The organism is Achromobacter spanius (genome assembly GCF_039673305.1).
Lineage (GTDB): Bacteria > Pseudomonadota > Gammaproteobacteria > Burkholderiales > Burkholderiaceae_B > Achromobacter > Achromobacter spanius_F.
In genome coordinates this window covers 1-57671 of sequence record NZ_JBDJLJ010000002.1, presented here as the reverse complement: position 1 = coordinate 57671, position 57671 = coordinate 1, and the positions used below count along the sequence as shown (strand labels likewise).

The following is a 57671-nucleotide window of genomic DNA, read 5'->3' as shown; positions in this document are numbered from 1 at the left end:
ATCACCGCCTGCGGCAACTGCGACGTCTGCCTGGATCCCCCTCAGGCCTGGGACGGCACCGTCGCCGCGCAAAAGGTGCTGTCGGCCGTCTACCGCCTGTGGAAGGAACGCGGCCAGCGCTACGGCGCGGGCCACATCATCGACATCCTGCGCGGCAAGGTCACCGACCGCACCAAACAGCACGGCCACGAAACGCTCAGCGTCTTCGGCGTGGGCGAAGACCTGAGCGACACCGCCTGGCGCGGGGTGCTGCGCCAGTTGCTGGCGCAGGGCCTGCTGACGGTGGACAACGAAGGCTACGGCACGCTCGCCCTGACCGAAGGCAGCCGCGCCGTGCTCAAGGGCGAACGGCAGCTGATGCTGCGGCGGGAATCCGAGAAAAAGGCGCGGTCCGGCAAGACCGGCAGCGGCCGCCCGAAGGCCGCCACCATCGACCTGCCGCCCGAATTGCAGCCCGTCTTCGAGGCGCTGCGCGCGTGGCGCGGCGAAGTCGCCAAGAGCCATGGCGTGCCGGCCTATGTGATCTTCCACGACGCCACGTTGCGGGAAATCGCCCTGGCCCAGCCGGACTCCATGGATGCCCTGAGCCACATCAGCGGCGTGGGCGCCCGCAAGCTGGAAGCCTACGGCGAAGAAATCCTGCAGCGGGTGTCCCGGCCGGTCCTGTAGCGGAACCGGGCCGGAAAAGCCGATGGCCGCGCCATCGGCGGCCGCCGCGTCGCGTCAGTAGGACGGCGGCGGCAGCAGCGGCACGGGCGGGCGTTCCTTGCCGAACACCGACCGGTAGGCCAGGATGTTGAACACCAGAACCACCGGAATCCCCACGACCGCACCCGCCATGACCAGGCGCATGGAGCCCAGCGCGCCGGCGCCGTCCCACAGGGTCATGTCGTCCAGGATCAGGTAGGGGAACAGGCTGTAGGCCAGGCCGCTGAGCATCAGCAGGAACAGCGCCACCGTCAGCACGAAGGGCAGCCAGCTGAAGCGGTCGGCCCGCCCCGGCAGGCGCGCCAGCAGCATCTCGGCCGCGACGAAGCCCGCCAGCATCAGCACCCAGACGGACGCGGCCAGGCTCAAGTGCGCGATGTTGCTCCATTTGTAGAAGATGCCCGCGTTGGCCAGGCCCAGCGTGACCGCGATCGACACCATGCCCACCGCTGTCCAGCGGATGGCGTGGCGGGCCCAGTTGGCGGCCCGGCGCTGAAGATCGCCATCCACGCGCATGACCAGCCATGACGCGCCCAGCAGCACATAGGCCGCCACCGCGCACAGGCCCACGAACATCGCGAACCAGCCATAGCCGGCATCGGACTGGTAGCCGGTGGCGATCCGGCCGAGCAGCATGCCCTGGCCGAACGCGGTAATGATCGACCCCGCCCAGAAGGCGAAGATCCAGCGCGGCTTGTGTTCGTTGCGCGCGCGGATGCGGAATTCGAATGACACGCTGCGCAGCACGACGCCCAGCACCATGAAGGTCAGGGGCCCGTACAGCTTGCCCAGCACGGCTCCCCAGGCAAACGGGAACGCCGCCGCGAACAGGCCCATGCCCAGCAGCAGCCAGAATTCATTGGCGTCGCGCCACGGGCTGAGCAGGCTCATCATGCGGCCGCGCTCGTGTTCCGGGGCCAGTTGCAGCAGGATGCCCACGCCCAGGTCGAAGCCGTCCAGGACCATGCCCGCGGCGATGACGACGAACAGCAGGCCCATGAACGCCAGCGGCATCCAGAAGGAAGGATCGTCGGGACTCAGGCCTTGCGAGGCCGCCAGCATGGCGATCATGGCGCGCCTCCGCTCAGTTTGCGCACGGGCACCACGCCGTAGCGCGCCGCGTGGAACAGCATGCCCGCGAACGCGGCCAGCAGCAGCGCGTACAGCAGCAGATAACCGGCCAGGCCATAAAGGACGGTGCTGGACGCCACGGTGCCCAGGACCTCGGATTGCGTGATGGTGCCGTTCACGGCAAAAGGCTGCAGGCCGATGACGGACACCCACCAGCCGGCCACGACGGCGATGCCGCCGGCGAACATCATGCCGCACAGGACCCGCTGCCACCAGGACGGCAGGGCCGACGGGTCCAGTCCGCGCCGGAAAGTCCAGAGGAACGTCACGCACGCCACGGCCAGCATCAGCAGGCCCAGGCCCGCCGCCACGCGCAGCGACCAGAAGGTCAGCGCCACCGGCGGGAGCATGCCGGAATACTTGTCCAGGCCCTGGTAGGTACCGTCCGGGTTGCGGTGCAGCCACATGCCCCCGGCATTGTTCAGGGTCAGGTCGGCCACGTTCTGGTGGGAGCGCGCATCGGGCCAGCCGAACAGCACCAGTTGCGGCACGGACCCGCTTTCCCAAAAGCCGGCCGCGGCAGCCGCCTTGGCGGGCTGCAGCTTGGCCACCATCTGCCCGGCGCCCGTCGCAACCGGCAATTGCAGGAAGGCGCCCACCACGGCCACGACCAGGGCGGTCTTGAACGCGCTGCGTTCGCCATCGCCCAGCGGCCGGCGCAAGGCCTGCAGCGCCGTCACGCCCATCATCAGGAAGGAGGCGGCCAGGGCGGCTCCCACCATGACCACGGCCATGCGCCAGCCCACGGAGGGGTTCAATACGACCTTCACCCAGTCATAGACCTGGTAGCGGCCGTCGACGAGCAGCGCGCCGTCCGGCGTCTGCATCCAGGACTGCAAGGCCAGGACCCAGAAGACCGCCACCAGCTGCCCCACCGCCACCATCAGCACGGCCAGGGTATGGGCGGCATCGGACACGCGGCGCTGGCCGAACAGCATGACGCCCAGGAAACACGATTTCAGGATGAAGGCCGACAGGATGCCGTAGCCCAAGAGCGGGCCCGCCACGTTGCCGATCTTGTCCATCAGCCCCGCCCACAGGCTGCCGATCTGGATCAGGACGGGGACGCTGGCCGCCAGGGTCAGCACGAAAGACAGGGCGAAAATGCGCACCCAGAACCGGTAGGCTGCCGTCCAGCCGCCATGGCTGGACCAGCGCGCCCGGATCTTGAAGAACAGCAGCACCCAGGCCAGTGCCAGGGAAACGGCGAGAAACAGCGCCAGGAAGCTCAGGCTGGCCACGAACTGCGCCCGGGCCAGGGATAGGGTCGAGATATCCATAATGGCCCGTAGTGTAGAGCCAGTTACATGACTATGGGGGCAGATTGAAACCGGTTGCAGGCGTGGCGAAAATGGCTACTCGGCGGAACGTGGCAAAATTGACGCTTTGTCGCTGCTTTTTCCTATTCTTTCAAGAATGACCTCCGCCACGACGCCGACCCCCGCCGCATCAAATTTCCTGCTCAACATCGTCCAAGACGACCTCGAAGCCAACCGCTTCCAGGGCAAGCGCTGGGCGGGCAAGCCTGGCCCGGCCGCCGTGCAGCAGCAGGGAGAAGCGGACCCGGCCCGCATCCGCACGCGCTTTCCGCCGGAGCCCAACGGCTACCTGCATATCGGCCACGCCAAGAGCATCTGCGTGAACTTCGGGCTGGCGCGCGACTTCGGCGGCGTCTGCCACCTGCGTTTCGACGACACCAACCCCGAGAAAGAAGACCAGGAATACGTCGACGCCATCATCGAGGCGGTCCACTGGCTGGGCTTTGACTGGAAGGCCGACGGCCGCGAGAACCTGTACTTCGCCAGCGATTACTTCGGCTACATGTATGAATTCGCCGAAGCCCTGGTCGAAGCGGGCCACGCGTACGTCGACGAACAGAGCGCCGACGAGATCCGCGCCAACCGAGGCACCCTGACCGAACCGGGCACCGATTCGCCCTGGCGCAACCGCCCCGCGGCCGAGTCGATCGCCTTGCTGCGCGAAATGCGCGACGGCAAGCATCCCGACGGCAGCCTGGTGCTGCGCGCGAAGATCAACATGGCTTCGCCCAACATCAACCTGCGCGACCCGGTCATGTACCGCGTGCGCCACGCCACCCACCACCGCACCGGCGACCAATGGTGCATCTATCCGATGTACAGCTGGGCGCATCCGGTGGAAGACGCGCTGGAAGGCATCACCCACAGCGTCTGCACCCTGGAATTCGAAGACCAGCGCCCGTTCTACGACTGGATCCTGGCGCGCCTGGCCGAACTGGGCAAGCTGGCCCAGCCGCTGCCGCACCAGTACGAATTCGCCCGCCTGAACCTGAGCTACGTCGTCACCAGCAAGCGCAAGCTGCTGCAACTGGTGCGCGAAGGCCACGTGGACGGCTGGGACGATCCCCGCATGCCGACCATCTTCGGCCTGCGCCGCCGCGGCTACACGCCGGCGTCGATCCGCCTGTTCTGCGACCGCACCGCGGTGTCCAAGTCCGATTCGCGCATCGACTACAGCCTGCTGGAACAGGCCGTGCGCGACGACCTGGACCCCATCGCCCCGCGCTCGGTGGCGGTGCTGGACCCGATCAAGCTGGTCATCACCAACTATCCGGAAGGCCAGACCGAACTCTGCACCGCGCCGCGCAATCCGCATGAACCGGAAGCCGGCGTGCGCGAATTCCCGCTGTCGCGCGAACTGTGGATCGAGCGCGACGACTTCCGCGAAGAAGCGCCCAAGAAGTACTTCCGCCTGTTCCCCGGCAACACCGTGCGCCTGAAATACGGCTACGTCGTGCGCTGCACCGGCTTCACCAAGAACGAGGCCGGCGAGGTCGTCGAGGTCCAGGCCGAATACCTGCCCGACACCAAGAGCGGCACGCCGGGCGCCGACAGCGTCAAGGTCAAGGGCAACATCACCTGGGTCAGCGCCGCGCACGCCGTGCCGGCACAGATCCACCTGTACGACCGCCTCTTTGCCGACGCGCGTCCGGATGGCGGCGACAAGGACTTCCTGGCCTGCCTGAATCCCAATTCCAAGCAGACCGTCACGGCCTGGCTGGAACCGGGCACCCTGGCCACCCCTGGCGCCACCTGGCAGTTCGAGCGCCTGGGCTACTTCACGGCCGACCTGAAGGATTCCACGCAAGAGGCCCCGGTGCTCAACCGCATCGTGACCCTGCGCGATTCCTGGGCCCAAGGCTGACGCGCCGCGCGCGCAATACGGGAAATAGGCGCCTTGCGGCGCCTTTTTCTTTCGTTGCGCCCGCGGCTCAGGCCGCCCCGGGCGGGTTATCATCCCCGACATCCCGCAGCCGGTTGAGCGCGCCGTTTCCAGGCGCGCGCACCGCCAGCCACAATCAAGATGAACACTGAATCCCTAGCCCTGGACTTCAAGAGCGCCACCCTGTATGCCATCCGGGTGGTCCTGCATAGCGCCGATCCCGAACGCCTGAACGCCGCGCTGGCCAAGCGCATGGCGGATGCGGGCAGCTTCTTTGAAAACGAACCTGTCGTGATCGATGCGAGCCGGGTCGAGGAAAAGATCGACTGGACCGCCCTGGTGGCGGCACTGCGCGGCCATAACCTGCCCCCCATCGGCGTCGTGGCCGAGGGCGACAACCTGCAGGCCGCCCGCGAGGCCGGCCTGACGCCGGTGGAGCTGTCCACGCCCGCCGCGCGGCCCGCTCCCGTGGTCGACACCGCGCCGCCGAACGACGTCGCGACCCCGGTGCCGTCGGTGCCCGCCGCAGCCGTCGAGATCGCCCAGGCTCCCACGGATACGTCGGCATCCGAGACCGCGCCCGCCCCGGCCTCGAAATCCGACGAATCCGCCGCCCCCGCGGCCGCGACGACGGCCACGGCCGCCGAACCGCTGCCCGCCCGCGCCGCCAGCAACACCACGTCCGCTTCCAGCCCCACTCCCGCCGCGCCGCATTCGTCGTCGGCGCTGGTCATCACCCGGCCCCTGCGGTCCGGCCAGCGCGTCTATGCGCGCCACACCGACCTGGTCGTGATCGGCATGGTGAGCCAGGGCGCGGAAGTCATCGCCGATGGCAACGTGCATGTCTATGGCCCGCTGCGCGGCAAGGCCATGGCCGGCGCGCGCGGCGATGCGTCGGCCCGCATCTTCACGACGCACCTGGACGCGGAACTGTTGGCCGTGGCCGGCGTGTACCGCGTGGTCGAGGACAAGCTGGACCGCACGCTGCAGAACCAGCCTGCGCTGGTTCGCCTGGATGGCGACACCCTGCGGATCGAAGCCTTGAAGGCGTAATGCCCCGGTCCCGTTTTTCCTGCCTTGAGACGGCGGCGCGGCGCCAGCCGCACAAATCTCAACACATCCTGTAAGAAGCCTTACATGGGCTTTTTGCTTTACGATAACGCGATTTATTCGAACATAAGGGTTTGATCGTCATGACACGCATTGTTGTGGTGACTTCCGGCAAAGGCGGCGTGGGCAAGACCACGACGAGCGCCAGTTTTTCCGCGGGCCTCGCGATGCGGGGCCACAAGACCGCTGTCATCGACTTCGACGTCGGCCTGCGCAACCTCGACCTCATCATGGGCTGCGAGCGTCGCGTGGTGTACGACTTCGTCAATGTGATCCAGGGCGAAGCCACCCTCAAGCAGGCGCTGATCAAGGACAAGCAGCTCGAAAACCTGTTCATCCTGCCCGCTTCGCAAACGCGCGACAAAGACGCGCTGACCCAGGAAGGCGTCGAGAAGGTCATCAACGACCTGAAGGAAATGGGCTTCGATTACATCGTCTGCGATTCGCCCGCGGGCATCGAGACCGGCGCGCTCATGGCGGCCTACTTCGCCGATGACGCGCTGGTGGTCACCAACCCGGAAGTGTCGTCGGTGCGCGACTCCGACCGCATCCTGGGCATCCTGGCGGCCAAGTCCAAGCGCGCGGTCGACGGCGACGAGCCGGTCAAGGAATTCCTGCTGCTGACCCGCTACAACCCGAAGCGCGTGTCCGACGGCGAGATGCTGTCGCTGACCGACATCGAGGACATCCTGCGCATCAAGCTGATCGGCGTGATTCCCGAATCGGAAGCCGTGCTGCAGGCCTCGAACCAGGGCCTGCCGGCCATTCATCTGAAAGACACCGACGTCTCCGAAGCCTACAAGGACGTCGTCAGCCGTTACCTTGGCGAAGACAAGGCGCTGCGCTTTACCGATTACGAAAAGCCCGGTTTCCTGAAGCGCCTGTTCGGAGGCAAGTAAGCAATGTCTTTCCTGTCGTTTCTGCTCGGTCAAAAGAAGACCTCCGCTTCCGTCGCCAAAGAACGGTTGCAGATCATCCTGGCCCACGAGCGTGGTCGCGGCGATTCGCCCGATTACCTGCCCCAGTTGCAGCAGGAGCTCATCGCGGTCATCTCCAAGTACGTGAAGATCAACCCTGAAGACATCAAGGTGCACCTGGAACGCCAGGACACGCTGGAAGTGTTGGAAGTGAAGATCGAAATGCCGCAAAACGAGACCTGACGCCTCGTTGCGCGCCGGCCTGCCGGCGCGCACGCCACGCATAAAAAAACGCCCGGCATTGCCGGGCGTTCCGCTTTGGGAAAGATGCTTTAGCGCTTGCCGACCTGATCGCCGATCACGCCGCCGATAGCCGCGCCCCCCACCGTGCCGAGCACGCCGCCGTTGGTGAGGACGGCCCCCGCCACCCCGCCCAGCGCGGCGCCGCCCACCGTGCTCTTTTGGCGATGGCTCATGCCATCCCACGACGAACAACCCGCCATGACGGCGGCCAGGGCCACTGCGGCACAGATCTTGGAAAGCGATGCGATTTTCATGTTGAAGCTCCTATTCTTCTACCCAGGGGCCGCACCAATGAAGCTGATGCGAGCGCACGGACCCTTTGTGGGTTTAGAGCTTGCAGGATCGCAAAATAAGCGGGGCCACGGTGTTAGGTTTGCCCAGGAATTGTGTCAAAGGGAGAGTGAATCTTTGCACTGCCCTGGGGACCATGTTGCAGGCGCCGTCGGCTATTTGACGAGACGTAACACATCGCGGAAGCGCGGATGCTCGCAGGTCTCCATCCATTCGAAAATCGCCATCTCCGACGTGATGATTTCGGCGCCATGCGCACGCGCGCGGCGCAGGGCGGCATGGTGGTCGGCCGATCTGCGCGATCCCGCGGCATCGGCGACGAGCGCCGCCTTGTAGCCCAGGTCGATCAGGCCGATCACGGTCTGCAATACGCAGATGTGCGCTTCGCAGCCCGCCACCAGCACGGTCCTGCGCGCGGACGGCAGCCAGCCGTCGAAGCCCGGTTCGCGCGCGGACGAAAAGTGCATCTTCTGGAACGTGCCCTGCACGAGTTCACGCAGCGGTTCCACCGTGACGCCCAGCATCTTGCTGTGGTGCTCGGTGGCCATCACCGGCACATCCAGCAGCCGCGCGGCCTGCGCGAGCTTGTGCGCGGCGTTCAGCACCGCATCGCCATCATGGATGGCGGGCATCAGGCGGCCCTGCATGTCGACGATGAGCAGGGTGGAATCGGAGGCGGACAGCAGCATGATGGAACACTCCCTAGGCAAGCCATCAGGATAACCCCGCGCGGCACCCATGTGCCGGGCAAAGAAAAATCCCGGCGCAAGGGCCGGGATTCTTCAGGCTGGGCGGCCCAGGCCGGTTTACTTCAGGGCCTTGTAGCGCAGGCGCTTGGGCTTGGCGCCCTCTTCGCCCAGGCGGCGCTTCTTGTCGGCTTCGTACTCCTGGTAGTTGCCGTCGAAGAACACCACTTGCGAATCGCCTTCGAACGCCATGATGTGCGTGGCGATACGGTCCAGGAACCAGCGATCGTGGCTGATCACCATGACGCTGCCGGGGAACTCCAGCAAGGCGTCTTCCAGCGCGCGCAGGGTTTCCACGTCGAGGTCGTTGGACGGCTCGTCGAGCAGCAGCACGTTGCCGCCGGCGATCAGCGTCTTGGCCATGTGCAGGCGGCCGCGTTCGCCGCCCGACAGCTGGCCCACGACCTTGTTCTGGTCGCCGCCCTTGAAGTTGAAGCGGCCCAGGTAGGCGCGCGACGACATTTCGAACTTGCCCACGGTCAGGATGTCGGCGCCGTCGGCCACCGCGTCGAACACCGTCTTCTTGTCTTCCAGCGCATCGCGCGACTGGTCGACGTAGGCGAGCTTGACGGTCTGGCCGATGTTCACTTCGCCCGAATCCGGCTGCTCGCGGCCGGCGATCATGCGGAACAGCGTCGATTTACCGGCGCCGTTGGCGCCGATGATGCCGACGATGGCGCCCGGCGGCACCTTGAAGCTGAGGTTGTCGATCAGCAGGCGGTCGCCGTAGGCCTTGCTGACGTTGTTGAATTCGATGACCTCGTTGCCCAGGCGTTCGCCCACGGGAATGAAGATTTCCTGGGTTTCGTTGCGCTTCTGGTATTCGTAGGACGACAGTTCTTCAAAGCGCGCCAGGCGCGCCTTGGCCTTGGCCTGGCGTCCCTTGGGGTTCTGGCGCACCCATTCCAGTTCTTTCTTGATGGTTTTCTGGCGAGCGGATTCGGACGACTCTTCCTGCTTGAGGCGGTCTTCCTTCTGTTCCAGCCACGAGCTGTAGTTGCCCTTCCAGGGAATGCCGTAGCCGCGGTCCAGTTCAAGGATCCATTCGGCCGCGTTGTCCAGGAAGTAGCGGTCGTGGGTCACGCCGACGACGGTGCCGGGGAACTTGTGCAGGAACTGCTCAAGCCATTCCACGCTTTCGGCGTCAAGGTGGTTGGTGGGTTCGTCCAGCAGCAGCATGTCGGGCTTGGACAGCAGCAGGCGGCACAGGGCCACGCGGCGCTTTTCACCACCGGACAGATTGCCGACGATGGCGTCCCAGGGCGGCAGGCGCAGCGCGTCGGCGGCGATTTCCATCTGGTGTTCGATGTCGTCCGCGCCGCTGGAGGCGGCCGCGGCGATGATGGCTTCCAGTTCGGCCTGTTCGGCGGCCAGCGCGTCGAAATCGGCGTCCGGTTCGGCGTAGGCGGCGTAGACCTCGTCAAGGCGCTTCTTGGCGGTGACGACCGCGCCCAGGCCTTCTTCGACCGACTGGCGAACCGTGTGCTCGGGATTGAGCTGCGGCTCTTGCGGCAGGTAGCCGATGTTCAGGCCCGGCATCGGAACGGCTTCGCCTTCGATCTCGCGGTCGACGCCCGCCATGATCTTCAGCAGCGTCGACTTGCCCGAGCCGTTCAGGCCCAGCACGCCGATCTTGGCGCCAGGAAAAAACGAAAGCGAGATATCGCGCAGGATCTGCCGCTTGGGCGGCACGATCTTGCCGACGCGGTTCATGGTGTAGACGTATTGGGCCATGGGCTCGTAGGTGAGATATAGCTGAGAAACCGTTGATTGTAGGCCGGAACCCTGACCGGCGCGCGGCGCACGGGATCCAGCCCCGATTACCAGTCAGGCCGCCTTGCCCGCGCGTGCGCCAAGACGCGGCGTGCGCATCTGCGCCAGCATCACGCCGGCCAGCGCCAGCGCGCCGCCCACGATGTGGAAAATGTGCGGCTTTTCGTCCAGGAACACCGCGGCGATCGCCACCGTGCCCACCGGCATCAGGTTCAGGAACACACTGGCGCGATTGGGCCCCAGATGCTTCACCCCTTGCATCCACAGGAACGGCGCGAACAGCGACGGAAAGATCGCCGCATACAGCACCAGCGGCACATTGGCGGCATTGAGCGGCGACGGCGCCGCCGCCAGGAAGGCCGGCAACTGGAACAGCACCCCGAATCCGACCTGCACGTACAGCGACTGCCACGGCCCCACCGGCAGACCCCAGCGGCGCAACAACACGCCGTACAGCGCGTACGCCAGCGCGGCCAGGCCCATCAGCAGGTCTCCGGGGTTGGCGCCCACCGACAGCAGCCTTGCCGGATCGCCCTCGCCGATCAGCAACGCCAGGCCCGCCAGCGACAGCAACCCTCCCAGCATCGCCATCAGCGTGGGACGCTGGCGCAGCACAACCGTCCCCACGGCGATGGTCAACAGCGGAATCATCGCCGTGATAATCCCCATGTTCGTCGCCGTGGTGCTCGATGCCGCCACATAGGCCAACCCCTGGTACAGCGCCATGCCCAGGCCGCCCAGCACCGCGAACTTGGGAAGGTAGGGCAAGATGAGCCGGCGCTGCGCCCACACGCCCGGCAGCGCGAACGGCGTCAGCAGAACGCCGGCCAGCGCCCAACGATAGAATCCGATGACGGCCGGCGCGATCACGCCGGCGGCCATCTTGGTCACAATCATATTGACCGACCAGATCAGCGCCGCCAGCAGCGGAAAAAGCAGATAGCGGAAGGGGATGGTCGAAGAATCAGCGCGCGTCATAAAACAGGCAATACCGGACAGGGGCAACCGGCAAGTGTAAGGGCGCGTCCGGCATTGAGGAAACCGCCGTCATCCAAGCGTCCGATGCACTGCAACGCAGTTCGCGAGACAATAGCGTCTGACTTTACGTATCTGCCGTGCCGTCGCGGCTTCATCGCGCCCAGGAACCCTTCATGTCCGCCTCCGCTACTCCCCCTGCTTCCTTGACCCATTTCAGTGCCGCCGAACTGGACATGCTGGCCAAGACCGCGGACGCACTCAGCGCCTACCTGGGAAAACCCGTGCTGGCCGAAGTGGTGCTGGGCGACGAGGGCACCGAATGGGTGACCTACGGCGTGCCCATGGACGAGAACGCCAAGGAAGAAGAGGACCAGACCCACGTCCAGATGGGCGGCCCCGGTGCGCGCCTGCTGGGCAATCGGGGCGGCCTGGCGCAATCCGACGACGACACCTATGACTGCCTGTACCTCTGGGCAATCCAGATCTCGCTGAATGAGGGCGAACGCTTCGTCAAGCTGGACCACGACGGCGAGGAATCCGCCTGGTCCGACAGCCTGGAAGACGTGCTGCCCTTTGCGCTGACCGAGGAGCCGCAGCCGGATCCGGACGAGGAAGACGACGAAGAGGAAGAAGACGGCGCCGACGAGGACGACGACACGCCGTACGACGACGAGCGCAACCACCGCCATTGAGCGGCGCGCGGCGCGCGCAAGGCCGCCGCGATCGCGCAAGGAAGCGCCGGACACCGGCGCCCCTGCTTCAGCCGCCGCGCGGCATCAGGCGGAGATCCGCCCCTCCTGCACGGCATGGCAGGCCACGATCGACACCCCCGCCAGCATCGCCACCGGCGCCTCGGACCGGCAGCGGTCATTGGCGTGCGGGCAGCGCGGATGGAACGTGCACCCCGGCGGCGGATTCAGCGGATTGGGCACTTCTCCGGCCACCGCCGTGCGCGGCTTGCCGGCGCCATTGATGTCCGGAATCGCCTCCAGCAGCATGCGCGTGTAGGGATGGCGCGGCCGCGCGAAGAGTTCGTCGCGCGGCGCGACTTCCACCATGCGGCCCAGATACATCACCCCCACCCGGTCGGCCACGTGATGCACGACCGCCAGGTTGTGGGAAATGAACAGGTACGTCAGCCCCAGCTCCCGCTGCAGGTCCTTCATCAGGTTCAGCACCTGCGCCTGCACCGACACGTCCAGGGCCGAGGTGGGCTCGTCGCACACCAGGAACTCCGGATTGACCGCCAGCGCGCGCGCGATCGAAATGCGCTGGCGCTGGCCACCCGAAAACTGGTGCGGATAGCGCCCCTGGTCCGCCGGATCCAGCCCCACCTGCCTGAGCAGGTCGCCGACCCGCGCCACGCGCTCGTCCGGTGTCATCCGCGTATGCGTCAGCATCGGCTCGGCGATGATGCGGCCCACGCGCCAGCGCGGATTCAGGCTGGCATAGGGATCCTGGAAAATCATCTGCAACCGCTTGCGCAGGGCGCGGCCGCCCGGCTCGGACATGCGCGACAGGGGCTGGCCGTCGAAGCGGATGTCGCCGCGGGTCAGGCCATAGAGCCCGACCAGCATGCGCGCCACCGTGGACTTGCCACAGCCCGATTCGCCGACCAGGGCGAGCGTCTCGCCGCGGGCGATCTCGAACGACACGCCGTCCACGGCGCGCAGCATCACCTTGGGCTTGCGCGCCAGCTTGCGCTCGAGCCAGGGCGGAGATACGTCGAACCAGCGGGCCGCGTCCTTGACTTCTACGAGAGGGGTGCTCATGCGGCCACCTTGTCTTCATGCAACCAACAGGCCGCGCGGGACGTGCCCGCCGGCAGCAATTCGGGCCGGTCCTGCGCGCAGCGCGGCAGGCGCTGGCCGCAGCGCGGATTGAAGGCACAGCCCGGCGGGATGGCATTGAGCCGCGGCATGCTGCCGTCGATCTGCACCAGCCGTTCGGTGTGGCCCTCGAGCGTCGGGATGGAACCCATCAGCCCCGCCGTATAGGGATGGCGCGGCTTGTGGATGACGTCGGCCACCGGGCCGATCTCGGCCACGCGGCCCGCGTACATCACCGCCACCCGGTCGGCGGTCTCGGCGATCACGCCCATGTCGTGCGTGATCAGCATGACGGCCGTGCCGTTCTCGCGGCACAGGCGCTTGAGCAGCTCGATGATCTGCGCCTGGATCGAGACGTCCAGCGCCGTCGTGGGTTCGTCCGCCACCACCAGCTTCGGCTCCGCGGCGAGCGCCAGCGCAATCACCACGCGCTGCCGCATGCCGCCGGAAAACTGGTGCGGGTAGTGGTCGATGCGTTCGCGCGCGGCGGGTATGCCGGTGGACGCCAGCAGTTCGACCGCGCGGTTGCGCGCCTGCGACCAGGTCATATCCAGGTGGGTCACGATGGTTTCCGCCAACTGCCTGCCCACCGTGTAGAGCGGGTTCAGGGACGTCAGCGGGTCCTGGAACACCGCGCCGATCTCGCGCCCGCGCACGCGGCGCATCTGCTCGTCGGGAAGGTTGTCGATGCGGCGGCCCGCCAGCAGGATCTCGCCGCCGGCGATGCGGCCGGGCGGCTCGAGCAGGCCGATGATGGATGCGCCGGTCAGCGACTTGCCGGCGCCGGATTCGCCCACCACGCCCAGGACTTCGCCAGCCTGGATGGAAAAGGACACGTCGTCCAGGGCGCGTAGCGTGCCGCGGCGCGTGGGGAACTCCACGCGCAGGTTGCGGACTTCGAGTAGTGCGCTCATGGTTGCCTCAGTTCAGTCGCGGGTTGAGCGCATCGCGCAGCCAGTCGCCAAGCAGGTTGACCGACAGCACGAGCAGCACCAGCGCCGCGCCCGGGAAAATGGTGATCCACCACTCTCCGGAAAACAGGAAATCGTTGCCGATGCGGATCAGCGTGCCCAGCGAAGGCGCGGTCGGCGGCACGCCCACCCCCAGGAACGACAGCGTTGCCTCGGTGATGATGGCCGTCGCCAGGTGCACGGTGGCCAGCACCAGCACCGGACCCAGCACGTTGGGCAGCACGTGGCGGAACATGATGACGGGCGAAGCCACGCCAATCACGCGCGCCGCCTGCACGTACTCGCGGTTCTTCTCGACCAGGGTCGAGCCGCGCACGGTGCGGGCGTACTGCGGCCAGCCCGCCAGCGCGATGGCGCCGATCAGCACCGGAAACGCGATCAGTTCGTGCATGTCGCGCGGCACCGCCGCGCGCGCCACGCCGTCGATCAGCAGCGCGATCAGGATGGCGGGAAACGACAGCTGCACATCCGCGACGCGCATGATGAAGGCGTCGATGCGCCCGCCGGCATAGCCCGAGATCAATCCCAGCACGATGCCGATCAGCATGGACAGCATCACCGACGCCAGGCCGATCAGCAGCGACACGCGCGTGCCGTACAGGATGGCCGAGTACAGGTCTCGGCCCTGGCTGTCCGTGCCGAGCAGGTACGTCGCCTGGCCATTGGTTTCCCAGGCCGGGGGCAGCAGCGCGTCCAGCAGTTCGACCTTGGTCAGGTCGAACGGATTGTGCGGCGCGACCCAGCCGGCCCCGAAGGAGCCGATCAGCAATGCCGCGAGCAGCACGGTGGCCACGATGGCCACGGGCGCCCGGCGCCAGGCCCAGGCGATGTCGCTGTCCCACCAGCGTTTGAGTACGGCGCGCATCAGTGAGCCCCCCCGCCGCGAGTCAGCCCGGAACGCAGCCGCGGGTCCACGACGAAATACAGAAGATCGACGATCAGGTTGATCACCACGAACACCAGCGCGATCAGGCACAGGTAAGCGGCCATGACCGGCACGTCGGCGAATTGAACGGCCTGGATGAACAGCAGGCCCATGCCCGGCCACTGGAACACGGTTTCCGTGACGATGGCGAAGGCGATGATGCCGCCCAGCTGCAGCCCGGTGATGGTGATGACCGGCACCATCGTGTTCTTCAGGGCATGCCCGAAGTGGATGGCGCGCCGTTTGAGGCCGCGGGCGCGGGCGAACTTGATGTAGTCGGAACGCAGGACTTCCAGCATTTCCGAACGCACCAGCCGCAGCACCAGCGTCATCTGGAACAGCGACAGCGTGATGGACGGCAGGATCAGGTGCTTCCATCCGGTGGCGGTGAACAGGCCGGACGTCCACCATCCCAGGCTGACCGTGTCGCCCCGCCCGTAGCTGGGCAGCCAGCCCAGCTGCACCGAGAACACCAGGATCAGCAGGATGCCGATCAGGAACGTGGGCAGGGACACCCCGAGCAGGGAGCCGGCCAGCAGCATCTGGGAAACCAGGCTGTTGCGCTTGAGCGCCGTGTACACGCCCAGCGGCACGCCCACGACCAGCGCCAGCAGGGCGGCCACCATGGACAGCTCCAGCGTGGCCGGCAGGCGCGACTTCAGCAGGGTGGAAACGGGTTCGCTCTGGCGCAGGGAGATGCCGAAATTGCCCTGTGCGGCGTTGGCCACGAAATGGCCGAATTGAACGATGGCGGGCTCGTTCAGGCCCAGGCGTTCACGCAGTTCGATGCGTTCGGCATCGGTGGCGTCCTGCCCCAGCATGATGGTGACAGGGTCGCCGACGTATTGGAAAAGCACAAAGGCCAGTAGCGCGACGGTGAGCATCACCGCTACGGCCTGCAACAGGCGACGCAGTATGAAAGCGAACATAGGCGGAAAAAAGCAAGACGGCGGGGGCCGGATAGGCCCCGCGCCGTCTGGTTAGCCTGGATCAGTCAATCTTGACCCAATCGGCAACGAGGCGGTTGTCGGCACGGTGGATGACCGTGACGTTCTTGCGCATTGCCCAGGGGATGACCTGGTCATGCAGCGGGATGTGCCCGAAGTCCTTGGCGTGCCCTTGCAGCACGGTGATGATGTCGGCGTCGCGCTTGGCCGGATCGGTTTCGGTCTTGATCCGGTCGATGATGACGTCCAGTTCCTTGTTGCTGTAGTTGCCCAGGTTGTACATGCCGTCCGCGCCCTCGCCCTTGGTGCGGATCAGGTTCTGCAGCGTGTACATGGCGTCGAACGTGGGCACGCCCCAACCGAACAGGTAGGCGCTGGTGTCGAACGACTGCACCTTCGGGAAGTAGGTCGAACGCGGCATGGCGTTCATGGTGGCCTTGACGCCCACCTTGGCCCACATGCCCACGACGGCCTGGCAGATGGCTTCGTCGTTGATGTAGCGGTTGTTCGGACAGTCCAGCGTGAAGTTCAGCGTGCCGTCGTAGCCGGCTTCCTTCAGCAGGGCGCGAGCCTTTTCGGGATCGTAGGGCACGCGCTTGTGCACGGATTCCGCCCAGCCATGCACCTGCGGCGCGATCATCGTGCCGGTGGGCGCGGACAGGCCGCGCATCACGGCGCGCTTGATCGCGTCGACGTCGATGGCGCGGTACAGCGCTTCACGCACGCGGATGTCCTGGAAGGGGTTCTTGCCCTTGATGTTCGAGTACTGCAGCTCGGGACGCTTCTGGTCCAGGCCCAGGTAGATGGTGCGGTATTCGTTGCCTTCCACGACCTTCTGCGCCTGGCGCAGGCGTTCCAGGTCCTGGGCGGCCGGATCCAGCACGAAATCGATCTCGCCCGACAGCAGCGCCGCGGTGCGCGTGGCGTTCTGCTTGATCGGCGTGAACACCACTTCGGTCACGTTGCCGACCTTGCCGGCCTTGTTCCACCAGTCCTTGTTTTCCTCGAAGACCGTGCGCACGTCCACTTCGCGGCTCTTGAGCTTGTAGGGGCCCGTGCCGTTGGTGTTGCGCGCGCCGAAGGTTTCTTCCTTGTTGACAAAGTCCTGCGGCTTGGGGATGTTGTTCTTTTCGGACCAGGCCTTGTTCATGATGAACACGTTGGTCAGCTGGCGCAGCAGCACGGGGTTGGGCGCCGAGGTCTCGATCTCGACCGTCAGGTCGTCGATCTTGCGCGCTTCCTTGATGCCGGTCGTGTAGGCCTTGTAGTTCGACGTGGGGGCCATGGCGCGGTGGATGGAGAACACCACGTCGTCCGCGGTGAAGGCGGCGCCATCATGGAACTTCACGCCGGGACGCAGCTTGAAGCGGTACAGCGTGGGGGACACCTGCTCCCATTCGGTGGCCAGGCGGGGCGTGACCTTGAAAGACTTGTCGTAGTCGACCAGGGGCTCGTAGATGTAGCTGTTGGCGGCGATCGTCATGCCCTCGTTCTGCGAGTGCGGATCGAACGTGAGGATGTCGCCCTGGGCTGCCCAGCGGAAGGTCTTGGCTTGCCCGATCGAGGGCACGGCCACGGCGGCGGCGATCGCGATAGCAATCAAAGTGCGGCGCATAAGTGTCAACTCCTGACAGTAGTCTGAATTACCGGCGCGAGTGTGCCTACCCGCCAGACCCGCGTCAATTCAGGGTTTATGCGTACCGGAGGCTGTTTTCACAGAGGAGAAACAATCAGGGACGCATTTGCTTGTAACAAAATAATTGGTCCAAACAATGTTCGAGTGCGCGCCTGCAACGGACTTACTCTTCCGCGTCGATCGGAAGCTCCAGCGGAAAGTGCTCGGTCATCAGCACACCGAGCATCTCGATCAGCAGCGCCGCCTTGTCTTCGCCGAACGGCGCGAGCACCGCCTTCTGGTGCTGCAGCGCCTGGTCGCACAGGCCGGTGATGAGGTTCGAGCCCTTGGCCGTGATGCAGACCCGGGTCTGCCGGCGGTCGGCGCGCACGCCGGTGCGGGCCACCAGGCCTTCGGCTTCCATGCGTTGGACCACCTTGCTGAGCGTGGGCTGCTTGGTGATGGCCAGCACCGCCAGGCTGCCGATGGTTTCGCCCGCGCTGCCTTGCAGGCTGGCCAGCACCCGCCATTCCGTCACGGACAGGCCGGCCGCCTTCACCTGCAGATGGAATTCGGCCGAGATGCGCTGGCTGGCCTGCGCCAGCAGATACGCCAGGTAGCCATCCACGAACCTGGGGCCGGGCGCCGCCGCGCGGCCGCCGCGCTGCTTATCCGCGCGCATGTTGCTTTGCTCCCACGCCGATGTTTCCAAGGCTCGTCCCCTTGACGAAAAGCGCATTGCACCACGACGGCGCAGCCGCGCGCCATGATGTACCGCAATGCTGTTGCGCAGCACAGGGTATACCCCCAATCGCAACCCATTTTTGCACCATTCCAGCGCTCCGCACCAACCAAAATCCTAGAGAACAACCAGTATATACACCCTTGTTTTAGCGTGATATTTTTTGATTTCCATGAAATTTCATCTTTTTTATTGACAGCTAAAACGTTGACTCCTAAAGTATTTTTCAGGCGATGATTTCGTGATGACTTGATGCTGCACGGCAGCAAGGTTTAAAGGACCGCGCCGGTCCGCGAAAGGGATCCAGATGGCTGAAAGGTCTTTCAAGAAAGAAGTCCAGCAGTTGCGCATCGGCGCGGGCCAGGAGTTCCGCGGCGAAGGCATTCTTGCCGTCACGAAAGCGCTGCTGCAGTCGGGCGTCGGCTACGTGGCCGGCTACCAGGGATCGCCCATTTCCCACCTGATGGACGTGCTGGCCGACGCCAACGACATCCTGCAGGAACTGGGCGTGCATTTCGAGGCCAGCGCCTCGGAAGCCACCGCCGCCGCCACGCTGGCCGCATCCGTCATGTACCCCATCCGCGGGGCTGTCACCTGGAAATCCACCGTCGGCACCAACGTCGCATCGGACGCGCTGGCCAACCTGGCCTCGGGCGGCGTCACGGGCGGCGCACTGGTCATCGTCGGCGAAGACTACGGCGAAGGCTCGTCCATCATGCAGGAACGCTCGCACGCGTTCGCCATGAAGTCGCAGATCTGGCTGCTGGATCCGCGCCCCAACCTGGAAAGCATGGTCAAGGCCGTGGAAGACGGCTTCTCGCTGTCGGAAGCCAGCAAGACGCCTGTGATGCTGCAGCTGCGCATCCGCGGCTGCCACGTGCACGGGCGCTTCACCGCCAAGGAAAACAAGCGTCCCGACTTCACGCTGGCGCAGGCGCTGGAAAGCCCGGCGCGCGACACCAGCCGCATCGTGCTGCCGCCAGCGTCCTTCCTGCACGAACAGGAAAAGATCAAGGAGCGCTGGCCCGCCGCCATCCGCTACATCAAGGAACACAAGCTCAACGAGCACTTCGACGGCGACCAGGACGACATCGGCCTGATCCTTCAGGGCGGCCTGTACAACGGCGTCATCCGCGCGCTGCAGCTGCTGGGCCTGGCCGACCACTTCGGCAACAGCCGCATCCCGCTGTACGTCATGAACGTGACCTACCCCGTCATCGAGGACGAGGTCATCGACTTCTGCCGCGGCAAGCGCGCCGTGCTGCTGCTGGAAGAAGGCCAGCCGGACTACATCGAGCAGAACCTGCACGCCGTGCTGCGCCGCGCGGGCATCGACACGCGCCTGTCCGGCAAGGACGTGCTGCCGATGGCCGGCGAATACACGACCCAGGTCATGCGCGACGGCCTGCGCGAATTCCTCAAGCGCAACCGGCCGGAATCGCTGCAGACGCATCCGGCCGTCGTGGCGGATGCGCAGGCGGACGCGGCCCAACTCACCATCACCGAGGTGTCGCGGCCCAAGCCCGCGCGCCCCGCCGAACAGCCCATCACCTTCCACAAGCACGTCGAAAACCTGGCGTCCGTGGTGCCGCCGCGGCCTGCCGGCTTCTGTACGGGCTGTCCTGAACGGCCCATCTTCTCCGCGCTGACGCTGGCGCAGGAGACGCTGGGGCAGCACCACATTTCCTGCGACATCGGCTGCCACCTGTTTTCGATCCTGCCGCCGTTCAACCTGGGCGCCACGACCATGGGCTACGGCCTGGGCGCGTCCAGCGCGGCGGCCTTCAACGTGCCCGCCGCCAAGCGGCCCATTTCCATCATGGGCGACGGCGGCTTCTGGCACAACGGACTGTCTTCCGGCATCGGCAATGCGGTGTTCAACAAGTACGACGGCGTCATCGTCATCGTCGACAACTTCTATGCGTCGGCCACGGGCGGACAGGACATCCTGTCCTCGCGCGCCGACAACCCCGACCGCTCGACCAACAACCCCATCGACCAGGCCGTGCGCGGCGTGGGCGTGAAGTGGGTTCGCACGCTGGACCGCACGTACGACGTGGCGAAGGTGCGCGCCACCATCGAGGAAGCCCTGACCACCGACATCAAGGGCCCCAAGGTCATCATCGCGCAGTCCGAATGCATGCTGAACAAGCAGCGGCGGGTGAAGCCGCTGTTCAACAAGGCGGTCAAGGAAGGCCGGCGCGTGGTCAAGGAACGCTTTGGCGTGGACCCGGACGTCTGCACCGGCGACCACGCCTGTATCCGGCTGTCCGGCTGCCCGTCCCTGACCGTGAAGGACAGCGGCGACCCGCTCAAGGAAGACCCGGTGGCGCACGTCGAAAGCAGCTGCGTGGGCTGCGGCAACTGCGGCGAAGTCGCCCATGCCGCCGTGCTGTGTCCGTCTTTCTACCGCGCCGACATCATCCACAACCCGACCGGCGCCGACCGCTTCCTGGCGCGCGTGCGCGGGGCGGTGATCGGCTACCTGCAGCGCCGGCGCGCCGCGCGCCTGGCCCAAAACGCCCTTTAAGGACACCCGTCTCATGAACCCGGCGCCCGAGCAGCAAGGCAACCCGATCAAGATCGCCATCCTGGCCATGGGCGGCCAGGGCGGCGGCGTGCTGGCCGACTGGATCGTCGACATGGCCGAACACGCCGGCTGGTGGGCGCAGACCACGTCGGTGCCCGGCGTGGCGCAGCGCACCGGCGCGACGATCTACTACCTGGAACTGTTGCCCGAATCCGAGGTCCGGCGCGCCGGCCGCCAGCCCGCGCTGGCGCTGATGCCCACGCCGGGCGACGTGGACCTGGTGGTCGCGGCCGAACTGATGGAAGGCGGCCGCGCCATCCAGCGCGGCCTCGTGACGCCGGCGCGCACGGTCCTGATCACGTCCTCGCACCGCAGCTACGCCGTCAGCGAGAAATCGGCGCCCGGCAACGGCATCGCCGATCCGAACAAGGTGCTGGAAGCCGGCCGCGCCGCCGCCCGCCGCTTCCTGTGCTTCGACCTGCAGGCCCAGGCCGACCGCGCCGGCAGCGTCATCAGCGCCAGCCTGTTCGGTGCGGTGGCCGGCAGCGGCGCCCTGCCCTTTTCCCGCGACGACTTCGAAGCCACGGTGCGCCGCGCCGGGCTCGGCGTGGACGCGAGCCTGCGCGCCTTCGCCCTGGGCTTCGATTCCGCCCGCGAGGCGCCCGCGCAGCCCCCCGCCATCGACCTCGCGCGCCCGGTGCCGACCCTGCCCGAGCGCGCCGCGAATCCGCGCACGCAGGGCCTGCTGGACGCCATCCTGCGCGACTTCCCGCCCTGTGCGCAGCCCATGCTGGCCGCGGGCGTGCGCCGTCAGATCGAATTCCAGGACCTGGCCTACGCCCAGGACTACCTGAACCGCATGAAGGCGATCCGCGACCTGGACGCGCAGCACGGCGGCGACGCCCGGCAATGGGCGCTGACCTGCGCCGCCGCGCGTTATGTGGCCACGGCCATGGCCTATGACGACGTCATCCGCGTGGCGGACCTGAAGACCCGCGGCTCGCGCTTCGAACGCGTGCGCGAGGAAGTCGGCGCGCGTCCGGACCAGCTTGTCCATACGACGGAATTCATGCACCCGCGGCTGGAAGAAATCTGCGGCACGCTGCCGGCCCGGCTGGGCCGCTGGCTGGAGGGGTCCAAGGCGTTCGGCGGCTTTGTCGAACGCCGGCTGGGCAAGGGCCGCCGCATGCGCAGCGGCACGCTGGGCGGCTTCCTGATGCTGTACACGCTGGCCGGCATGCGGCGCCTGCGCCGCAGCACGCTGCGCCACCAGATCGAAACGGAAGGCCTGGAACAGTGGCTGGGGCTGGTTGCCCGGCTGGCCCCGCGCGACTACGCGCTGGCCGTCGAGGCCGTCAATTGCCGCCGCCTGGTCAAGGGCTACAGCGACACCCATGTGCGCGGCGGCGGCAAGTATCGCCAGCTCCTCGCGGCAGCGGAGCAGCTGGCCGGCCGTCCCGACGCGGCCGACACCCTGCGCGCGCTGCGCGACACCGCGCTCGCCAACGTGAAGTGCGAGCCCATGGAACGCCAGATCGCCGAAAAACTGGCCGCCTGAGGCCGACAACAGACAGAGACAGACATCGTGCAGACACTCAAACTGATCGTCCGGGAAGTCCGGCAGGAATCGCCGCTGATCCGATCGTTCCGGCTGGCGCGCGAAGACGGCGGCGCGCTGCCCGCCTTCGGGCCGGGCGCGCACCTGAAGGTGACGGTCCCCGGCCTGCGCGATCCGCGCTGCTATTCGCTGGTGCAGCTTGCGCCCGAGGCCGCTCAGTTCGCCCAGCCCACGGAGTACCGCCTGGGCGTGCGCCTGGAAGAAGCCAGCCAGGGCGGATCGCGCCACATGCACGCGCTGGCCGAAGGCGACACGCTGTCCATCGAAGGCCCCAAGAACGACTTTCCCCTGCATGAATCGCCTGCGGGCGACGAACCGGTGGTGCTGATCGCGGGCGGCATCGGCATCACGCCCGTCGCCTCCATGGCCGCCGCGCTGAAAGCCGCCGGCCGCGCATTCCAGCTGCATTACTGCGGCCGCAGCAAGGACCAGCTGGCGTTCCTGCCCGAACTGCAGGCGCTGGCGGGCGCCGACCTGGCGCTGCACGCGGACGACGATCCGTCCAGCCGCTTCGATCTTCAGGCGCTGCTGGCATCGGCTTCGCCGCGCCAGCATCTTTATGTCTGCGGCCCCAAGGGTCTGATCGACGCCGTGATCCAGGGCGCCCGCGCGCGCCACTGGCCCGACGCGCACATCCATTTCGAGCTCTTCGTCACGGCCGCGCCCCAGGCCGGCGACCAGCCATTCGAGGTGGAACTGCGCCAGTCCGGCCGCGTGCTGACCATCCCGGCCGACAAGACCATCGTGGACGTCATGGAAGAAGAAGGCTGCGACCCGATGTTCGACTGCAAGCGCGGCGAATGCGGCGTGTGCCAGGCCACCGTGCTGGAAGGCGAGCCCGACCACCGCGACTACTACCTGTCCGACACCGAGAAGGCCAGCGGCAAGATCATCCAGATCTGCATCTCGCGCGCCAAGTCCGCGCGCCTGGTGCTGGACCTGTAACAAGGAAGCGACCATGGCCAAATACCGCGACAACCCCGACGCCATCCGCGCCCTGCTGCGCGAGACCGAGGTGCACAAGGACCTGTTCATCGACCAGGAACTGTTCGACCTGGAAATGGAACGCCTGTACGCCAACACCTGGGTCTATGTCGGCCACGACAGCCAGGTGCCCAATCCGGGCGACTACATCACCACGACCGTCGGCAACCAGCCCGTCGTGATGGTGCGGCACAGCGACCGCAGCGTGCGGGTGCTGCACAACCGCTGCCCGCACAAGGGCACGATGGTGGCGGGCGATGCCTGCGGCAACACCGGCAAGTTCTTCCGCTGTCCCTACCACGCCTGGACATTCAAGACGGACGGCAGCCTGCTGTCGATTCCCTTGAAGAAAGGCTACGAAAACACCGGCCTGGAGCACTGCGAGGCGAGCCAGGGCATGGCCGCCGTGAAAGACGTGAAGAACCATCGCGGTTTCGTGTTCTGCCGGCTGAATCCGGACGGCCAGTCGTTCGAGGACTTCTTCGGCGAATCGCTTTCCACCCTGGACAACATGGTGGACCGTTCACCCGAAGGCCGCCTGGAAGTGGCCGGCGGCGTGCTGCGCTACATGCACCGCTGCAACTGGAAGATGCTGGTCGACAACCAGACCGATACCTGCCACCCCATGGTGGCCCACGAATCGTCCGCGGGCACGGCCGTCAAGGTCTGGGAACAGGCGCCGGAGGGCACGCCCAAGCCCATGGCGGTGGAGCTGTTCGCCCCGTTCATCTCGCCCTACGAGTTCTTCGAGAACATGGGCATCCGCGTCTGGGAGAACGGCCACGGACATACGGGGGTCTCGGACTCCATCCATGCGTCCTACTCCGGCGTGCCGGGCTATTGGGATTCGATGGTGTCGGCCTATGGCGAGGAGCGCGCCAGGCAGATCCTGGGCGACGTGCGCCACAACACCGTCTACTTTCCCAACATCATGGTCAAGGGCCCGATCCAGACGCTGCGGATCTTCAAGCCCATCGCCGCCGACCGCACGCTGGTCGAGTCCTGGACATTCCGCCTGGTGGGCGCGCCGGACCTGCTGCTGGAGCGCACGCTCATGTACAACCGCCTGATCAACGCGCCGACCTCCGTGGTGGGCCACGACGATCTCGAAATGTACGAACGCGCGCAGGACGGCCTGAATTCCCGCGCGCGCGACTGGGTGAACGTAGGCCGGCTGTATGCGCCCGGCGAAGACGGGCAGAAGAACGTCGTCACCAATGGCACCAACGAATGGCAGATGCGCAACCAGTACCGCGCATGGGGCCGCTACATGACCGGACCGGAGTCGGTATGAGCGCAAGCGACCGCGAGTTGATCGATTTTGTCTACGCCGAGGCGCGCATGCTGGACGAGCTGCGCTTCGAGGAGTGGCTGGACCTGTACACCGACGACGGCCATTACTGGATGCCGCTGGCCCATGGCCAGACGGACGCGAAGCTGCATGCGTCGCTCATGTACGAAGACAAGCTGCTGCTGCGCGTGCGCGTCGAGCGCCTGGCCGGCCAGCGCACGTTTTCGCAGCAGCCCAAGAGCCGCTGCCACCACCTGCTGCAGGCGCCCGCCGTCGAGCACGGCCATCCCGAGTCCGCGCCCGCCGAAGGGCGCCACGTCGTGCGCACCGCCTTCCATTACGTCGAAACCCGGCAGGACACGCAGACCCTGTACGCCGGCTGGGCCACGCACCACCTGGTGGAACAGGACGGCCGGCTGCGCATCCGGCAGAAGCGCGTCGACCTCGTCAACTGCGACGCCGCCTTCGGCAACATCCAATTGTTCATGTAGGAGCGGCCCGTGAGCGCCACTGTCCACCAGGCTTTTCTCGACACCGCCGCCCGCCATGGCGAACTGCCGTTCCTGTGCATCCTGCCCGAAACGGCCGCCGCCTACGGCATCGAGGCGGGCGAACTCTCTTACGCCAACGCCGCCCGCGCCATCGAATCGCTGCGCGCCGCCTACGCCAGGGCCGGATACGGCCACGGCCACCGCGCCGGCCTGCTGCTGGAGAACCGTCCCGCCTTCTTCCTGCACTGGTTCGCCCTGAACGCGCTGGGCGTGTCGGTGGTGCCCATCAACCCGGACCTGCGCGCCGCCGAACTGGAGTATCTGGCGGGCCACTCCGAGATCGCGCTGGCGGTGGCCCTGCCGGAACGCCATGCGGACCTGCTCGCCGCCGCCAAGCGCGCGGGCCGCGACCTGCGCCTGATGAGCGCCGACGATGCCCCGCCCGCCGCGCCCTTCCCGGCGCCGTTGCGGGACGCACCGCTGTCCGAGCTGACCGAGTGCGCGCTGCTGTACACGTCCGGCACGACCGGCCGCCCCAAAGGCTGCATCCTGCCCAACCGCTATTTCCTGCACGCGGGCGGCTGGTATGCGCGCATTGGCGGCCTGGCGGCGCTGCGGCCCGGCCAGGAGCGCATGCTGACGCCGCTGCCGCTGGTGCACATGAACGCCATGGCGTATTCGACCATGGTCATGGTGCTGACGGGCGGCTGCCTGATCCCGCTGGACCGTTTCCATCCCAGGACCTGGTGGGAGAGCGTGCGCGAATCCCGCGCCACCGTGCTGCACTACCTGGGCGTGATGCCCGCCATCCTGATGAAGGCCGAGCCCTCGGCACAGGACCCGCAGCCCGCGATCCGCTTCGGCTTTGGCGCGGGCGTGGACCGCAAGCTGCATGCCCCCTTCGAGGCGCGCTTCGGCTTCCCGCTGCTCGAGGCCTGGGCCATGACCGAAACCGGCGCGGGCGCCGTCGTCATCGCCAACCAGGAGCCGCGCCACGTCGGCACCAGCAGCTTTGGCAGCGAGGAAGCCGATGTGGAAGTGCGCATCGTGACCGACGCCGCCGCGCCCGCGGCCATCGGCGAACCGGGCGAGCTGCTGGTTCGCCATGCCGGCGCCGACCCGCGCTATGGCTTCTTTGCCGGCTACCTGAAGGACGAGGCGGCCACGAACGAAGCCTGGGAAGGCGGCTGGTTCCACACCGGCGACATCGTGCGCCGCGAGGCCGACGGCGCGCTGCGCTTCGTCGACCGCAAGAAGAACGTGATCCGCCGCAGCGGAGAGAACATTTCGGCCGTGGAAGTGGAAAGCGTGCTGATGCAGCATCCGCTGGTGAAGGCCGTGGCGGTCGCGGCCGTGCCGGACGCCGTGCGCGGCGACGAAGTGCTGGCCTGCGTCGTGCCCGAGGCCCTGCCCCGCGACGCGGCCGCCCTGGCCGAGGCCGCCCGCAGCATCGTGCAGTGGAGCCTGGACCAGTTGGCCTATTACAAGGCGCCCGGCTACGTGGCCTTCGTGGACAGCCTGCCGCTGACCACCACCAACAAGATCCAGCGCGGCGAGATGAAGACGCTGGCGCCGACCCTGCCCGGCACCGCGCGCTGCGTGGACACGACATCCATGAAGAAGCGCCCCGCCGCCGGGGGGACCGCCCCATGACCCGCCTGGGCTACGACGGCGTCGTGGCGGCCCTGCCCGTCACGGTTCCGTACGAACGCTACTCCACGCACGCCGCCCACTGGTGGCTGGGCCGCGCGCTCGGCGCGCTGATCCGGCAATCGGGCCTGGCCAAGACCGACGTCGACGGCCTGTGCGTGTCCAGCTTCACGCTCGCGCCCGACACGGCGGTCGGCCTGGTCCAGCACCTGGGCATGAGCCCGCGCTGGCTGGACCACATCCCCATGGGCGGCGCGAGCGGCGTGGCGGCGCTGCGCCGCGCGGCGCGGGCGGTGCAGGCCGGCGACGCGAGCGTGGTCGCCTGCCTGGCGGGCGACACCAATCATGTGGACTCCTTCCGCAACACCGTCAGCCAGTTCTCGCGCTTCGCTCAGGACGCCGTCTACCCGTATGGCGCGGGCGGCCCGAACGCCAGCTTCGCGCTCCTGACCGCCAACTACATGCGCGAGACGGGCGCCACCCGCGAGGATTTCGGCAAGCTCTGCGTGGCCCAGCGCGACAACGCCCTGCGCTATCCGCACGCGCTCATGAAAAAGCCGCTGACGCTGGCGCAATACCTGGATGCCCGCGTGATCACGGAACCCATTCACCTGTTCGACTGCGTGATGCCTTGCGCGGGGGCCGACGCCTTCCTGGTCATGAGCGAGGACCGGGCGCGCGCGCTGAAACTGCCGTATGCGCGCATCCTGTCCACCATCGAACGGCACAACGCCTGGATCGACGATCCCATCCAGACGCGCGGCGGCTGGACCATGGACGTGGACGAGCTGTACGGCCAGGCCGGCGCCGCGCCGGCCGACATGGATTTCCTGCAGGCCTACGACGATTACCCCGTCATCAACCTGATGCAGATGGAAGACCTGGGCTTCTGCGCGAAAGGCGCGGCGCCGGAATTCGTGCGCGGCAACACCTTCACGGTGGACGGCAGCTTCCCCTTCAACACCAATGGCGGCCAGCTGTCGGTGGGCCAGGCGGGCGCCGCCGGCGGCTACCTCGGCATGGTCGAAGCGCTGCGCCAGCTGACGGGCGCGGCGGGCGGCACACAGGTCGCCGATGCCCGCCTGGGGCTGGTCAGCGGGTTCGGCATGATCAACTACGACCGCGGGCTGTGCACCGCCGCGGCCATCCTGGCAAGGAGCGACGCATGACCGAGCCGCTGGCCAAGCCTCCCCGCAAGAATCCGGTCGCGCGCACCCGGCAGCCCACGCTGCCGCCCGGCTCGCGCAGCCGCGCGGCGCTGGGACTGACCGCCGCCGCCGCCGAAGGACGCTTCGACCTGCAGACCTGCGCCGACTGCGGCGCGGTCCAATACCCGCCGCGCGAAGTCTGCGGCCACTGCCTGTCCGAACACCTGCCCTGGCGGGCCGCCGATCCGAACGGCGTCCTGCTGGTCAGCACCGTCCTGCACCACAGCAACGACCTGTACTTCCGCGAACGCCTGCCCTGGCGCGTGGGCACGGTGCGGATGGACGCCGGCCCGTCCGTGGTGGCGCATGTCCACCAGGACTGCGTCGACGGCGGCCGCGTGCGCCTGGCGCTCAAGCTGGACCGCAGCGGCCAGGCCGTGATGATCGCCCTGCCTGAAAGGAATACGCCGAACATGGAAGACGACAAGACCCTGCGCGAAACCTCGTGCGATCCGAAATTCCGCCGCGCGCTGGTCACCGACGGCAAATCGGCGGTCGGCCAGGCCGTGGCGCGCGCGCTGCTGGACGCAGGCAGCCCCCTCGTGTTCCTGGGCGATCCGCAGGCCTGGAAGCGCGACGCCGCCTTCGACGCGCTGGCCGCCGACCCGCGCGTGCAGGCAGTGGCGCTGGACGTGACCGACACTGATTCGGTCGAGCGCGTGGCTGCGTCCATCGGCGGCAAAGTCGAGATCCTGGTGAACACCGCCGACCTGGAGCGCGAAGGCGGCCTGCTCAACCGCAGGGACGTGAACACGGCACGCGACGCCATGGACGTGAACGTGCTGGGCCTGATGCGGCTGGCGCAATGCTTCGGCCCGGCGCTGTGCGGGCGCGCGGCCGATGGCGTGAACAGCGCCGCGGCCTGGGTCAACGTGCTGTCGATCTATGCGCACATGAACCTCCCCTCGCGCGGCATGTGGTCCGCGTCCAAGGCGGCGGCGCTGTCGCTCGCGCAGTGCCTGCGCGCGGAAATGCGCGGTGCGGGCGTGCGGGTGGTGAACGTGTTTCCCGGCCCCGTCGACCACGAGTGGGAGCAGCGCACGCCGCCGCCGCGCGTGGCGCCCAACGCGATCGCCGCCGCCATCGTGCGCGCGCTGAAGGACGGCATCGAGGACGTCTACGTCGGCGACGTGGCGCAGGAATTCCGCGCGCGGCTGGCCGAGAACCCGAAGGGATTGGAAAGGGAACTGGGCGCGGGTGGCTGACTGAGCGTCACGCCGGTGTGAGACACCGTGCATGAGAACCCGGTGTCTGACACCCTGGGGAGATGATCGGCACATTGCCACGGCATCTCAACGGGTGTCAGACACCTACGCAGCATATAGGGGTGCCAGACACCTACGCAGCATATAGGGGTGTCGGACACCCGACAGGAACCAACAGGAGAGCGCATCGTGAGTCAACCCATCCTTGCCCAGTTCATGACCGAGCTGGTTTCCGGTCGCATCCGTCTGGTGGACCTGACCGAGACCCTGACGCCGGAATTTCCCACCATCGTGCTGCCGCCCGAATTCGGCCAGGCATGGCCGTTCCGCATCGAGGAAATCTCGCGCTACGACGAGCGCGGCCCGGCCTGGTACTGGAACAACTTCTCGTGCTCGGAGCACACCGGCACGCACTTCGACGCGCCGGCGCACTGGGTCACGGGCAAGGACCAGCCCGACAACACGGTGGACACGATCCCCATCGATGCGTTCATCGCCAGCGCCTGCGTGATCGACTGTTCCGCCGAGGCGCGCGACAACCCCGATTTCCTGCTGACCATCGACTTCGTCAAGAAATGGGAAGAACGGCATGGCCGCATTCCCGCGCGGTCCTGGGTGCTGATGCGCACCGACTGGTCCAAGCGCGCCAAGCCCGCCGACTACCTCAACATGCAGGCGGACGGCGCGCATTCGCCCGGCCCCGACGCCGAGGTCGTGCCCTGGCTCATCAAGGAGCGCGACGTGCACGGCTTCGGCACCGAGTCGGTGGGCACGGACGCGGGCCAGGCCCAGCACCTGGATCCCCCCTATCCCTGCCACTACTACATGCACGGCAACAACCGCTACGGCCTGCAGTGCCTGACCAACCTGGACCAGCTGCCGGCCACGGGCGCGGTGATTTTCTCGGCGCCACTGAAGATCCGCAGCGGCTCCGGCAGCCCGCTGCGCGTGCTGGCGCTCGCGCCCACGACCTGATCCCATCCGGCCCAGACCAATAAACAAGGGGGAAACCATGACATACCAGAACGTGGCCATCGTCACCGGCGGCAGCGCCGGCATCGGCGCGGAGATCTGCCGCAGCATGCTGGAGGCCGGCTATGAGGTGATCTCGATGGCGCGCCGCGCCGCCGATTTCTCGCATCCGCGCCTGCACAACGTGCAGGTCGACCTGCTGGACGCGGAAGCGACCGCGCAGGCCGGCGCCGAGGTGGCGGCGAAATTCCCCGTCAGCCACGTTATCCACAACGCGGGGGTGATCTGGCCCAACCTGCTGCCGCAGGTCACCCAGGAAGAACTGCACGGCCTGACGCAGATCCACCTGGGCGCGGCCATCAGCCTGGTGCAGGCCGCCCTGCCGGGCATGCAGGAACGCAAGTTCGGCCGCATCGTCATGATGTCCTCGCGCGGCGCGCTGGGCCTGCCGACCCGCACCGCCTACTCGGCGACCAAGGCCGGCATGGTAGGCATGGCGCGCACCTGGTCGCTGGAACTGGCCCCCTACGGCATCACGGTCAACGTGGTGGCTCCGGGTCCGATCCAGACGGACATGTTCTACGAGGTGATCGAGGCCGGCAGCGAACGCGAAAAGCAGCTGGCCGCGGGAATTCCGGTCAAGCGGCTGGGCCGTTCCGATGACGTGGCGCGCGCCGTCATGTTCTTCTCGGACCCGGCCAACAGCTTCGTCACCGGGCAGACGCTGTTCGTCTGCGGCGGCGCCAGCGTCAGTTCCATCACCATCTGAAACCGCATTGCCAGCGCCCGCTTCGGGTTTTGACGGATAGGTAAGCACAAAGACCGCGTCTACAGTGCTGATCCTTAACTGTTAGAAATTTTAAGCAACAAGTAATCCCCGCAGTTCCCGCTTTCTCCGTTTTCCAGCCGCACTCCCACTCTGCTCCCTATCCGGAGGTTTTGCCATGCTGTCGAAGAAACTCCCCCTGGCCACTGCCGCCGCCGTCGCCGCCCTGTTCGCCCTGCCCGCCCTCGCGCAAATGAAGGTCGGCGTGGTCACCTCGTCCACCGGCCCCACCGCCCTGGTCGGGATTCCGCAGAAGAACACGGTGCCGCTGCTGCCCAAGAAGATCGGCGACCTGACCGTGGAATACATCTCGCTGGACGACGCCAGCGATTCCACCAACTCGGTCACGGCCTTCAAGAAGCTGATCACGGAGCAAAACGTGGATGCGCTGATCGGGCCGTCTGGCTCGCCCAACGCCATGGGCGTGATCCAGTTCGCGGCCGAGGCCGGCGTGCCGATGCTGGCGCCGGTGGGCACTGCCGCGGTGGTGCTGCCCATGAACGACCAGAAGAAGTGGGTGTTCAAGACCACGCAGAACGACGACATCATCGCGCGCGCGCTGGTCGACCACATGGCCAAGGCCGGCATCAAGACGGTCGGCTTCATCGGCCTGAACGATCCCTACGGCGAGAACTGGTACAAGGTCTTCTCCGGACTGGCCGGTGAAAAGGGCATCAAGATCGCCGCCAACGAGCGCTACCTGCGCTTCGACAGTTCGGTCACGGGCCAGGCCCTGAAGATCCTGGCCGCCAAGCCGGACGCCGTGCTGGTGGCCGCCCCCGGCGCCGCCAGCGTGCTGCCGCAGACGACGCTGTTCGACCAGGGCTACAAGGGCAAGTTCTACCAGACCCACGGCGCCGCGCTTCCCGACTTCCTGAAGCTGGGCGGCAAGAAGGTGGAAGGCACCGTGCTGGCCGCCAGCCTGATGCTGGTGCTGCCCGAAATGCCGGACAGCAACCCGTCCAAGAAGGTCGCGACCGACTACATCGCCGCCTACGAAAAGCTCAATGGCTCCAAGCCCGCCACCTTCGGCGCCAACGTCTACGACGCCGGGCTGCTGCTGGAAAAGGCCGTGCCGCTGGCGGAAAAGGCCGGCAAGCCGGGCACCAAGGAGTTCCGCAGCGCCCTGCGCGACGCGCTGGAACAGACCAAGGAGCTGGTGGGCACGCAAGGCGTCTACAACATGAGCGCCGCCGACCACAGCGGCTTTGACGACCGCGGCCGCGAGCTCATCACCGTCAAGGACGGCAACTGGACGCTAGTCAAGTAAAAGGGAGTTGGCCCCCCCCGAAGCGCTGCGCGCTTCCCCCCAGGGGGCATGCCTGCGGACCGGCGGAGCCCGGATCCGCGGCATCCCGATCGGGGTGCGCAGAGTTTGCTTCCTGGCGACGCCCGCAGCGCATGTGAGCGTGCGGTGCTTGTCTGTTTTTCGCGGAATTTCGCATGAATGCTCAGATTGCCCTGATACTCGGGCAGGACGGCATCACCAACGGCGCCATCTACGCGCTGCTGGCGTTGTCGATCCTGCTGGTCTTTACCGTCACCCGCGTGCTGTTCATCCCGCAGGGCGAGTTCGTCGCCTTCGGCGCGCTGACGATGGCGGCGTTGCAGGCCGGCAAGCCCGTCCTGCTGGTGTGGCTGCTGCTGGCCTTCGCGCTGGCCGACGTGGCGGCCGACCTCATGGCGCGCCGCAAGCGGCCCGGCCGCGCACGCGGGCTCTGGCGCATGGCGGCCAAGGTGATCTATCCGCTGGCGCTGGCGGCCCTGCTTTACCGCCTGCCGCTGGCCCAGCTGCCGATGGCGGTGCAGGCGCTGCTGACGCTGCTGCTGCTTGTGCCCATGGGACCGCAGCTCTACCGCCTGTTCTACCAGCCCATCGCATCGGCCTCGACGCTGGTGCTGTTGATCGTCTCGATCGCGGTCCACCTGGCGCTGGTCGGCCTGGGGCTGCTGGCCTTCGGCGCGGAAGGCGCCCGTACGGCGCCGTTCAGCGACGCCAGCCTGGCGCTCGGCCCCATCAACGTGAACAGCCAGGCGCTGTGGGTGGTGGCGGTGTCGGCGCTGCTCATCATCGTGCTCTACCAGTTCTTCGAGCGCTCCATGTACGGCAAGGCGCTGCGGGCCGCAGCCTTCAACCGGCTGGGCGCGCGCCTGATGGGCATTTCGCCGGTCTTCGCGGGCAAGGCCACGTTCTTCCTGGCCGCGCTGATCGGCACGGTGTCGGGCATCCTGATCGCGCCCATCACCACCATGTATTTCGATTCCGGCTTCATGGTCAGCCTCAAGGGCTTCGTGGGCGCCATCATCGGCGGCCTGGTGAGCTACCCGCTGGCCGCGGCCGGCGCGGTGCTGGTCGGCCTGATCGAGGCCTTCTCGTCGTTCTGGGCCAGCGCCTACAAGGAAATCATCGTCTTCACGCTGATCATCCCGGTGCTGCTCTGGCGTTCTCTCAAAAGCCATCACGTCGAGGAAGAAGACGAATGACCCCCCGCCACATCCTCCTTGCGTTCCTGGCCCTGCTGGCGCTGGGTCCCCTGGTCCTGCCGCCGTTCTATGTAACGCTGCTGAACTACATCGGCCTGTACGCGCTGGTGGCGCTGGGCCTGGTGCTGCTGACCGGCGTCGGCGGCCTCACCAGCTTCGGCCAGGCCGCCTTCGTGGGCGTGGGCGCCTACACCACCGCGCTGCTCACCACCCGCGCCGACGTCCTGCCTTCGTGGCTGGGCTGGCTGGGCGCCTCGCCGTGGCTGACCCTGCTGGCCGGACTGGCGCTGACGCTGGCGCTGGCCTACCTGCTGGGCGCCATCACCCTGAAGCTGTCGGGCCACTTCCTGCCGCTGGGCACCATTGCCTGGGGCCTGTCGCTGTACTTCGTTTTCGGGTCCGTCGAGGGGCTGGGCGGCCATACCGGCATCCCGGACATCCCGGCAATCAATCTGTTCGGCTGGTCGCTCAACCAGGGCGGCAACATCTACTACCTGATCTGGGCATTCCTGCTGATCGCCGTCTGGTCCACGCAGAACCTGCTGGACTCGCGCGAGGGCCGCGCGATCCGCGCGCTCAAGGGCGGGCGGGTGATGGCCGAATCGATGGGCGTGGACACCGCGCGCTCGCGCATGGTGATCTTCGTCATCGCCGCCCTGCAGGCCTGCGCGTCCGGCTGGCTGTACGCGCACATGCAGCGCTTCGTGAATCCCAACCCCTTCGGCCTGCAGATGGGCATCGAGTACCTGTTCATGACCGTCATCGGCGGCGCCGGCCAGGTCTGGGGCGCGCTGGTGGGCGCGGGGGTGTTCACGGTGCTCAAGCAATGGCTGCAGGACCTGCTGCCCAAGGTGCTGGGCCAGACGGGCAATTTCGAGGTCATCGTCTTCGGGTTCGGCATGGTGCTGCTGCTGCACCGCGCCCGCAGCGGGCTGTGGCCGGTGCTGACGCGCTGGGTCCCGGTCAGGAAGCCGCAGCGCAAGGTGGACCTGTCCGTCGAACCGCTGCCCCGGCGCGCCATGCCGCCGCGCGGCGAAGTGGTGCTCAAGGCCGTGGACGTGACGCGCAAGTTCGGCGGCCTGGTCGCCAACAATGCCATGAACCTGGAGATCCGGGCCGGCGAGGTCCTGGCGCTGATCGGCCCCAACGGCGCCGGCAAGAGCACCATGTTCAACCAGATCTCGGGCGTGGACACGCCGACCTCGGGACAGGTCACGCTGCTGGGCCAGCCGGTGGCCGGCGCGGGCGCTCGCAAGATCGCCCGGCTGGGCCTGTCGCGCACCTTCCAGCACGTGCGGCTGCTGGGCCGCATGAGCGTGCTGGAAAACGTCGCGATCGGCGCGCACCTGCGCGGCCACCGCGGCGTGCTGCCGGCCGCCTGGCGGCTGGACCGTCCGGAAGAGGCGCGCCTCCTGGCCGAGGCGGCGCGCCAGGTCGAGCGCGTGGGCCTGGGCAAGCACCTGCACGATGAGGCGGGGTCGCTGGCCCTGGGGCAGCAGCGCATCCTGGAGATCGCGCGCGCGCTGGCCTCCGATCCCTGCATCCTGCTGCTGGACGAACCCGCGGCCGGGCTGCGCTACCAGGAGAAGTGCGAACTGGCCGAGCTGCTGAAGAAGCTGCGCGCCGAGGGCATGGCCATCCTGCTGGTCGAGCACGACATGGACTTCGTGATGGGCCTGGTGGATCGCGTGGTGGTGATGGACTTCGGCGAGAAGATCGCCGAAGGCCTGCCGGCCGAGATCCAGCAGAACCCCGCGGTGCTTGAGGCCTATCTGGGCGGAGTGGAATAGATGAGCGCGAAATTGCTGGAAGTGCGCGACCTGCGCGTCGCCTACGACAAGGTGGAAGCCGTCTCGGGCGTCGGCCTCACGGTGGGCGAAGGCCAGATCGTGACGGTGATCGGCCCCAACGGCGCGGGCAAGACCACCTTGCTGTCCGCCATCATGGGCGTGCTGCCTTCACAAGGGAAGATCGTGTTCGGCGGCAAGGCGCAGGAGCACGCCGAGATCGAGGAAATGGTGGCGGCGGGCATGAACCTGGTGCCCGAAAAGCGCGAGCTGTTCGCCGAAATGACCGTGGAGGACAACCTGATGCTGGGCGCCTTCGACCGCTTTCGCCGCGGCCTGCGCGACCAGGACCAGACGCTGGCCGAGGTCTATGACCTGTTCCCCCGCCTGCGCGAGCGGCGCGGCCAGCTGGCCGGCACGCTGTCGGGCGGCGAACGCCAGATGCTGGCCGTGGGCCGGGCGCTGATGGCCAAGCCCCGCCTGCTGATGCTGGACGAGCCCAGCCTGGGCCTCGCGCCGCGCATCGTGCGCGAAGTCTTCCGCATCGTGGCGCGGCTGCGGGATATGGGCGTGTCCATCCTGCTGATCGAACAGAACGCGCGCGCGGCCCTTCAGGTGGCCGACTACGCCTACGTGCTGGAGACCGGCGCCGTGACGCTGGAGGGGCCGGCCGCCGACGTGGCGCAGGATCCGCGCGTGGTCGAGGTGTATCTGGGATTGGGACACGGCGCGCCCGCGTGACGCTTGCGGCGGGCGGCGGGGGATGCCGGCTGCGGGCTACACCACGCCGCGCCGCCGGTCGCGGCGGTACAGGGCATAACCCAGCGGCCACATGGCGGCCACCAGAAAGGTCGCCACGGGGTTGGTCAGCCGGTAGGCTCCCACGGCCGTCGGCACGCCCGAGTGCTTGAGATGCAGGCGAAAGCGCGTGTAGCGCGCGGCGGCCATGATGAACTCGCGCGGGCGGTAGCGGAAGAATTCAAGGTGGTGCTGGAGCATGTCCCAGGCCAGCAGATACAGGCCCTGGGCATTGTGCGCAACCGACACCGCGCCCTGGGTCAGCCCGCCCGGCGTGTCGTGATAGGTGCGCACGACGCGGTTGATGAATCGGCTCAGGTAGCCGGCGCGCGCCACGGCCCACCAGACCAGGCTCTCGGGCACGAAGCCCGCGACATCCTCGGGAAACGGGTACTTCCTGAGGACGTCGGTGCGCATACAGCCGAACTTCTCGCCCTTGATGCGGTAGCGGAAGTAGACATCGACGGCGGTGCTGTCGAAGACGTCCTGCGGATAGCGGTCGCCCACGACGGTGCCGTCCGGGCGCGCGCACAGCCCGGTCACCGCGACGTACGAATCGCGGCGCGCGGGCGGGATGGCGTCCCAGGCCTCTCTGAATATGGCCAGCGCGTCGGGCGGCATTTCGTCGTCGCTGTCCAGCGCCACGATCATCTTGCCGCGCGCCTCGCGCACGCCGCGATTGAAGGCGGTTTTCTTGTGCTGGTTGTTCTGCCAGAAATAGCGGATGGGAAAATCCGCGCGCGCCTGCCAGTCCAGGATGGACTCGTGGGTGTTGTCGGTGGATCCGTCGTCCACGACCACCCATTCGAACCCCCTGAATGTCTGCCGGGAAAGCGATTCATAAACCCGGTGCAGCGTGCCCGCCCGGTTGTAGGTTGGTGTCAGAACGGTGAAGAAAATCGGTGTTTCGGTCATGCCTGCTGTGCCCCTTTGCGATATCCGAGGAACCGCTGCGGTCTTGGTTCTTATGTTTTCGCCTGAAGTGTAGGGGATATGCCCGTGCGTTCCGATGCCATGGAATTCGAATTTGCAATCAAATCTGACAATCTGCGCGCTTTTTTTCGCGGCTCGCGACCGTTGCGAGCATTGGGCGGGACGTCGTAGTGGCGTAAACTCGGGCGGCCCAATTCGGAACGCCTATGGAAGCCTCGCCCGTCCAGCTAAATGACATTGCCTTGTTCGTCGAGGTTGCCAAGCGCAAGAGCTTCAGCCAGGCGGCGCGCGCGCTGGACATGCCCACCTCGACGCTCTCGCGCCGCATCAACGAGCTCGAGCGCGCCATCGGACTGCGGCTGATCAACCGCAACACGCGCCGGCTCGACCTCACGGACGCGGGCGCGGCCTACATGCGCCGTTGCCAGGGCCTCATCGACGAAGCGCGCCTGGCGCATGAGCAACTGCTGTCGCTGTCCGGCGGCCCGTCCGGCAACCTGCGGGTGTCCATGCCGTACAGCCTGGCGATGTGGCTGCTGCCCGAAACCATCAATGATTTCATCGAACGCTATCCGGACGTGGAGTGCGAATTCGATCTGAGCATGCTGACCGCCTCGGACGCGCAAGGCACGCCGTTCGACGTGGTGCTGCGCTTCGGCCGCGAAACCGACTATCCCGGCGCGGCGTCCGACAATGGCAACGGCGTTCCGCTGCCGGCCATCGAGGGCGCGGTGGTCCACGAGCTGGTGTCGCTGGACAACTACCTGTACGCGTCCGACCGCTATCTTGAACGCCACGGCGAACCCAAGACGCCCGCCGATCTCTCGCAGCACCAATGCCTGCGCACCACCATCGACGAGGCGCATTCGCACTGGACCCTGCAAAATGGCGCGGACATCCAGCGCATTCCCGTCAAGGGACACCTGGCGGCCAACAACATGAGCATCGCCGGCACCCTGGCCGGGCTGGACCTGGCCATCACGCGGATGCCCCATTGCCTGGCGCTCGATCCCATCATCAAGCGCAACTCGCTACGGCGCGTGCTGCCCGGCTGGTCGGTCGACCCCATCTCGATCTACGTGGTGTTCCCGTCCAGCATCCAGCCGGCCAAGACGCGCGCCTTCATGGATTTCATCCGTCCCAAGCTGGGGCCGCCGCAACCGGATTTGGCGTAATCCTTGTGCGCGGGCTTCCGCGCAAGGTTCAACGGGCGCCCTGCTTCAGACGAAAAAAAAACCGCAGGGCTCGCGCCTTGCGGTTTTTTTCAGACCGGCTCGTCGATTAGACGCGCTTGATCTTTTCCAGCATCTTGAACACACCCTTGGGCGACTTGACGAACAAGCGCTTGAAGGCCTTGCCCAGGCAACGGCGTTCCAGGGTGTTGCGACGCACGCGTTTGCGTTCAGCCATGTTGATTCTCCTGTTGAATTTGCGGAAAGTGGCCCGCACAACCGGAAAATGGGCTGGCGGAAAAATTCGGATAACTTGGCATTTTAGCCTGAAATCCGGAAAGCGCGCCAACGCTTGGAATCGGGGAGAGGCGTCGGCCTCCCCGGGAAGGGTGAATTAATAAGGGACAAAGCTAGTCCGCCCGGTGTCAGCGGCTGGCCGGCCCTCGCCTGACCACGGCAGGACGCGCTTATCCGACCGTGGCGTTCAGGCGTTCGCGGACCTGCTCGGCGCGCGGGAGCGGATCGACCGCGCCGTAGCCGAGCGTGGACAGCGCCGCCGCCGCATTGGCGTAGCGCACGGCGTCTTCCCAGGAATCTCCCTGGCAGCGGCGCGCCAGCAGGCTGCCCGCGAAGCAGTCGCCCGCTCCGGTGGCGTCGACGGCCTGCACGCGCAGGGCCGCCATGGGGGTGCGGTGGCGGCCGTCGTCGATGATGGAGCCGTCCTTGCCCAGCTTCAGCACCACCACGCCGGTTGCCCCGCCCTCGCGGATCCAGTCCAGCGTGCGCTCGGGATCGTCGTTGCCGGTGAAGTGCTGCATGTCGTCCATGCTGGGCAGGAACACGTCGGCCGAGCGCATCGCCTCGCGCAGGACGGCGCGGGCGCGGTCGACCGGCCACAGGCGCAGGCGCAGGTTCGAATCCAGGCTCACCTGCACGCCGGCGGCGCGCGCGCGTTCGATGGCCGCGAAGACCGTGTCGCAGGCGCTGGTGCTGATGGCCATGCTGATGCCCGACACGTGCAGAAAACGCGCCCGTTCGATCAGGCCGCCCGCCAGGCTTGCCGGCGTCATCAGGCTGGCCGCGGAACCGCGCCGCAGATAGCTGAAGGCATGCCCGTCCGGGCCGTGCTGCACGAAGTACAGCCCGGTGTGGGCGTCGTCGTCGACTTCGACGCCGGACGTGTCCACGCCTTCCGCATTCCACAGATCCAGGAACTGCCTGCCGAAGGCATCGTTGCCCACCCGGGTCAGGTAGGCGCAGCGTGCGCCCTGGCGCGCCGCGGCGATGACCGCGTTGGACGTATCGCCGCCAAAGCCCTGCAGGTACTGCTGCTGGTCCTTGCGGGTCTGGTTCAGTTCGACCAGGGGCTCGCCCAGCGCGACGATGTCGAAATCAGCCATGGGCGGCCTCGCGGGTACGGGTGATCTGCGCCACCAGGGCGGCGGTGTCGCGCGCGGCGAAGGCCGCCTTGTCGTAGAGGTTGCTGCCGATGCCGACCAGGCCCGCGCCGGCCGCGAAGTAAGTACCCATGTTTTCCTGCGTGATGCCGCCGGTGGGGCAGAAGATCGTGTCCGGATAGACCGACTTCAGCGCGGCCAGGTGTTTGGGGCCGCCGGTGTCCGCGGGAAACACCTTCACCACGTCCACGCCCGCGCGGCGCGCCGCCAGCACTTCGGTGGGCGTGTAGGCGCCCAGGAGGCACAAGGCATCGGCGGCGTGCGCCATGTCGACGATGTCGGTGGCCAGCGCCGGCGACACCAGGAAGTCGGCGCCCGCCACCAGCGCTTCGCGCGCCTGGGTTTCGTCGAGCACGGTGCCCACGCCCAGCAGCAGGCTGGCGCCGTGCTTGTCGCGCAGGGCGCGCACCAGGTCGGTGACGCCCGGGATGGTCCAGGTCAGTTCCAGCGTGGAGCAGCCGGCCGCGACCGCGACTTCGGCGGCATAGGCCGCGGTGGCCGCATCGGTATAGCGCAGCACGGGCACGACCCGGGCGGCCAGCAGGGCGGCAAGCTTGGAGGCGATGGGAGCAGCGGTTGCAGTCATGGAATTCCTCTGGGGCTGACGGTCAGGCGCCGCCGGACGATACCGGCAGGACGGCGAGTTTGGCCGCGGCGGCATCGCGCAGCCGCAGCAAGGGTTCTATATAGGCGGCCTGCGGGTCTGCGTGGCGCCGGAACAGCAGCGTGCTGACGCTGACCCCGGCCACGGGCCGGCCGGCCGCGTCGCACAGCGCCACGCCGTAGCAGACGATGCCGGGTTCGTTTTCCTCGTTGTCGACAGCGTAGCCGCGCGCGGCGGCCTCGCCCAGCGCCGCGCGCAACGCGGGCAGGCTGGTCAGCGTGGACGGCATGCGCCCCGGCAGGGGCAGGTCGCGCAGCAGCGGTTCGCGCAAGGCGGGGTCCAGCGCCGCCAGGTAGGCCTTGCCCACGGCGCTGGAATGCAGCGCCACCGAGGCGCCCACGCGCGACACCATGCGCACGGGGCCGGGGCTTTCCAGCTTGTCGATATAGATCATTTCGCGGCCGGCAGGCACCGCCAGGTGCACGGTTTCGCCGGTCTGGTCGCGCAGCGCCTGCAGCTCGGGCGCCAGCGCGGCCCGCAGGTCGAACTGCGACCAGGCCCGACTGGCCAGCGACATCAGGCGCGGCCCCAGGCGATAGAGCCCGCCGGTTTCGTCGACCATGCCCTGTTCCGCCAGCGCCGCGACGATGCGGTAGACAGTGGGGCGGGGATAGCCGCAAGTGCGCGCCAGCATCGCCGCCGTGGGCGGTTGCGGCGCATCCGCCACGGCCTGCAGCACCGCCATGAATTTCGCGAACGCCGCCGCGCCCGCGACCTTGGTTTCCGACAAGAACGTCCCCAAATAAAGGCAAGATCCGCAACGCCAACAGCGCGAATTTCAGACGAATCTGCGATACTGTTTATTTGTACAGCTAACGGGCGCCAGTTTGTCCATAATATGGACACCTGCGTCACAATATAGTCAATTATTCCATATCGACGCGCCCGGAACCAGCAATGGATCGCCGCGCCGGCATGCCTTTCTCCTCAGGCTACGATACCGTCCATGAGCTCCCAAATCCGCATCGTTGGCGCCCGCCAGAACAATCTCAAGAACCTGGACCTGACCATCGCCACCGGCGAACTGGTCGTCGTCACCGGCGTGTCGGGGTCCGGCAAAAGTTCGCTGGCCTTCGACACCCTGTACGCCGAGGGGCAGCGGCGCTATGTGGAAACCTTCTCGCCCTACGCGCGCCAGTTCCTGGACCGCATGGACAAGCCGCAGGTGGATCGCATCGAAGGCATCCTGCCCGCCATCGCCATCGACCAGACCAACCCGGTGCGCAGCTCGCGCAGCACGGTCGGCACGATGACCGAACTGAACGACCACCTGAAACTGCTGTTCGCGCGCGGCGCGCGGCTGTATTGCCGCGGCTGCGGCAAGCTGGTGCGGCGCGATACGCCCGAGTCCGTCTACCACTCGCTGGCCGAGCGCGCAGCCAGCGCGGGCGACCCGCGCCTGGTCGTGACGTTCCCCATCGCCGTGCCCGCCAACTTCACTGAAGACGAGGTGCGCGGCTTTCTCGAGCAGCAGGGCTACACCCGCGTGCATGCCGAGGAAAACGCCGCGCCGCGCGCCGCCGCCCCGGCCAAGGGAGCCAAGAAGGCCAAGGGCGCGAAGGCCGCCACCGAAGCGCGCCGCATCCTGCACGTGATCCAGGACCGCTTCCGCTTCGCGGGCACCGAGCGCGAACGCATCATGGAAGCGCTGGACACGGCGCTGCGCATGGGCGCCGGCCATATCGCCGTGTACGTCATGGACGCCGACGGGGGCAACGCGCACATCTGGAAGTACAGCGACCGCCTGCACTGCGCCGACTGCGACATCGAATACACCGACCCGCTGCCCAGCAGCTTCTCGTTCAACTCGCCGCTGGGCGCGTGCGAGGCCTGCCGCGGGTTCGGCCGCGTGATCGGCATCGACTTCGGCCTGGTGATCCCGGACGAGAAAAAGACCCTGCTGGAAGGCGCGATCAAGCCCTGGACGACGCCGTCCTACAAGGAATGCCAGGACGAACTCCAAAAATACGCGCCGCGCGCCGGCATCCCGCTGGGCGTGCCCTGGAAGGACTTGAGCGAGGAACACAAGCGCTGGGTGCTCTACGGCACGCCCGACTGGAAGGGCGGCAATGACGCCTGGAAGCACCAGTGGTACGGCGTGCAGCGCTTCTTCGACTGGCTGGAAACCAAGGCCTACAAGATGCACGTGCGCGTGCTGCTGTCCAAGTACCGCAGCTACACGCCCTGCCCGACCTGCAACGGCGCGCGCCTGAAGCCCGACGCCCTGCTCTGGCGCCTGGGCGCCAAGGACGAAGCCGACACCGTGCTGCCGCCTGAAGACGGCCGCTACAAGCGCTTCATGCCGGTCGGCGCCAACTGGACTCGCGATCAGCTGAACGACCTGGACGGGCTTTCCATCCATGACGTGATGCTGCTGCCCATTGAACGGGTGCGGCGCTTCTTCGACACGCTGTCGTTCTCCGGCGCGCTGGACGCCGCCACCGACCTGCTCATGACCGAGGTCCGCGCGCGGCTGAAATTCCTGTGCGACGTCGGCCTGGGCTACCTGACGCTGGACCGCCAGAGCCGCACGCTGTCGGGCGGCGAAGTGCAGCGGATCAACCTGACCACCGCGCTGGGCACGTCGCTGGTGAACACGCTGTTCGTGCTGGACGAGCCGTCCATCGGCCTGCACCCGCGCGACATGCACCGGGTGGTGGAAGTCATGCACCGCCTGCGCAACGCCGGCAACACGCTGGTGGTCGTGGAGCACGACCCGCAGGTCATGGTGGCCGCCGACCGCATCATCGACATCGGACCCGGCCCCGGCGAACGGGGCGGCCGCATCGTCTTCGACGGGTCGCCCGACCAGCTGCGCGCGGCCCCTACCCTTACGGGCGATTACCTGGGCGGCCGCATGCGCGTGGAAGCGCCGCGTCCGATGCCGGTGGCGGCGAACACGCCGCGCCTGCTGCTGGAAGGCGTCAACGCGCACAACCTGAAGAATGTTTCGGTCGAGCTGCCGCTCGGCCGCCTGGTCTGCGTGACCGGCGTGTCCGGCTCGGGCAAGTCCACGCTGGTGCAGGACGTGCTTTACCCCGCGCTGCTCAAGCAGAAGGGCAAGCCCTCGGAAGCGCCGGGAGCCTTCGACCGCCTGCTGGGCGCCGAACAGATCGCCGACGTGGTCATGGTGGACCAGACCCCCATCGGCAAGACCGCGCGCTCCAATCCGGCCAGCTACGTCGGCGCCTTCGACGCCATCCGCAAGCTGTTCGCCCAGGCGCCGCTGGCGCGCGAGCGCGCCTACACCGCCGGCACCTTCAGCTTCAACGGCGGCGACGGCCGCTGCCCGACCTGCGGCGGCACCGGCTTCGAGCACGTGGAAATGCAGTTCCTGTCCGACGTGTACCTGCGCTGCCCCGATTGCGACGGCAAGCGTTTCCGCCCCGAAGTGCTGGAAGTGCGGGTCGAGCACCTGGGCAAGAGCGCGTCCATCGACGAAGTGCTGGAGATGACGGTCAGCGAGGCGCTGGAATTCTTCAAGGGCCTGCGCGACGTGCAGACGGGCCTGGCGCCGCTGGCCGACGTGGGCCTGGAATACGTGCGGCTGGGCCAGCCCGTGCCGACGCTGTCGGGCGGCGAGGCGCAGCGGCTCAAGCTTGCCGGCCACCTGGCCGAAGCCGCGCGCAGCGGCATCTCCACCGCCAAGGTCGCCAAGAAGGGCAGCCTGTTCCTGTTCGACGAGCCCACCACCGGCCTGCACTTCGACGACGTCGCGCGCCTGATGCGCGCCTTCCGCAAGCTGCTGGCGGCGGGCCACACGCTGCTGGTCATCGAGCACAACCTGGACGTTATCCGCGCCGCGGACTGGCTGATCGACCTGGGCCCCGAAGGCGGCGACGCCGGCGGCCTGGTGATCGGCACGGGCACGCCCCAGGACCTCATGGACAATCCCAAGTCGCACACCGGCGCCGCCCTGCGCGACTACGACGTCAGCATCCTGCCCGCCGACGTCGTGGTCAGCAGCGACGCCGACGCGCAGGAGGTCGAGCAGGCCGGCCTGACGGCGCGCATCGCCGAACCCGGCGCCGCCTACGGCGCGGGCGAAGGCACGCCGCTGCAGTCCCTGGTGCGCGAACGCCGCCACGGCAACATGGCGATCGAGATCCGCAATGCGCGCGAGCACAACCTGAAGAACATCAGCGTCGAAATCCCGCACGACAAATTCACCGTCATCACGGGCGTGTCGGGGTCGGGCAAGTCCACGCTGGCCTTCGACATCCTGTTCAACGAAGGCCAGCGCCGCTACCTGGAATCGCTGAACGCGTATGCCCGCGCCATCGTGCAGCCGGCCGGCAAGCCCGACGTGGACGCCATCTTCGGCATCCCGCCCACCGTGGCGATCGAGCAGCGCACCAGCCGCGGCGGCCGCAAGTCGACCGTGGCCACGATGACGGAAATCCATCACTTCCTGCGCCTGCTCTACGTGAAGCTGGGCACGCAATACTGCCCCGACTGCAACGTCGCGGTCGAACCCCAGAACACGGACCAGATCGTGGCCCGCCTGCTGCGCGAACACAAAGGCGAACACATCGGCCTGCTGGCGCCGCTGGTCACCGCGCGCAAGGGCTACTACACGGACCTGGCCAAGTGGGCAGGCTCCAAGGGCCACTCGCACCTGCGCGTGGACGGCGAATTCATCCCCGTGGCCCCCTGGCCGCGCCTGGATCGCTACAAGGAACACACCATCGAACTGCCGGTGGCGGACGTGGTGGTGGATCCGGCCAACGAAGCCGACCTGCGCGCGGCCGTCAAGAGCGCGCTGGAAAACGGCCAGGGCGTGATGTCGGTGGTCTGGCCCGTCAACAAGCTGCACGAGGCGCTGAACAGCGAACTGCAGCAGCAGCATTTCTCGGTCAAGCGCGCCTGCCCGTCCTGCGGCACCAGTTTCCCCGAGCCCGACCCGCGCCTGTTCTCGTACAACTCCAAGCACGGCTGGTGCACGGGGTGCTTTGGCACGGGCCTGCAGCTGCAGGGCTTCGACGAAGAGCAGACCGGCGAGGAAACCGCCTGGAACGCCTGGTACGAAGGCGAGGCCAAGGCCTGCACGCAATGCGACGGCCAGCGCCTGAACCGCGTCGCCCGCGCCGTGCGCTGGCGCGACAAGTCCATCGCCGAACTGGCCTCGTTGCCGGTATCGGATGCGCACACCTTCTTCACCGGACTGGTGGCGCGCGGCCGCGAAGGCGAGATCGCCCGCGACATCCTGGCGGAAATCCGCGGCCGGCTTAATTTCATGCAAGAAGTGGGCCTGAACTACCTGGCGCTGGACCGCGCCGCGCCGACCCTGTCCGGCGGCGAAGCCCAGCGCATCCGCCTGGCCGCGCAGCTGGGCTCCAACCTGCAGGGCGTCTGCTACGTGTTGGACGAACCCACCATCGGCCTGCACCCGCGCGACAACCGCATCCTGCTGGACGCGCTGGCGCGCCTGGAAGGCAACGGCAATACCCTGGTGGTGGTCGAGCACGACGACGACACGATCCGCCGCGCCTCGCACGTCATCGACATCGGGCCGGGCGCGGGCATCCGCGGCGGCCGCGTCGTGGCGCAGGGCACCGTGCAGGACGTGATCGAGTCGCCCGAGTCCGTGACCGGCCGCTACCTCAAGACGCCGCTCGCGCATCCGCTGCAAGGCCGCCGTCCGGTCGAGGCCGACACGCCCATGATCGAGATCCGCGGCGCGCGCCTGCACAACCTGCGCAGCGTGGACGCGCGCATTCCGGTGGGCAGGCTGAGCGTCGTGACCGGCGTGTCCGGATCCGGCAAATCCACCCTGGCGCGTGAAGTGCTGCTGGACAACCTGACCCAGGCCGTCTCGCAGGGCAAGGCGCCGGGCTGGGCCGGCTGCGACAGCATCAAGGGTTGGGAAGCCATCGACCGCGTGCTGGAAGTGGACCAGACGCCCATCGGCAAGACGCCGCGCTCGTGCCCGGCCACGTACGTGGGCTTCTGGGACGACGTGCGCAAGCAGTTCGCCGATACCCGCGAGGCCCGCATGCGCGGCTGGACGGCGGCGCGCTTTTCGTTCAATACCGGCGACGGCCGCTGCCCGATCTGCGAAGGCCAGGGCATGCGCACCATCGAGATGAACTTCCTGCCCGACGTGAAGGTGCCGTGCGACGCCTGCAACGGCGCGCGCTTCAATAGCGACACGCTCAGCGTGCAGATGCGCGGCAAGAACGCTGGCGAGCTGCTGTCCATGGAAGTGGACGACGCCATCGGCTACTTCGCCGCCCATCCGAAGATCCATCGCCCCCTGCAATTGATGCAGGACGTGGGCCTAGGCTATCTGACGCTGGGGCAGCCGTCGCCCACCCTGTCGGGCGGCGAGGCGCAGCGCATCAAGCTGGTGACCGAGCTGTCCAAGGCCCGCCTGACCGACGGCCTGATCAAGACCGGCCGCGCGTCGCGCATCCCGCACACGCTGTACGTGCTGGACGAGCCGACGGTGGGCCTGTCGATGGCCGACGTCGAAAAACTGATCCACGTGCTGCACCGCCTGGTAGAGGCGGGCAACACGGTCGTGGTGATCGAGCACAACCTGGACGTCATCGCCGAAGCCGACTGGCTGCTGGACCTGGGCCCCGAAGGGGGCACGGGCGGCGGGCAGCTGGTGGGCGAAGGCTCGCCGGAGCACGTGATGACGCTGGCCGACCATTCCCACACCGGCCGGGTCCTGACGGAGTTCCTGGCGCAACAGCAGCGGTAGCAGCAGCAATCAGCATGGAATGTCGTTTTGAAGACCGGCTGGCCGGTCGCGCGCTGCGGTTCGACGGGTTCTGCTCCCGGATCGAGGCGCGCGCCGCCGCCGAGGTCGCCCCCGCGCTGGCCGCCATCGAGGACGCGCGGCGGCAGGGCCGCTGGATCGCCCTGCTGCTGGACTACGAGCTGGGCGAATGGCTGCTCCCGGAAGCCGGCCTGGCTCCGCCCGCCGGCCCCTGGACGCCCCCGTCCGAAGACGGCCGGGCCCGCCTGACCGCGCTCGTCTTCGAGCGCAAGGTGGACGAGGCGCCCTGGGCGGGGCCGGACGCCGCTGCGCCGGCCGCCGCCATCAGCCTGCCCGCGCCGCGCATGACCGAGGCCGCGTACGTGCGCCAGATAGACGCCATCCGCGGACTGATCCGCGACGGCGAGCTGTACCAGGTCAATTTCACGCAGCCGCTGGATCTGCAATTCCAGGGCGACGCGGCCACGCTGTACCGGCGCATCGCCGCGCGCAATCCGGTGGCCCACGGCGCCTTTATCCAGGACGGCGAGCGCACCGTGCTGTCGTTTTCGCCCGAACTCTTTGTCCGGCGCGACGGCCCCAGGCTGACGACCCGGCCCATGAAGGGCACCGCGCCGCGCCACCCCGATCCGGCCGAGGACGAGCGCCTGGGCCAGGAACTGCTGGCCAGCGCCAAGAACCGCTCTGAAAACCTGATGATCGTCGACCTGCTGCGCAACGACCTGGGCCGCCTGGCGCAGCCGGGCTCGGTCAAGGTCGACGCCCTCTTCACGCTGGAGCGCTATCCCACGGTCTGGACCATGACGTCCACCGTGTCGGCCATGGCGCCGGACGCGTCGCTGGGGGACGTGCTGCATGCCCTCTTTCCTTGCGGGTCGATCACCGGCGCGCCGAAGGTCGCCGCGATGCGGCGCATCCGCCAGATGGAATCCGCCCCGCGCGGCCTGTACTGCGGCAGCGTCGGCTGGCTTGCGCCGGACGGCGACTTTTCGCTGAACGTGGCGATCCGCACGCTGGTGCTGGACGCGGCCGGCCACGGCGTCTACAGCGTCGGCGGGGGCATCGTGTACGACTCGGAACCCGCCGGGGAATGGCAGGAGTGCCACTGGAAGGCCCGCATCCTGCGCGCCTGAGCGCGCAAATCCCGCCGGCGGTAGTAGCATAGAGCGCGCCCGCCTTGCACCAGGAGAGTCCCATGCAGCCCGAATTGATCGAGACCATCCTGGTCGACGCCTCCGGCACCGTGCCGTTGCTGGCGCGCCATCTGCGCCGCCTGGAAGCCTCCTGCAAGGCGCTGGGCTATGTATGGGGCGGACGCGCCGTCGAAGGCGACATCCTGGTCGCCGTAATGGCGCTGGGCACCGCCGGTCCGCACCGCCTGCGCCTGCTGGTCGCGCGCGACGGCAGCCGCCACATCCAGACCGCCGTCCTTCCGCCGTTGCCCGCGCACCAGGAAATCATGCTGGCGCCCGAGGCGCTGCGCTCATCTGAGCCGCTGCTGCGCTACAAGACCACGCACCGGCCCTGGTACACCAAGACGATCGAATGGCTGCCGGCGCACCCGCACATCTTCGACCTGGTCTATCTGAATGAACGCGGCGAACTCTGCGAAGGCAGCCGCAGCAACGTGTATCTGCGCCTGGACGACGACTGGTACACCCCGCCGGTGGACAGCGGCTGCCTGCCCGGCGTGCAGCGGGCCGAGCTGCTGGACGCGGGCAAGGTTAAAGAGCGCGTGCTGACCCTGGCCGACCTGCACGCCGCCGACGAGATCCGCCTGTCCAACGCGCTGCGCGGCTGGTTCACGGTGTCGTTCCGCGAAGCATAGGCCGCGCCCGCGGATTCGCGCCGATTGCAAAAGCCGGCGCGCTGAAGAATAATTGATACTCATTCTTATTAGTATCAATCCAGCGGCTTCATCGTGTCTTCCACCCGCCCCGCGGCGCCCGTCTGCATCGAATCCCTGTACTGCGACCACCACGGCTGGCTGCAGGAGTGGCTGCGGCGCCGGCTCGGGAACGCGTTCGACGCCGCCGACATCGCGCACGACACGTTCGTGCGCCTGTTCCGCAACCAGGAGCCGATCCGCGAGCCGCGCGCCTTCCTGACCACGATCGCCCACGGGCTGGTCGTGAACCATTGGCGGCGGCAAGACCTGGAACGCGCCTACCGCGACACGCTGGCCACCGTCGCCGACACGCTCCATCCGTCTCCGGAAGAACGCGCCCTGCTGATGGACGCCCTGTGCGAACTGGACGCGCTGCTGAACCAGCTGAACCCCAAGGCCCGCGCGGCCTTCCTGCTGGCGCACCTGGAAGGCCTGGGCTACGTCGAGATCGCCGAACGGCTTGCCGTGTCCGAGCGCATGGTCAAGAAATACATGGCGCAGGCGATGCTGCACTGCCTGACCTCGAACCTGGCGCCGAACGCGGCATGACGCCCGCCGACAGCGCGCCCAGCTTCAGGGTGCTGCAGGAAGCGGCCGAGTGGTTCGCCGTCCTGCGCGCCCCGGCGGTTCCCGCCGGCGAGCGCCAGCGCTGGCGCCAGTGGCACGATGCCGACCCCGCGCACCAGCTGGCCTGGCGCCGGGTGGAGGCCATCAGCGGCAAGTTCGAGGACTTGCCGGGCGGCGACAAGCCCACCGCGCATCGCCTGCTGGACGCGGTCGCGGCCAAGCGGGCGCAGCGCCGCCGCGCCGTGAAAATGCTGGCGCTGCTGTGCGGCACCGGCCTGGGCACCTGGGCCGCCACGCAATCCGCGCCGTGGCGCGCCTGGACCGCCGCCCACCATACGGGCGTGGGCGAACGCCGCGAGATCCGCCTGGCCGACGGCGCCACCCTCTGGCTCAACACCGACAGCGCGATCGACATCGACTATGGTCCGCAGTTGCGGCGGGTAAAGCTCCTTGCCGGCGAAATCCTCGTCAGCACCGCGCCAGACACGCAGTCCCCCGCGCGTCCCTTCGTGGTCGACACGGCCGAGGCGCGGCTGCGCGCGCTTGGCACCCGCTACGCGGTCCACCAGGAGGACGGAGCCAGCACGGTCGCCGTGTTCGACGGCGCCGTCGAGGTGAGGCCGCTGGCGTCCGGCGCCGAGCCTCTCATCGTGCGGGCCGGCCAGCAATCCCGGGTCACCCGGAACGCCGCCACGGCCCCCGCGCCCGCCGACCTGGCGCGCGAGTCGTGGTCGCGCGGGCTGCTCATCGCCGAGAACATGCGCCTGGGCGATTTCATTGCGGAAGTGTCCCGCTACCGGCGAGGCTATCTGGCCTGTGCGCCGGAGGTGGCGGATCTGCGCATCGTCGGCGCCTACGCGCTGGCGGACACGGACCGCGTGCTGGCGGCGCTGGCGGACACGCTGCCCGTGCGCATCCAGGCGACCATGCCCTGGTGGGTGACGGTGGTTCCGCGCTAGCGCGGCGTCCACAGAAATCTTTTTGCGACGCAGGTTCCCTTTTCGGCGGCCATGTTTGGCATACGGGGTGAAGACCCTCTTCTCTCCATAAGGACCAGGCTCGCCATGCATTCGCCCACCCTCACCCGCCGCACTGTCCTGTCGCTGGCGATCACCGCTGCCCTGCTGGGCGTCGCGGCATCCGGCGGCGCCCCCGCGCACGCGCAGGCCACGCCGGCCGCGTCCGCCGACCTCGACTATGACATCGCGCCCGGCGCGCTCAGCCGGGCCATTACGCAGTTCGCGGCGCAGGCGGGCATCCAGGTGTCGGTCGACGCGGCGCTGACCGCCGGCCGCCAGAGCCCCGGCCTGCGCGGCAGGCATGCCGTGCCTGCCGCGTTCAATGCGCTGCTGGCGGGCACCGGCCTCGAGGCGGTCCATCGCGGCGGCGGCGAATACACCCTGCGCCCGGTGCCGGCCACGCCCGGCGTCGTGACCTTGCCCGGCGTCACCGTCACCGGCTCGGCAAGCGCCGCGCTGCAGCAGGATGGCCTGGCCAGCGACGGCTACCGCGCCTCGATCGTGTCGTCCGTGGGCGCGCTGGGCGGCATGGACTGGCAGCACACGCCCTTCGCCGTCAACGTCGTGCCGCGCGAACTGCTGCAGAACGTGCAGGCCCAGTCGCCCGACGACGTGTACAAGATCAGCCCGTCCGCGCTGACGCAGACGCCGCAGATCAGCGGCTGGGCCCCCATGGTGAAAATCCGCGGCTTCAACAGCTACGACCGGGCCGAGGAAGGCCTGCGCCGCTCCTTCGGCTTCGCGGCGTCGCTGGAAGACAAGGAGCGCGTCGAGATCCTCAACGGGCTGTCGGGCTTTCTCTTCGGCGCCGCCTCGCCGGGCGGAATGGTGAACTACGTGAACAAGCGTCCCACCCAGGACCGCCTGAACAGCGTCACGCTGGGCAACTACGGCGGCGGCCAATACTACGTGCACGGCGACTTCGGCGGCCCGTTCGACAGCAACGGCAAGGTCGGCTACCGCGTCAACCTGGTGCGCCAGGACGGCGACACCGCGGTCGACGACCAGAAGATCGACCGCAGCCTGGCCAGCGCGGCGCTGGACTTCAACATCACCGACCGCTTCAAGCTGGAACTGGGCGCGTCCTACAGCGACTACAAGATGCAGGCGCCGAACTCCTACTGGTTCTTCCGGGACGGCGTGCCGCGCCCCACCCTGGATTCGACGAAGAACTGGAGCCAGCCGTGGGTCCGCGACGAAACCGAGAGCCGCAAATGGATGGCCCGGGCGATCTACGAGGCCAGCGACAACCTGACGCTGCGCGTGGCCCACATCCGCGAGTACCAGGACCGCCCGGTCCAGTACCACACCATGAATTCGGTGCGCTCCGCCGGCGAGTACTTCCAGCTCCGGCAGAAGGTGGGCCCGACGCGGACCGAATCGGAAGCCTGGCAGGCGCTGGCCGACATCTCGTTCGCCACCGGGCCGATCGACCACAAGATCACCATGGGCTACTACGGCTACACGGACCGGCAATGGCAGAACACCTGGTTCCCCAGCACCGGCTACCAGGGCCCCTACAGCCTGGACTCGCCCACGCACGTACCGGAGCCGAACTGGCCGTCCACGCCGTCCAAGTCGATGTATTTCTCCAGCCGCGTCCGCAACGACAACTTCATGATCGGCGACCTGGTCCGCTTCAATGAGCAATGGTCCGCCTTGGTCGGCATCAACCGCAGCAACATCCAGACGACCGACCGCAACGCGGACGGCAGCCTCAGCCAGCCCGATTACGACCGGGGCCGGAACTCTCCCAGCGCGTCCCTGATCTTCACGCCCGTGCCCTGGATGACGGCCTACGCCACGTACATCGAAGGGCTGGAACAAGGCGGCGTGGCGCCGGAAGACGCGGCCAATGCGCTGCAGGTGATGGCGCCGATGCGCAGCAAGCAGAAGGAACTGGGCATCAAGGCCGAGGTGGGCGGCGTGCTCTTGAGCGGCGCGCTGTTCGACATCGAGAAATCCTACGAATACACCAACGACGCGAATGTCTACGCCCAGGACGGCGTCCAGCGCCACCGCGGCGCAGAAGTGTCGGCCGTGGGCAAGGTGACGCCGGCGTGGACCGTGGTGGGCGGCGCCACCCTGTTGCACGCCCGAGTCGAAGGCGGCAGCAACGACGGCAAGGATCCCATGAACGTGCCGAAGTTCATGGCCAAGCTCTACACGGAGTATGCGCTGCCGTTCGCCCCCGGACTCAGCGTCACCGGCGGCGTCTACCACGTCGGCAAGCAATGGGCGTCCGCCACCAACGTCGGCCGCCTGCCGTCCTACACCACGTTCGACGCAGGCCTGCGCTACGCCACCAAGGTGTCGGGGCGGCCGCTGACCCTGCGCCTGAACGTCAACAACGTCACGGGACGCGACTACTGGCTGAACAGCTATTACCTGGGCAGCCCGCGCAGCGTGGCGCTGTCGGCGCAGGTCCAGTTCTGAGCCTTGACTGCCCGGGGGCCGCGCATCAGTCCGCAAACACGTCCACCACCACCTGCCGCAGCCACTGGTTGGCGGCCTCGCGGTGGTTGCGCGCGTGCCAGAACACATTGATGACGGACTCCGGGATCTTCACCGGACAGGGCGCCGCCGCCAGGCCGAAAGGCCCGCAGGCGCAGTCGGCAAAGCGCTGCGGGACGACCGCGATCATGTCGGTGGCCTGCAGGACCGGCCCCACCGCCATGAAGTGCGGCACCGTCAGCCGCAGCCGGCGGCGGATGCCGGCGCGCTCGATCACTTCATCCACCACCCCGTGGCCGGTGCCTTCCGACACGATGGCCACGTGCTCCGCCGCGCGAAACTGCCTGGCCGACACGCCTGAACTCGCCAGCGGATGGCCCTGGCGGAAGATGCAGACATAAGGCTGGCGGAACAGCCTGCGCTGAAAGAAGCCGCCCTTCAGCCCGGGCAGGAAGCCCATGGCCAGGTCCATGCGGCCGCGCTCCATTTCATCGCGGAAGTCGATCGAGGTCGTGCGCACGGTGCGGATGGTCACGCCGGGCGCCACCTGGTCCAGCGCCCGCATCAGGCGCGGCAGGAAGTAGGTCTCGCCCACGTCGTTCACGCCGATCACGAAGGCGCGTTCGCTGTGCGCCGGGTCGAACGCCACGCGTGCGTTCAAGGTGGCGTGCAGCGCACCCAGCGCGTCCGCGATGGGCTGGGCCAGGCTCTCGGCGTAGGGCGTGGGCACCATCCCGCGCGAGGTCCGCAGGAACAGTTCATCGCCCAGCAGCTTGCGCAGCCGGCCAAGCGCATTGCTGACGCCCGGTTGCGAGATGCCCAGGCTGGCGGCCACGGCCGACACCCGGCCATGCTTGTGCAGTTCATTGAAGACGACCAGCAGATTCAGGTCCACGTCTTTCAGGTTCATGCGGCTGTCTCCACCAATATTGATTCTGGTGATTTATGTAATTAGCCAGATTCTATTTATTAATTTCACGGCGTGCCCGATGATTCGGCAAACGCCTGCGCCCATGTCGCGCAAGGCTCTGCCCGGCCGCCGCGCGGCCAGATGGAAACCGGAGACAAACCATGCGCGCCTGCACGCATTGCATCGTCACGCCCTGTAAGGGGGGCAACCCATGAATGCCCCCGAACATCCCATCCATATCGTCCCGCCCTGGCAGGGCGACGGCTCGCACCGCATCCCCTTCGGCGTCTACACCGATGCCGCGCTGCACCAGCGCGAACTGGAGCGCTTTTTCTACCGGGGGCACTGGAGCTATGTGGGCCTGGAGGCCGAGATCCCCAATCCGGGCGATTTCAAGCGCACCACGGTCGGCGAACGTTCGGTCATCCTGCTGCGCGACAACGAGGGCCAGGTCCGCGTGGTGGAAAACGTGTGCGCCCATCGGGGCGTGCAGTTCTGCCGCGAACGCGCCGGCAACCGCAGCGAGTTCGTCTGCCCGTATCACCAGTGGAACTATGACCTGCAGGGCAACCTGATCGGCGTGCCGTTCCGCCGCGGCGTCAAGCAGGACGGCAAGGTCAACGGCGGCATGCCGCCCGACTTCAAGCCCGAAGAGCACGGCCTGACCAAGCTGGCGGTGGCTTGTCGCAACGGCGTGGTGTTCGCCTCGTTCGACCACGCCGTAGAGCCGCTGGAAGACTACCTGGGTCCGGACATCCTGCATTATTTCGACCGCGTCTTCGACGGCCGCGAACTGGTCATCCACGGCTACAGTCGCCAGCGCATCCCGGGCAACTGGAAGCTGATGCAGGAGAACATCAAGGACCCCTATCACCCGGGCCTCCTGCACACCTGGTTCGTGACCTTCGGGCTGTGGCGCGCGGACAACCGGTCGGAACTGAAGATGGACAGCCATTTCCGCCACGCCGCCATGATCTCCACCCGCGGCCAGGGCGGCAAGAGCACCGTCACCAGCGGCGTGTCCAGCTTCAAGGAGCAGATGTCGCTGAACGACGACCGCTTCCTGGACATCGTGCAGGAGCCCTGGTGGAACGGGCCCACCGCGGTGCTGATGACGCTGTTCCCCAGCGTCATCATCCAGCAGCAGGTCAATTCGCTGTCCACCCGCCACATCCAGCCGGTCGGCCACGACGCCTTCGATTTCGTCTGGACCCACTTCGGCTTCGCGGACGACACCCCGGAAATGACGCAGCGCCGCCTGCGCCAGGCCAACCTGTTCGGGCCGGCGGGCTTCGTGTCGGCCGACGACGGCGAGGTCATCGAGTTCTCGCAATCGGGCTTCGCGCAGAAGCCGTGGCACCGCAGCGTGGCGGAACTGGGCGGCAAGACCGCCGAGAACACCGACCACATGGTCACCGAAACGCTGATACGCGGCATGTACGCGTACTGGCGCCGGGTCATGGAGGCGTGACATGCTGGACTTTCCGCTTTATTACCAGCTGACCCGCCTGTACGCCGACTACGCCGCCGCGCTGGACGCCGGCGAATGGGAAAAATGGCCGGATTTCTTCGTGGAGGACTGCATCTACAAGGTGCTGCCGCGCGAAAACTACGAACGCGGCTTTCCCCTGGCGACGATGGCGTTCGAGAGCCGCGGCATGCTCAAGGACCGCATCTACGGCGCCACCGAGACGATCTTCCACGATCCCTACTACCAGCGCCACGTGGTGGGCGCGCCGCGCGTGCTGCTGGTGCAGGACGGACGCATCGAGTCCGAAGCCAGCTACGCCGTGTTCCGCACCAAGCCCAGCCAGCTGACCACGGTGTTCAACGTGGGACGCTACCGGGACGTGATCCGCCAGACGCCGGACGGCCTGAAGTTCGAGTCGCGGCTGTGCATCTTCGACAGCGAGCTGATTCCGAATTCGCTGATCTACCCCATCTGACAGGAGACGACGCAATGAGTGTGCAATGGATCAAGGCCATCGGACGCGACGAGGTGCCGGAAGAGGACGTGATCGCCGTGCAGGCGGGCGGGCGCGAGATCGCGCTGTACGGCGTTGAGGGCGAGGTCTACGCGACGGACATCCTCTGTACGCACGGCAACGCCAGGCTGTGCGACGGTTTCCTGACGGGCCATGAAATCGAATGCCCGCTGCACCAGGGCCGCTTCGACGTGCGCGACGGTCGCGCGCTCTGTTCTCCGCTGCGCGAGAACATCGCGACCTATCCCGTCCGGATCGAGGACGGGATGGTGTTCGTGGCGCTTTGAGCCGTTGAGCGGCAAGCGTCTGGCCTGTGAGCCGCCGCCCCCCGGCGGCCTCAGACCGCCAGACGCAGCGCTTCGTTGGCCGCCGCCATGCCCATGGCGGCGGTCACGGTGACGACAGACCCATAGCCGGCGCAGGACAGTCCCTGCGGCGCCAGGTTGAGCCCCGACGCGCCCATGTCGTCCTCGCCTTCACCGGGCCGGGTCCAGGCGTCCGGCAGAATCGCCGGCTGATCGAACCACAAGGCATGGATGCCCATCTTGGGCACGCGCTTGAGCGCCTTGCCGTTCTTGTCGGATGCCCGCGGAAACCCGTGTTCGCGCCGCAGCTTGTTGCGCAGCTTCGAAAGCAGCGCATCGTTGACGGCCCCGGACAGGTCGCCCGCGCGCAAGGCCAGCGGATCCGTCTTGCCGCCAGCGCCGCCGCACAGCAGCATGGGAATGCTCAACGTGCGCGCGTGCAGGATCATGGCGATCTTGGCTGCGGCCTGGTCGGTGCAATCGATGATCACGGTGTACGGACCAGGCAGCACCTCGCCCACGTTCTCGGGCGACACGAATTCATCGATCCGCGTGATCCTGCATTCCGGATTGATGGCCAGCACCCGCTCGGCCATCGCATCCACCTTCGATTGCCCCAGCGTGGACGTCAGCGCGTGGATCTGCCGGTTGACGTTGGATTCGGCGATGTGGTCCAGGTCGATGAGCGTCAAGGCCCCGACGCCGCAGCGCGCCAGCGCTTCGACGGTCCAGGAGCCGACGCCGCCCAGTCCGGCGACGGCCACGTGGGCGTTGCGGATGCGGGCGGGGGCTTCGGGGCCGTACAGGCGCGAGAGGGCGCCGAAGCGGCGGTCCAGGTCGGCGGTGGGCTCTGGGAGATGGTCGGGGGAGTTCATGGACGGGATTTTATTGCAGGCCGAGGGGTTGGTTCTTAAGACGCCTGGCACGGCGGCGGCGCGGGGGCGCGGGGCTACGATTGCGGTCCGGAGCGTTCGCTCCGGACTGCCCCTTCCTCATCCTCGTTGCCGCCTGCGGCGGCTGCCTTCGGATTCCGTCGGGCGCATCTGACGCCCCGCGCCCCCGCGCCGCCGCCGTGCCAGGCTGTGCTGATTGAATCTTGGCGGTCGCCGGGAAGAGCGGTGTGCTTGGCGTTTTTCTCCCCTGCGAAGGAAAAGAGAGAAATCTTGCAGGGACGCCAAAACCGGCCGCGCGGGCGGCCTTCTTTGGCATATGGGCGTCATTGGGCGTGGCGATGACGCTGCGCGCCCTGGAAGCATCAAGCTGCGAGATGCTCGCGGAACGTGGCGCGGACCATCGAAATCCTCGGGCGTCGAATCCTCGGGTGTCGAATCCTCGGGTGTCGAATCCTCGGGTGTCGAATCCTCGGGTGTCGAATCCTCGGGTGTCGAATCCTCGGGTGTCTGACACCCAAGCGAGACCATCTTCAGTTTGCAGTCCACTCCCAAGGGTGTCAGACACTTTACGCTCAGCGCGCAACGCGGCAAAAGAACCCGGCTGCCCGCCCCCACACGCAAAGCGTCATCGCCCCGACGCAAGACGCCGCGTAAGCCGGTGGTCGG

Annotated in this window: 49 protein-coding genes (1 of these 49 running past the window's edge); 30 read left to right on the top strand and 19 right to left on the bottom strand. The window is 67.4% G+C overall.

What is annotated here, in order from left to right; translation table 11 throughout:
• Positions 1-669: the final stretch of a DNA helicase RecQ gene (gene recQ / locus ABE485_RS02310; protein WP_346513156.1), read on the top strand. The gene continues 1161 nt to the left of window position 1, outside the view; the window shows 669 of its 1830 coding nt (coding positions 1162-1830); its start codon lies beyond the left edge, outside the window; the stop codon is at positions 667-669.
• A 54-nt stretch (positions 670-723) separates the two neighbouring features.
• Here recQ and ABE485_RS02305 read toward each other — a convergent pair whose 3' ends face one another.
• Positions 724-1779: a cytochrome d ubiquinol oxidase subunit II gene (locus tag ABE485_RS02305; RefSeq protein ID WP_346513155.1), complete on the bottom strand. Its 1056-nt coding sequence runs from the start codon at positions 1777-1779 to the stop codon at positions 724-726.
• Positions 1776-3119: a cytochrome ubiquinol oxidase subunit I gene (locus tag ABE485_RS02300; RefSeq protein WP_346513154.1), complete on the bottom strand. Its 1344-nt coding sequence runs from the start codon at positions 3117-3119 to the stop codon at positions 1776-1778. Before ABE485_RS02300 ends, ABE485_RS02305 begins: the two co-directional genes overlap by 4 nt.
• Before the next feature lie 136 nt (positions 3120-3255).
• On the opposite strand from ABE485_RS02300, the gene ABE485_RS02295 reads away from it, so the two are divergent.
• From ABE485_RS02295 to minE, 4 genes are all read left to right on the top strand, one after another.
• The gene (locus tag ABE485_RS02295) at positions 3256-5022 is read left to right on the top strand and encodes a glutamine--tRNA ligase/YqeY domain fusion protein (protein WP_346513153.1); all 1767 of its coding nucleotides are present in this window, start codon (positions 3256-3258) and stop codon (positions 5020-5022) included.
• A gap of 159 nt (positions 5023-5181) precedes the next feature.
• Positions 5182-6093, top strand: coding sequence for a septum site-determining protein MinC (gene minC / locus ABE485_RS02290; protein WP_346513152.1), 912 nt, complete (start codon positions 5182-5184; stop codon positions 6091-6093).
• A 140-nt stretch (positions 6094-6233) separates the two neighbouring features.
• Positions 6234-7049 carry a septum site-determining protein MinD gene (gene minD / locus ABE485_RS02285; RefSeq protein WP_346513151.1) on the top strand — a complete coding sequence of 272 codons (816 nt, stop codon included), beginning with the start codon at positions 6234-6236 and terminating at the stop codon, positions 7047-7049.
• A gap of 3 nt (positions 7050-7052) precedes the next feature.
• Complete coding sequence (gene minE, locus ABE485_RS02280; protein ID WP_006217654.1) at positions 7053-7310, top strand: cell division topological specificity factor MinE; 258 nt, start codon at positions 7053-7055, stop codon at positions 7308-7310.
• A gap of 89 nt (positions 7311-7399) precedes the next feature.
• Here the strand turns inward: minE and ABE485_RS02275 are convergent, their stop codons facing one another.
• The 4 genes from ABE485_RS02275 to ABE485_RS02260 all read right to left on the bottom strand — a co-directional run bounded on the left by ABE485_RS02275 (position 7400) and on the right by ABE485_RS02260 (position 11158).
• Positions 7400-7624 carry a glycine zipper 2TM domain-containing protein gene (locus ABE485_RS02275; protein WP_346513150.1) on the bottom strand — a complete coding sequence of 75 codons (225 nt, stop codon included), beginning with the start codon at positions 7622-7624 and terminating at the stop codon, positions 7400-7402.
• A 192-nt stretch (positions 7625-7816) separates the two neighbouring features.
• Entirely contained in the window at positions 7817-8350 is a 534-nt protein-coding gene (locus ABE485_RS02270) for an isochorismatase family protein (protein WP_346513149.1), read from the bottom strand.
• 117 nt (positions 8351-8467) lie between these two features.
• Positions 8468-10141 carry an energy-dependent translational throttle protein EttA gene (gene ettA, locus ABE485_RS02265; RefSeq protein WP_346513147.1) on the bottom strand — a complete coding sequence of 558 codons (1674 nt, stop codon included), beginning with the start codon at positions 10139-10141 and terminating at the stop codon, positions 8468-8470.
• Between the two features lie 93 nt (positions 10142-10234).
• The gene (locus ABE485_RS02260) at positions 10235-11158 is read right to left on the bottom strand and encodes a DMT family transporter (protein ID WP_346513146.1); all 924 of its coding nucleotides are present in this window, start codon (positions 11156-11158) and stop codon (positions 10235-10237) included.
• A gap of 173 nt (positions 11159-11331) precedes the next feature.
• Between ABE485_RS02260 and ABE485_RS02255 the strand changes: the two genes are divergently transcribed.
• The gene (locus tag ABE485_RS02255; protein WP_346513145.1) at positions 11332-11850 is read left to right on the top strand and encodes a hypothetical protein; all 519 of its coding nucleotides are present in this window, start codon (positions 11332-11334) and stop codon (positions 11848-11850) included.
• A gap of 84 nt (positions 11851-11934) precedes the next feature.
• On the opposite strand, the gene ABE485_RS02250 is transcribed toward ABE485_RS02255, so the two are convergent.
• From ABE485_RS02250 to ABE485_RS02225, 6 genes are all read right to left on the bottom strand, one after another.
• Positions 11935-12930 (bottom strand): ABC transporter ATP-binding protein, encoded by a 996-nt coding sequence (locus ABE485_RS02250; RefSeq protein ID WP_346513144.1) that lies wholly within the window; start codon positions 12928-12930, stop codon positions 11935-11937.
• Positions 12927-13901 carry an ABC transporter ATP-binding protein gene (locus ABE485_RS02245; protein WP_346513143.1) on the bottom strand — a complete coding sequence of 325 codons (975 nt, stop codon included), beginning with the start codon at positions 13899-13901 and terminating at the stop codon, positions 12927-12929. Before ABE485_RS02245 ends, ABE485_RS02250 begins: the two co-directional genes overlap by 4 nt.
• Before the next feature lie 7 nt (positions 13902-13908).
• The gene (locus tag ABE485_RS02240) at positions 13909-14823 is read right to left on the bottom strand and encodes an ABC transporter permease (RefSeq protein ID WP_346513142.1); all 915 of its coding nucleotides are present in this window, start codon (positions 14821-14823) and stop codon (positions 13909-13911) included.
• Positions 14823-15812, bottom strand: coding sequence for an ABC transporter permease (locus ABE485_RS02235; RefSeq protein ID WP_346513141.1), 990 nt, complete (start codon positions 15810-15812; stop codon positions 14823-14825). The genes ABE485_RS02240 and ABE485_RS02235 overlap by 1 nt, the downstream gene beginning before the upstream one ends.
• Positions 15813-15873: 61 nt before the next feature.
• Positions 15874-17445: an ABC transporter substrate-binding protein gene (locus tag ABE485_RS02230; RefSeq protein WP_346513140.1), complete on the bottom strand. Its 1572-nt coding sequence runs from the start codon at positions 17443-17445 to the stop codon at positions 15874-15876.
• A gap of 184 nt (positions 17446-17629) precedes the next feature.
• A complete protein-coding gene (locus ABE485_RS02225; RefSeq protein WP_346513139.1) occupies positions 17630-18127 on the bottom strand; it encodes a MarR family winged helix-turn-helix transcriptional regulator in 498 nt (165 codons plus the stop codon).
• A gap of 367 nt (positions 18128-18494) precedes the next feature.
• Here ABE485_RS02225 and ABE485_RS02220 point away from each other — a divergent pair, with 367 nt between their 5' ends.
• The 14 genes from ABE485_RS02220 to ABE485_RS02155 all read left to right on the top strand — a co-directional run bounded on the left by ABE485_RS02220 (position 18495) and on the right by ABE485_RS02155 (position 35974).
• The gene (locus ABE485_RS02220) at positions 18495-20717 is read left to right on the top strand and encodes an indolepyruvate ferredoxin oxidoreductase subunit alpha (RefSeq protein WP_346513138.1); all 2223 of its coding nucleotides are present in this window, start codon (positions 18495-18497) and stop codon (positions 20715-20717) included.
• Between the two features lie 13 nt (positions 20718-20730).
• Positions 20731-22275 (top strand): indolepyruvate oxidoreductase subunit beta family protein, encoded by a 1545-nt coding sequence (locus ABE485_RS02215; RefSeq protein ID WP_346513136.1) that lies wholly within the window; start codon positions 20731-20733, stop codon positions 22273-22275.
• Positions 22276-22302: 27 nt separating this feature from the next.
• Positions 22303-23280, top strand: a complete 978-nt coding sequence (locus ABE485_RS02210) for a PDR/VanB family oxidoreductase (protein ID WP_346513135.1) — start codon at positions 22303-22305, stop codon at positions 23278-23280.
• A 13-nt stretch (positions 23281-23293) separates the two neighbouring features.
• Entirely contained in the window at positions 23294-24613 is a 1320-nt protein-coding gene (locus tag ABE485_RS02205) for an aromatic ring-hydroxylating dioxygenase subunit alpha (protein ID WP_346513134.1), read from the top strand.
• Positions 24610-25101 carry an aromatic-ring-hydroxylating dioxygenase subunit beta gene (locus tag ABE485_RS02200; protein WP_346513133.1) on the top strand — a complete coding sequence of 164 codons (492 nt, stop codon included), beginning with the start codon at positions 24610-24612 and terminating at the stop codon, positions 25099-25101. The genes ABE485_RS02205 and ABE485_RS02200 overlap by 4 nt, the downstream gene beginning before the upstream one ends.
• A 9-nt stretch (positions 25102-25110) precedes the next feature.
• Positions 25111-26754 carry an AMP-binding protein gene (locus ABE485_RS02195; RefSeq protein ID WP_346513132.1) on the top strand — a complete coding sequence of 548 codons (1644 nt, stop codon included), beginning with the start codon at positions 25111-25113 and terminating at the stop codon, positions 26752-26754.
• Positions 26751-27920, top strand: coding sequence for a thiolase family protein (locus ABE485_RS02190; RefSeq protein WP_346513131.1), 1170 nt, complete (start codon positions 26751-26753; stop codon positions 27918-27920). The genes ABE485_RS02195 and ABE485_RS02190 overlap by 4 nt, the downstream gene beginning before the upstream one ends.
• Positions 27917-29164 (top strand): SDR family NAD(P)-dependent oxidoreductase, encoded by a 1248-nt coding sequence (locus tag ABE485_RS02185; protein ID WP_346513130.1) that lies wholly within the window; start codon positions 27917-27919, stop codon positions 29162-29164. Before ABE485_RS02190 ends, ABE485_RS02185 begins: the two co-directional genes overlap by 4 nt.
• 189 nt (positions 29165-29353) lie before the next feature.
• Positions 29354-30139, top strand: a complete 786-nt coding sequence (locus tag ABE485_RS02180; RefSeq protein WP_346513129.1) for a cyclase family protein — start codon at positions 29354-29356, stop codon at positions 30137-30139.
• A 37-nt stretch (positions 30140-30176) separates the two neighbouring features.
• Entirely contained in the window at positions 30177-30905 is a 729-nt protein-coding gene (locus tag ABE485_RS02175) for an SDR family NAD(P)-dependent oxidoreductase (protein WP_346513127.1), read from the top strand.
• Between the two features lie 175 nt (positions 30906-31080).
• Positions 31081-32232, top strand: coding sequence for an ABC transporter substrate-binding protein (locus tag ABE485_RS02170; protein ID WP_346513126.1), 1152 nt, complete (start codon positions 31081-31083; stop codon positions 32230-32232).
• Between the two features lie 173 nt (positions 32233-32405).
• Positions 32406-33446, top strand: coding sequence for a branched-chain amino acid ABC transporter permease (locus tag ABE485_RS02165; RefSeq protein ID WP_346513125.1), 1041 nt, complete (start codon positions 32406-32408; stop codon positions 33444-33446).
• Positions 33443-35236: a branched-chain amino acid ABC transporter ATP-binding protein/permease gene (locus ABE485_RS02160; protein WP_346513124.1), complete on the top strand. Its 1794-nt coding sequence runs from the start codon at positions 33443-33445 to the stop codon at positions 35234-35236. The genes ABE485_RS02165 and ABE485_RS02160 overlap by 4 nt, the downstream gene beginning before the upstream one ends.
• The gene (locus ABE485_RS02155) at positions 35237-35974 is read left to right on the top strand and encodes an ABC transporter ATP-binding protein (protein ID WP_346513123.1); all 738 of its coding nucleotides are present in this window, start codon (positions 35237-35239) and stop codon (positions 35972-35974) included.
• A gap of 36 nt (positions 35975-36010) precedes the next feature.
• Here the strand turns inward: ABE485_RS02155 and ABE485_RS02150 are convergent, their stop codons facing one another.
• Positions 36011-36946, bottom strand: a complete 936-nt coding sequence (locus tag ABE485_RS02150; protein ID WP_346513121.1) for a glycosyltransferase family 2 protein — start codon at positions 36944-36946, stop codon at positions 36011-36013.
• Positions 36947-37170: 224 nt separating this feature from the next.
• Here ABE485_RS02150 and ABE485_RS02145 point away from each other — a divergent pair, with 224 nt between their 5' ends.
• Positions 37171-38139 carry a LysR family transcriptional regulator gene (locus ABE485_RS02145; protein WP_346513120.1) on the top strand — a complete coding sequence of 323 codons (969 nt, stop codon included), beginning with the start codon at positions 37171-37173 and terminating at the stop codon, positions 38137-38139.
• A gap of 106 nt (positions 38140-38245) precedes the next feature.
• Here the strand turns inward: ABE485_RS02145 and ABE485_RS02140 are convergent, their stop codons facing one another.
• The 4 genes from ABE485_RS02140 to ABE485_RS02125 form a co-directional block, all read right to left on the bottom strand.
• Positions 38246-38374 (bottom strand): hypothetical protein, encoded by a 129-nt coding sequence (locus tag ABE485_RS02140; protein ID WP_006226408.1) that lies wholly within the window; start codon positions 38372-38374, stop codon positions 38246-38248.
• Positions 38375-38603: 229 nt separating this feature from the next.
• Complete coding sequence (locus ABE485_RS02135) at positions 38604-39536, bottom strand: sugar kinase (protein ID WP_346513119.1); 933 nt, start codon at positions 39534-39536, stop codon at positions 38604-38606.
• A complete protein-coding gene (locus ABE485_RS02130) occupies positions 39529-40179 on the bottom strand; it encodes a bifunctional 4-hydroxy-2-oxoglutarate aldolase/2-dehydro-3-deoxy-phosphogluconate aldolase (protein WP_346513118.1) in 651 nt (216 codons plus the stop codon). The genes ABE485_RS02135 and ABE485_RS02130 overlap by 8 nt, the downstream gene beginning before the upstream one ends.
• A 22-nt stretch (positions 40180-40201) precedes the next feature.
• A complete protein-coding gene (locus tag ABE485_RS02125; protein WP_346513116.1) occupies positions 40202-40987 on the bottom strand; it encodes an IclR family transcriptional regulator in 786 nt (261 codons plus the stop codon).
• 216 nt (positions 40988-41203) lie between these two features.
• Between ABE485_RS02125 and uvrA the strand changes: the two genes are divergently transcribed.
• The 6 genes from uvrA (at position 41204) to ABE485_RS02095 (ending at position 52894) form a co-directional block, all read left to right on the top strand.
• Positions 41204-46966, top strand: coding sequence for an excinuclease ABC subunit UvrA (uvrA, locus tag ABE485_RS02120; protein WP_346513115.1), 5763 nt, complete (start codon positions 41204-41206; stop codon positions 46964-46966).
• 14 nt (positions 46967-46980) lie between these two features.
• Positions 46981-48117 carry an aminodeoxychorismate synthase component I gene (locus ABE485_RS02115; protein ID WP_346513114.1) on the top strand — a complete coding sequence of 379 codons (1137 nt, stop codon included), beginning with the start codon at positions 46981-46983 and terminating at the stop codon, positions 48115-48117.
• 62 nt (positions 48118-48179) lie between these two features.
• Entirely contained in the window at positions 48180-48812 is a 633-nt protein-coding gene (locus ABE485_RS02110; RefSeq protein ID WP_346513113.1) for an aminotransferase class IV family protein, read from the top strand.
• 93 nt (positions 48813-48905) lie between these two features.
• Positions 48906-49421 carry a sigma-70 family RNA polymerase sigma factor gene (locus ABE485_RS02105; protein WP_346513112.1) on the top strand — a complete coding sequence of 172 codons (516 nt, stop codon included), beginning with the start codon at positions 48906-48908 and terminating at the stop codon, positions 49419-49421.
• On the top strand, positions 49418-50398 hold the full coding sequence (locus ABE485_RS02100) for a FecR domain-containing protein (RefSeq protein ID WP_346513111.1): 981 nt from the start codon (positions 49418-49420) through the stop codon (positions 50396-50398). Before ABE485_RS02105 ends, ABE485_RS02100 begins: the two co-directional genes overlap by 4 nt.
• Positions 50399-50503: 105 nt before the next feature.
• Positions 50504-52894, top strand: a complete 2391-nt coding sequence (locus ABE485_RS02095; RefSeq protein ID WP_346513109.1) for a TonB-dependent receptor — start codon at positions 50504-50506, stop codon at positions 52892-52894.
• A 25-nt stretch (positions 52895-52919) separates the two neighbouring features.
• Here the strand turns inward: ABE485_RS02095 and ABE485_RS02090 are convergent, their stop codons facing one another.
• Positions 52920-53822, bottom strand: coding sequence for a LysR family transcriptional regulator (locus ABE485_RS02090; RefSeq protein WP_346513107.1), 903 nt, complete (start codon positions 53820-53822; stop codon positions 52920-52922).
• 211 nt (positions 53823-54033) lie between these two features.
• Here ABE485_RS02090 and ABE485_RS02085 point away from each other — a divergent pair, with 211 nt between their 5' ends.
• From ABE485_RS02085 to ABE485_RS02075, 3 genes are read left to right on the top strand one after another with little or no spacing between them, the layout of a single operon-like run.
• Positions 54034-55293, top strand: a complete 1260-nt coding sequence (locus ABE485_RS02085) for an aromatic ring-hydroxylating dioxygenase subunit alpha (RefSeq protein WP_346513106.1) — start codon at positions 54034-54036, stop codon at positions 55291-55293.
• 1 nt (position 55294) lies between these two features.
• The gene (locus ABE485_RS02080) at positions 55295-55768 is read left to right on the top strand and encodes an aromatic-ring-hydroxylating dioxygenase subunit beta (RefSeq protein WP_346513105.1); all 474 of its coding nucleotides are present in this window, start codon (positions 55295-55297) and stop codon (positions 55766-55768) included.
• A gap of 14 nt (positions 55769-55782) precedes the next feature.
• Complete coding sequence (locus ABE485_RS02075) at positions 55783-56094, top strand: non-heme iron oxygenase ferredoxin subunit (RefSeq protein WP_346513104.1); 312 nt, start codon at positions 55783-55785, stop codon at positions 56092-56094.
• Positions 56095-56144: 50 nt separating this feature from the next.
• Here ABE485_RS02075 and ABE485_RS02070 read toward each other — a convergent pair whose 3' ends face one another.
• Entirely contained in the window at positions 56145-56987 is an 843-nt protein-coding gene (locus ABE485_RS02070) for a tRNA threonylcarbamoyladenosine dehydratase (protein WP_346513102.1), read from the bottom strand.
• Between the last annotated feature and the right edge of the window lie 684 nt (positions 56988-57671).

Coding starts and splice junctions, on each gene's coding strand:
- ABE485_RS02245 (WP_346513143.1), bottom strand. CDS start 13,901: ATGAGCGCACTACTCGAAGTCCGCAACCTGCGCGTGGAGTTCCCCACG.
- ABE485_RS02075 (WP_346513104.1), top strand. CDS start 55,783: ATGAGTGTGCAATGGATCAAGGCCATCGGACGCGACGAGGTGCCGGAA.
- ABE485_RS02270 (WP_346513149.1), bottom strand. CDS start 8,350: ATGCTGCTGTCCGCCTCCGATTCCACCCTGCTCATCGTCGACATGCAG.
- ABE485_RS02260 (WP_346513146.1), bottom strand. CDS start 11,158: ATGACGCGCGCTGATTCTTCGACCATCCCCTTCCGCTATCTGCTTTTT.
- ABE485_RS02095 (WP_346513109.1), top strand. CDS start 50,504: ATGCATTCGCCCACCCTCACCCGCCGCACTGTCCTGTCGCTGGCGATC.
- ABE485_RS02135 (WP_346513119.1), bottom strand. CDS start 39,536: ATGGCTGATTTCGACATCGTCGCGCTGGGCGAGCCCCTGGTCGAACTG.
- minC (WP_346513152.1), top strand. CDS start 5,182: ATGAACACTGAATCCCTAGCCCTGGACTTCAAGAGCGCCACCCTGTAT.
- ABE485_RS02140 (WP_006226408.1), bottom strand. CDS start 38,374: ATGGCTGAACGCAAACGCGTGCGTCGCAACACCCTGGAACGCCGTTGC.
- ABE485_RS02085 (WP_346513106.1), top strand. CDS start 54,034: ATGAATGCCCCCGAACATCCCATCCATATCGTCCCGCCCTGGCAGGGC.
- ABE485_RS02240 (WP_346513142.1), bottom strand. CDS start 14,823: ATGCGCGCCGTACTCAAACGCTGGTGGGACAGCGACATCGCCTGGGCC.
- ABE485_RS02100 (WP_346513111.1), top strand. CDS start 49,418: ATGACGCCCGCCGACAGCGCGCCCAGCTTCAGGGTGCTGCAGGAAGCG.
- ABE485_RS02205 (WP_346513134.1), top strand. CDS start 23,294: ATGGCCAAATACCGCGACAACCCCGACGCCATCCGCGCCCTGCTGCGC.
- ABE485_RS02250 (WP_346513144.1), bottom strand. CDS start 12,930: ATGAGCACCCCTCTCGTAGAAGTCAAGGACGCGGCCCGCTGGTTCGAC.
- ABE485_RS02295 (WP_346513153.1), top strand. CDS start 3,256: ATGACCTCCGCCACGACGCCGACCCCCGCCGCATCAAATTTCCTGCTC.
- ettA (WP_346513147.1), bottom strand. CDS start 10,141: ATGGCCCAATACGTCTACACCATGAACCGCGTCGGCAAGATCGTGCCG.
- ABE485_RS02175 (WP_346513127.1), top strand. CDS start 30,177: ATGACATACCAGAACGTGGCCATCGTCACCGGCGGCAGCGCCGGCATC.
- ABE485_RS02150 (WP_346513121.1), bottom strand. CDS start 36,946: ATGACCGAAACACCGATTTTCTTCACCGTTCTGACACCAACCTACAAC.
- ABE485_RS02215 (WP_346513136.1), top strand. CDS start 20,731: ATGAACCCGGCGCCCGAGCAGCAAGGCAACCCGATCAAGATCGCCATC.
- ABE485_RS02115 (WP_346513114.1), top strand. CDS start 46,981: ATGGAATGTCGTTTTGAAGACCGGCTGGCCGGTCGCGCGCTGCGGTTC.
- ABE485_RS02160 (WP_346513124.1), top strand. CDS start 33,443: ATGACCCCCCGCCACATCCTCCTTGCGTTCCTGGCCCTGCTGGCGCTG.
- ABE485_RS02170 (WP_346513126.1), top strand. CDS start 31,081: ATGCTGTCGAAGAAACTCCCCCTGGCCACTGCCGCCGCCGTCGCCGCC.
- ABE485_RS02200 (WP_346513133.1), top strand. CDS start 24,610: ATGAGCGCAAGCGACCGCGAGTTGATCGATTTTGTCTACGCCGAGGCG.
- ABE485_RS02300 (WP_346513154.1), bottom strand. CDS start 3,119: ATGGATATCTCGACCCTATCCCTGGCCCGGGCGCAGTTCGTGGCCAGC.
- ABE485_RS02230 (WP_346513140.1), bottom strand. CDS start 17,445: ATGCGCCGCACTTTGATTGCTATCGCGATCGCCGCCGCCGTGGCCGTG.
- ABE485_RS02190 (WP_346513131.1), top strand. CDS start 26,751: ATGACCCGCCTGGGCTACGACGGCGTCGTGGCGGCCCTGCCCGTCACG.
- ABE485_RS02235 (WP_346513141.1), bottom strand. CDS start 15,812: ATGTTCGCTTTCATACTGCGTCGCCTGTTGCAGGCCGTAGCGGTGATG.
- ABE485_RS02070 (WP_346513102.1), bottom strand. CDS start 56,987: ATGAACTCCCCCGACCATCTCCCAGAGCCCACCGCCGACCTGGACCGC.
- ABE485_RS02255 (WP_346513145.1), top strand. CDS start 11,332: ATGTCCGCCTCCGCTACTCCCCCTGCTTCCTTGACCCATTTCAGTGCC.
- ABE485_RS02165 (WP_346513125.1), top strand. CDS start 32,406: ATGAATGCTCAGATTGCCCTGATACTCGGGCAGGACGGCATCACCAAC.
- ABE485_RS02090 (WP_346513107.1), bottom strand. CDS start 53,822: ATGAACCTGAAAGACGTGGACCTGAATCTGCTGGTCGTCTTCAATGAA.
- minD (WP_346513151.1), top strand. CDS start 6,234: ATGACACGCATTGTTGTGGTGACTTCCGGCAAAGGCGGCGTGGGCAAG.
- ABE485_RS02305 (WP_346513155.1), bottom strand. CDS start 1,779: ATGATCGCCATGCTGGCGGCCTCGCAAGGCCTGAGTCCCGACGATCCT.
- uvrA (WP_346513115.1), top strand. CDS start 41,204: ATGAGCTCCCAAATCCGCATCGTTGGCGCCCGCCAGAACAATCTCAAG.
- ABE485_RS02220 (WP_346513138.1), top strand. CDS start 18,495: ATGGCTGAAAGGTCTTTCAAGAAAGAAGTCCAGCAGTTGCGCATCGGC.
- ABE485_RS02185 (WP_346513130.1), top strand. CDS start 27,917: ATGACCGAGCCGCTGGCCAAGCCTCCCCGCAAGAATCCGGTCGCGCGC.
- ABE485_RS02145 (WP_346513120.1), top strand. CDS start 37,171: ATGGAAGCCTCGCCCGTCCAGCTAAATGACATTGCCTTGTTCGTCGAG.
- ABE485_RS02275 (WP_346513150.1), bottom strand. CDS start 7,624: ATGAAAATCGCATCGCTTTCCAAGATCTGTGCCGCAGTGGCCCTGGCC.
- ABE485_RS02225 (WP_346513139.1), bottom strand. CDS start 18,127: ATGCGCGCGGATAAGCAGCGCGGCGGCCGCGCGGCGGCGCCCGGCCCC.
- ABE485_RS02130 (WP_346513118.1), bottom strand. CDS start 40,179: ATGACTGCAACCGCTGCTCCCATCGCCTCCAAGCTTGCCGCCCTGCTG.
- ABE485_RS02110 (WP_346513113.1), top strand. CDS start 48,180: ATGCAGCCCGAATTGATCGAGACCATCCTGGTCGACGCCTCCGGCACC.
- minE (WP_006217654.1), top strand. CDS start 7,053: ATGTCTTTCCTGTCGTTTCTGCTCGGTCAAAAGAAGACCTCCGCTTCC.
- ABE485_RS02155 (WP_346513123.1), top strand. CDS start 35,237: ATGAGCGCGAAATTGCTGGAAGTGCGCGACCTGCGCGTCGCCTACGAC.
- ABE485_RS02080 (WP_346513105.1), top strand. CDS start 55,295: ATGCTGGACTTTCCGCTTTATTACCAGCTGACCCGCCTGTACGCCGAC.